Source organism: Blautia sp. An46 (assembly GCF_002161645.1).
GTDB classification, from domain to species: domain Bacteria; phylum Bacillota; class Clostridia; order Lachnospirales; family Lachnospiraceae; genus Blautia; species Blautia ornithocaccae.
Genome location: NZ_NFIF01000016.1, coordinates 1 through 57,671, shown reverse-complemented (window position 1 = coordinate 57,671; position 57,671 = coordinate 1). Strand labels below are relative to the sequence as shown.

Genomic DNA, 57,671 nt, shown 5'->3' with positions numbered 1-57,671 from the left:
TTTCCTGATCACAAATCATCTGGAGCTGTGAGATGGCATATTGGTCAACGGCAGTTTCTTTGTTGCGTGTTGTAAAAATCTGAGCAGAAGTATATGCTCCTTTGATAGTCTCCATAATCATTTCCTTTTCTATTGTTTCTATGCGGGTATAAAAATAGCCTCCCGATTGTCTAAGCAAAAGGTGACGGAAATTCTATGAAGTCTTCATTTGAAATGGACAGAATAAGCCTGTTATTTACAAATAGAAGAAAGGATAACCATACCTCTTGCTATTAAGTTACTTGTGTTTGAATTGCAATTCTGTGTCATGATAATAGCCTCCTTTCTGAGAGAATTGTTTTCTTAGTTACATTAATGTTCAGTATAGCACACCTGTCAATAGATGCATTGAACTGCTGGTTACTTGCTCATGCAGGTATCTGATACACATACTATACCGGCTGAGAATGACAAATAATGACATTCTGAGCAGAAAATTTTTTGTGTTTTTTAATTTTGATAACTAAAAAAGCAACAAGTGGTGTGGCGGATTACGTTATTACTGGCTGCTCCACATCAACTGCCGCTCCTCTTGTCCTGAGTATAAACGTTCTGTTCTGAAAAAATAATAAAATCAAATAAGTTTTTAAGGTTAAACAAGAAAAAACATTGTTTTAAAAGTATTTTTTGGGTATAATAAGAATATTATATATAGAATTGTTTTCGTTATTCCCTTAAGTTGTTTCAATCTTTGGTGGAAGGAGGGACAAATATGATTATTCGACCAGACTATATTCAGGCGATAAAACCTTTTATGGACCAGCCTTTAGTAAAAATTCTTGCTGGCGTCAGAAGATGCGGTAAATCAACAATATTTGAAATGCTTGCGGAAGAACTTCGCAGCCGGGGCATTCCAGATGAACGTATTATACAGAAACGATATACGGAGATGGATATTCCTGAAGACATTTCTGCGAAGGCCGTATATGAAGAATTGATTAGCAGAATTCAGGGGAAGGGCCGCTGCTATCTTCTATTGGATGAGATACAGGAGATCAAAGGCTGGGAGCGGTGTGTGAACAGCCTTATGGAAGGGCAGGATGTAGACATTTATGTGACTGGTTCTAACTCTAAATTAATGTCCAGTGAATTGTCAACTTATCTAACAGGGCGATTTGTGTCCATCCCTGTTTATACCCTGTCTTTTAAAGAATATCTGACGTTTAAGAAGGAGGATTCCCGCTCCTCTAAGGAATTACTGGAAGAGTATATTCGTTTTGGTGGATTTCCGATTATTGCTCTTGGAAGATATGATGAACAGAATGCCTATCAGATTGTAAATGGTATCTACCATACGGTTATTTCCAGAGACATTGTGAAGCGTCATCGGATTAATCGACAGGATCTTTTTGACCGCATTGTAAAGTACCTCATTGAAAATATGGGAAAGACTTTTTCTGCCAATTCTATTGCAAAGTTTCTGAAAAGTGAGCACCGTACTGTGTCGGTGGAATCCATTTATAATTACATCCGATGGCTTGAACAGGCATTTATCATTTATCCCTGCCATCGTTATGACATTCAGGGAAAAAGCATTTTAAAGACCCAAGAGAAATATTATCTTGCTGATGTAACTTTAAAATACTGTCTTTTAGGATATAACCGGAAGATGCTTGACGGTGTCCTGGAAAATATCGTGTTCTTGGAGATGAAACGTCGGGGCTATGATGTTTATATTGGAAAGAACGGAACAAAAGAAATTGATTTTATTGGAGTACGTCGGAATGAAAAAATTTACGTTCAGGTCTGTGTACAGCTTCCTGAAAATTCAGACCGCGAGGTGGGAAATCTGATGGAAATCCAGGACCATTATCCCAAGTATGTGGTAACCACCAATAGCATGGATGTGGGGATAGAAAATGGTATTCGGATTGTTCATCTCCATGATTTTCTCTTGTCAGAGATATGGTAAAATATAGTTTCCAATAGGACTGAAGATGAAGAAAGCAGGAGTTTTAAAAATGTCAAATATCACAAAATACGCCTTAGAATCCTCACTGAAAAAAATGATGCTCACAAAACCCCTGGATAAGATTACGATCCGGGATCTTACAGAGGACTGCGGGATCAGCCGCATGGCATTCTATTACCATTTTAAAGACATTTATGACTTGGTAGAGTGGGCCTGTGTGGAGGATGCTGCTAAAGCATTGGAGGGAAAGAAAACCTATAGGACCTGGCAGCAGGGGCTGCTGCAGATCTTTGAAGCTGTATATGAGAACCGGCCTTTTGTATTGAATGCCTTCCGTGCCCTGGACAGAGAAAAGATCGAGAAATTCCTTTTCGGGCTGACATCAGATCTGATTTTGGGCGTTGTGGAAGAACAGGCGCAGGAAAAGTCTGTGACGGAAGAAGAAAAGCGGTTTATCGCAGATTTTTATAAATATAGTTTTGTGGGGATCATGCTGGACTGGATCCAGAAGGGAATGAAAGAAGATTACAGGGAGACTGTGGATGCGGTCTGTATTATCCTTCATGGAACCATCGCTCATTCCATTGATAATTTTACAAAATACCGGAAATGATAAAAAACTGAACATTTCCTTTATTCTGTAAATGGAAATGTATGGTGGATTGACGTAGGATAAGTCCATAGAAAAACATATGAAAACACAGCAAAATCTGCATCAGCGGATATCTGAATTTAGAAAGGCGGTATAATCTATGGCAAAAAAATCTGCAGCAATCGGGATTGTCTCCGCAGCAGCGGCAGGCGCAGGAGCAGCTTATCTGGTACGAAAGGTAAAAGGATCTGAAGGACCGGAAGCAGGGAAAAAGAAGGAGAGAAAAGAAAAGGACAGAGCCGGCACTGAACCAGGAGCAGGATACAGGAATACAGAACTTGGAAAACATGAGAAAAACCGGAAAGGAATCTATTACAGCAGCGGAAATTATGAAGCTTTTGCCAGGCCGGAGAAGCCGGAAGGCGTGGAGGAAAAGAATGCCTATATTGTAGGCAGCGGACTGGCGGCTCTGGCAGCGGCCTGCTTCCTGGTCCGGGACGGACAGATGCCGGGAGAACAGATCCATATTCTGGAAGCCATGGACATTGCAGGAGGAGCCTGCGATGGGATTTTCGACCCTTCCAGGGGTTATATCATGCGGGGCGGACGAGAAATGGAAGATCATTTTGAATGCCTCTGGGATCTTTTTCGCAGCATTCCTTCCCTGGAAGATCCGGAACTTTCTGTGCTGGATGAATTCTACCGGCTGAATAAACACGATCCCAATTATTCTCTGTGCCGTGCAACTAAAGACCGGGGAAAAGATGCACATACAGATGGAAGATTTAACTTAAGCCAGAAGGGCTGTATGGAGATCATGAAGCTGTTTCTGACAGAAGATGAGGACCTGTATGACAAGACTATTGAGGACGTATTTGACGAGGAAGTATTTGACTCAACTTTCTGGCTGTACTGGAGGACTATGTTTGCCTTTGAGAACTGGCACAGCGCCCTGGAAATGAAGCTGTATTTTCAGAGATTTATCCACCATATTGCAGGGCTGCCGGACTTCAGTGCTCTGAAATTTACACGTTACAACCAGTATGAATCTCTGATTCTGCCTATGCAGAGATACCTGGAGCAGGCTGGTGTGGATTTCCAGTTCCATACAGAAGTGACCAATGTGGTTTTCGAGATCAAAGAGGGGAAGAAAAGGGCCACGGCTATTGAATGCAGGGTCAAAGGAGTGGAAAAGGGAATTCTTCTTACAGAAAAGGATCTTGTTTTTGTAACCAATGGAAGCTGTACGGAAGGTACGATTTATGGGGACCAGGAGCATGCGCCTAACGGCGATGCGCAGGTACGTACCAGCGGCTGCTGGAACCTGTGGAAAAATATTGCCAGACAGGATCCGGCATTTGGACGGCCTGAGAAGTTCTGCTCAGATATTGGGAAGACCAACTGGGAATCTGCGACGATTACCACCCTGGATGACCGGATCCTTCCATATATCACGAATATCTGCAAGAGAGATCCCCAGACAGGAAAAGTGGTGACCGGAGGAATTGTAAGCTGTGTGGATTCCAACTGGCTGCTGAGCTGGACGATTAACCGGCAGGGGCAGTTTAAAGATCAGGATCCGGGGAAAGTCTGCGTCTGGGTCTATGGACTTTTTACCGATGTTCCGGGGAACTATGTGAAAAAACCGATGAAAGCCTGCACAGGAAAAGAAATCACCCAGGAATGGCTTTATCACTTAGGAGTTCCTGCCGACCAGATCCCGGATCTGGCAGAAAACAGTGCGGTATGTGTTCCTACGATGATGCCCTATATCACAGCCTTTTTTATGCCAAGGACTAAGGGAGACCGGCCAGAGGTGATTCCGGAAGGCTGTACAAACTTTGCTTTTCTCGGACAGTTTGCAGATACGCCGAGAGATACAGTATTTACCACAGAATATTCTGTCCGCACAGCTATGGAGGCTGTCTACGGGCTTCTGGGTATTGACAGAGGCGTACCGGAGGTTTGGGGAAGTGTCTATGATATACGGGAACTTCTGAAAAGCAGCATATGCCTGATGGACGGAAAATCCCCTCTGGAGATCCGGCTTCCCGGACCTCTTAACGGATTGAAGAAGCCGGTGCTGCATTTTATTAAAGGGACAGTAATCGAAAAGGTCCTGCGGGATTATGATGTTCTGAGGGACGGTATGATTTAAAAAGGGGGATGCAAACGGACGCTGCCGGATTGTTTCATGATAGATTTTATGGTACACTGAACGAAATATGGATATTTCATTGTAAAAGGAGTACACTATGCCAGTTTTTGATTTTAATAACTCACCGGAGGACCAAAAGGTTCCTGAATGTACCTATAAAGTCTTTTATACCAACTGCCCGGAAAGTTCTCCGGGGCATCCTATCCTGGTCCTGGACAACAAGTCGGGGAAGCTTGTCCATCATTCCAACGGTATCTTTACTAATCCCATCCGGCGGACAGCCTTTGAGTTTAAAGGAGAGGAGGGGACTGTCAGCGAGGATATCCTGGAAATAGATGCCCGTTTTGTCAGTCTTCTGAAATGGCTGGGAGAAAACCACATTAATGTGCGGCTTTCCGGAGCTGTAAAAGGGGATAAGTATGCAGTATACAAGATTCGAGAGATTGCCTTTGGCGGAGGGGTGAAGCTTTCAGCAGAGGATGGATTTCTGCAGTTTATGATTGAACGGCTGCTGGCCAGTGACGCTCCATCTCAGGAAATCCCGGATGAAGACGAAGAAGAAACAGGGGACAGCATGAAACTGACCAGTATTCAGAGTATTACGGATTTTATGAACTGTGCAGGAAGGACTCTGCCGGATAATATCCGTCTTTGGGCCAGAAGAAATCTGGCTGTTGCCAAGTCCAATGAGGTGTCGCCAGAGGAGCGGCGCCACGCCCAGAGAGCCCTTTCCATTATGATGAATATCCAGTGGAAAGGTAATTATTTCGAGGCTATTGACCCGGCGGAGGCCCGGCGGATTCTGGATGAAGAGCTGTACGGCATGGAATTTGTGAAGCAGAGGATTATTGAGACCATTATTCAGATCAACCGCACCCATACTCTGCCTGCCTATGGCCTTCTGCTCATCGGTCCCGCAGGAACGGGAAAATCTCAGATCGCTTATGCAGTGGCCCGTATCCTGAAGCTGCCCTGGACTACCCTGGATATGAGTTCCATCAATGACCCGGAACAGCTTACCGGGAGTTCAAGGATCTACGCCAATGCAAAGCCGGGGATCATCATGGAGGCTTTTTCCATGGCCGGAGAGTCCAATCTGGTCTTTATTATCAATGAGCTTGATAAGGCGGCTTCCGGAAAAGGAAACGGCAATCCGGCGGATGTACTCCTGACCCTTTTGGATAACCTGGGATTTACAGACAACTATATGGAGTGTATGATCCCCACATCAGGAGTTTATCCTATTGCCACAGCTAATGATAAGGATCAGATCAGTGCCCCTCTTATGTCCAGGTTTGCAGTGATTGAGATCCCGGATTATACGGCAGAGGAGAAAAAGGTGATCTTCTCAAAATATGCTCTTCCAAAGGTACTGAAGCGGATCGGCATGGAGGAGAAGGAGTGTACCCTGACCCCGGAGGGACTGGAGGCAGTGATCGAGCTGCATAAGAACACCAGCGGCATCCGTGACCTGGAGCAGGCGGCGGAGCACATTGCGGCCAATGCCCTGTACCAGATAGAAGTAGACCATATGAAGTCAGTGGCTTTTGACGGGGAGATGGTGAGAAAGCTTCTGGGATAAAAGTCCTTCTTCGTAGTTTTTCTGCATTTTATGTAGATTTTACCCAGTATTTATAGGATTTAAATAAAGATATGGTAAAATGTCTTTCAACATTCCGGGGGAATGGAGAAAAGATATTTTTCCATATCTTTTTTTGTAAAAATGAAAAATATCTGTATGGAAAAAATCAAAAGGGAAACTATTCTGAATGAAGATAAGAGGATCCTGGATTGGACCATTGAGGAGTTCGCCCAGGCAGCGGGAGTCAGCCAGCCTACGGTGATCCGGTTTGCGAGGGCCCTGGGACTTAAAGGCTATCGGGAGCTGAAGAATAAGGTCCTGGAGGAATATGCCAGAAAAAAGGAAGAGCCGGATCCGGCGGAAATCCTGAATTATCCGGTGCAGAAGGAAGACCGGATCGTGGATATCCCGGCAAAAGTGATCATGACCAATATCCGCCACCTGGAGGAGGTCTTAAAGGCTTTGTCTTCCTATGAATTTGTCCGGGCGGTAAATGCCCTGGAAAAGGCAGAGAACATTTCCGTGTATGCAGTAGAAAATTCCTCCTGCACAGCTGAGGATTTTGCTACAAAAATGACTTATATCGGAAAGCAGGTATATTTTAACAAAGACGGCTATATGCAGAAGGTCAACGCCAAGAACCTGACAGAGCGGGACGTGGCCATAGGGATTTCCCATACCGGCCAGTCCCGGCATACAGTGGATGCTCTGCGCTGCGCAAAAGAATCGGGGGCCATGACCATAGCTATCACCAATTATCAGCAGGCCCTGATCAACAAGTATGCAGATATTATTTTATGCACAGAAAATACCCAGTATATGTACGGCAATGCCATTTTTTCCAGAAGCGCCCAGATCTCCCTGGTGGATATGCTGTATCTGGGGGTTTTCCTGAAGAATTACGACTATTATGCAGAGAAGCTGAATAACAGCTGGAAAAACATACAGGATCTGGTCTATGAAAGAGACAGCCGGTTTTAAAAGACGGGTAGAAAAACTACAAGGCGAAAATCACAGAGAAGAGGATTCTTTGAGGAATCTTAACTTCCCTGTGATTTTTGTTTTTACAGCAGACACCTATAATCCAAGGTGCAAGGAACAAGGCGGGAACTTCCGGAGAAAATTCTGGAAAGGAAACTGCCGGATCAGAAATCTGAAGAATGAAACATGAAAAGTAAAAGATGAAAAGGAGAGTGTGTTATGAAGAAAAAAATCTGTATTGCCCTGATCGGAGCTTTGACGGCAGCTGCTTTTGCAGGCTGTTCTGGGGGAGGAAGCAGCCAGAGCGGCGAGACTACAGCAGAGACTGCAGGTTCCCAGGAGGCCGGCACAGAGACCTCTGAAGGCGGAAGTGCCCAGAAGGCGGATTCCGGTGAGATCACAGTGTATACAGCACTGGAAGACGAGCAGGTGTCAGATTATCTGGCAAAGTTTAATGAAACATATCCGGACATTACGGTAAACGTAGTCCGGGAATCTACGGGAATCATTACAGCAAAGCTGATAGCGGAGAAGAAGTTTATGTGTCTCACGGCGCCTTCCGTCCATTTGCTTTTTCAAAGTCCATTACAGAGACTACTACTTATGAATATGACCCGAACTTGAAAAGCCGTGTGGTATTTGAAGACGGAAAATTTATTCAGGTGCCTCCTTTTGCCCGTCCAAGGGAGATCGACCTGCCCCAGCCTTACGGAAAGACCACTCAGTATATCATTCCCCATTCCGAGACCGTTACTCTGGCTCAGGCTTTAAAGGACAAAGGGGTCCGTCTCATCGAGGTGAGAGGTACCTGGCCCAAGCAGAATATGACTCTGGTAAGAGGCCTTTATGACTACGGTATCCTGAAAAATCCGGTGGTAAAAGTAGGAGATACAGAGAAGGGCCTGATGAGTATTATCGGCAATTATCTGGTGGACAGCGAAGAAGGAAAGACCACAGAATTATACGGATATGCCCTTCATGTAGAAGTGGTGGGCTACAAAGACGGGGTGAAAAAACAGGGAATTATTTATCACACCCATCCGGCTTCTGACGGCAGCGTGGAAGGCTGGGAAGGTCTCCGGGCATATACCAGAAATGTGGGGATCCCTCTTGCTATAGCAGCAGAACAGCTTGCAAAAGGCAATGTAAAAGGAACCGGCATCCTGATCCCGGAAGACGCTTTTGAGCCGGAACTGATCTTTAAAGAGCTGGAGAGAAGAGGGATCTATATGCACGAGAGCTGGAAGAATCTGTAAAAACAAAAAGAGAATAACAGCTTCCTGAAAGTACGGTTACGAAAAGGAATTTTTAATAAACTCTGTCATAGCCCGGGCCCCGTCTCCCTGATGACGGAGGCGATGGTAAGTAAGATAGAGATAACGCCCATCTGTAAGCCAGGAAGGACGGAGGATACGGATATTTTCATAGGAAGCCAGGGATTCTGTTTCCGCTACAATAGAGATTCCCAGTTCCTGGGAGACAAGCTGGGCGATAGAGTCTTCGCTGTAGGCAAAATGAGTAATCTGAGGAGTCAGGCCATACTTCTGAAACAGGCCAGAGACCTGGCGGTACATGGGATAATCGGTAAGATAGGAGACAAAGGGAATCTCCTGGATATCCTCTGGGGTGGCAAAGTCCAGACCTGCATAGGGAGCGGAGGACGGAAGGATCAGGACAAAAGGCTGATAGATTATAGGAATCTGGACAATATCCGGATCAGGTTCTATCCGGGAACAGATGCCCAGATCAAAGCGCCCTTCTTTGATACCTTCGGCGATTTTATCACTGGGCATTTCATCAGAGTAGATCAGATATTTGCCCTTTGTGGCAGCCATAAAGTCACGAAAAAGGCGGGGGATACAAAGATATGCGATAGAGGCAGTATAGGCGAAATGGATTTCCATATTCAGCTTGTCTGCCTCTTTTTTCAGATGTTTTTTGGCGGCTTCGGTCTGCTGGAGGATGCTCCGGGCATAGGGAAGCAGCTCTCTCCCGTAGGAGGTAAGGGCGATGCCTCTGCCCTCCGATTGGAACAGAGGAACTTCCAGCTCGGCCTCCAGCTTTTTTATGGAAATGCTCAGGCTGGGCTGAGAGATATTTAACAGTTGCGCCGCCTTTCCTATGTGGAGCGTATTGGCAGCGGTTTCAAAATATTTCAACTGGTCAAGGGTCATGATGTTCTCCTTTCCTGAATGTCCATTCAGGACCTTTGATTTGAAATGATATATAGTTTTAAACTATGAATTAATTAAAATCATATATTTTACTGCTGAAAAAGTCAATGCTATAATCCTTTTAGAATAAGGAAAAGAAGGAAGAAGAGTGTTATGGAAAGCAAAGAAAAGACCATGGATCTGACCACAGGTCATCCATTAAGACAGATTTTAATATTTTCGATACCTCTGGTGTTCGGTACGATTTTTCAGCAGCTTTACAGTTTTGCAGATACTGTAATTGTAGGACGGTGCCTGGGCACAGATGCTTTGGCGGCGGTAGGAGCTACATCCTCTCTCCACTTTCTCATATTAGGCTTTGTTCAGGGGGCATGTGTAGGCTTCGGCATACCTGTGGCTCAGAGCTACGGAGCTAAGGAACGAGATGAAATGTGCCGGTATTTGTGGAATGGGACTTGGATCTGCCTGCTTATCAGCCTGTTTTTGTCTCTTGGTTCTGTTCTGCTGACAGATACTCTTTTGGCGATCATGAACACGCCGGAAGAGATTTTTTTTATGGCCAGGGCCTATATTGTAATTTTGTTTGCAGGAATACCTGCAAGTGTTCTCTATAATTATTCTGCCAGCGTAATGCGGGCAATGGGAGACTCCAGACACCCTTTTTATTTTCTGCTGTTTTCCAGTGTGCTAAATGTAATCCTGGACTATGTTCTCATTGCATTTTTTCATATGGGTGTGTCGGGAGCTGCGGCAGCTACGGTGTTCAGTCAGTTTGTCAGCGGAGTCTTAAATGTGTGGTGGATGTTTCGGCGTATGGATATGATACAGGGGAAAAAGAGCCAGATGAAACCTTCTCTTCCTCATATAAAACGCCTCTGCGTGGTGGGCCTTCCTATGGGTTTTGAGTATTCTGTGTCTGCCATAGGGGCGGTAATCCTGCAGAATTCCATTAACACCCTGGGAAGCGGAGCAGTGGCGGCCCAGACAGCAGGAGAGAAGATCCGTCAGATGTTTACCCTGCCTATGGAGAGTGTGGGAATGGCCATTGCCACCTATGCCGGACAGAATTTTGGAGCCGGAAAGCTGAAAAGGATACGGCAGGGAATCAAACAGGGTATGGTGATACAACTGGTCTACTGTGCCGTAATCTGGGCAGTTTTGCTGGGGATGAATGGGCTGCTGGTACAGATTGTCCTGGGAGAAGCCCAGCCGGAAATCAGTGCAGAGGCCGGGCGGTATTTGTTTATTGTGAGCTGCCTGTTTATATTCCACGGCTCTTTGATGGTTTTCCGAAATACTCTTCAGGGAATGGGCTACAGCTTTCACGCCATTATCTCAGGAGTCTGGGAGCTGGCAGGAAGGAGTCTGGGAGGCTGGCTGGCCGTTCATGGAGCCGGTTTTACAGCGGTCTGCCTGGCAAATCCTCTGGCCTGGATATTTGCTCTGTGCTACTGTATCTACATGGTGAGATATTTCCTGAGGAAAAACGAAAGAAAACAAAACTTGACTTAAAAAGCTTATAAGTGCAATATTAAGGTACAGGCTAGGAGGGAATATGAAAGTTATTTATCAGATTTGTGGAAAGATAAGTCTGCTATGCTACATATTTATTCTGTATCAGATATGGCACTTATGTCAGTTTGGCGGGATCAGAGCTCATTTCATGGTGCTTCTGCCAAGCGGGACTGTGTTTTTGATGAGCTTTGTTTTATGGCTGATTTCCAGGAAATACAGGAAAAAAGAGGACGATAACACGCCCATGAAAAGAAAGATTCTGTGGGCAGAGGGAATTGTTGTATCTATTGCCACGGCCTATCTGATCGGCCAGATCATCTATACGGGAATTCCTTATAATGGAGCGCTGTCCTGGAAGATAGACCAGCGGCTGAACCAGAAAGAAGTGACCCTGGAGCATGACAATTATTTTGAGGACGGTGTGGAAGGGGTTCTTGCGGATCTGGACGAAGCTTTGGATATGCCGGAAGAGCTTTACATTGTGAATCAGTATCAGATGACTTTTGATGAGACTGGAAAAATTAAGACGATTTATACGTTTTTATATGGGCAGGATGAGAATGGAAAGACCAATACATACCTTATTGACTATGACGAGAGCAGCGGTCCTAACATAACAGTCCGTATTAATGGAAATGCCACAACGGATTATGAGGAGGACAAGAGGCTGGAGCCTATGCTGACCATTCTCCAGAAGGCTCCCTGTGAAGAGGCAGTAAAGACCTGGGCCCAGGCAGACATAGGAGAAGAGTATGAAATCCTGTATATGGGAAGACGCTCCTTTAACTCAGCCTCAGGACTGGAATATCTGCCGGGAGATGCAGACGGCGATGGTACAGAAACAGGGACCAGCTCCTTTGGACAGATGTATGAGGGAGGAGAAATCCTGGGATTCGAAGTTTCTCTTCATATACCTGATGTGGAGTATGTAACACCTGTCCGGTATATAATGGAACCGGAATATATCAGTCCGGAAGCACTGAATGAAGAACAGGAACAGCAGCAGACAGAGACTGCCAAAGAGGCGGGGACATGGAGTGTAGATAATACAGACGGCACCATGTATTTCTTTTTAGATGAGAAACTGGGCTGGCGGCTGGTTGTGGCAGATGCGGCGGCTGGCAGCAGATTTTACAAGATGGAAAAGACAGAGGACGGCGGAACTTCCTGGGAAATGTGCAATGAAGATCCCTTTGGAGGAGAAATCGGCGTGACGGAAGGCCTGGTATTCTTTGATGAGAACTTTGGATTTGCAGGCCTTATGGGAGCCTCACAGTCTTATTCCAGGCTATATATGACCAGGGACGGAGGCGCCACCTTTACCCAGGTGCAGCTTCCCATGGATTCAGTTACGGAGCTTCCGGAAAGTGGGAGAGAAGCTGGATTTACAATCAACGATTATGACTATCTGTCCATGCCTGAGGAACAGGACGGGAGTCTAACCATCCTGGCGGTAACAGGGGCCGGAGAACAGGAAGGAATCCTGTTTCAGTCAACAGACCAGGGAGAGACCTGGTCTTATGGAGGAGTCTCTACAGCTGCTTCCTGAATTTTAGAAGAGTAGTTCCAGTTTTTTGACGAAAGGTCTTGATGAAGTAGCTTTGACCCTGGAAGCCGTAGGAGGCGGATATTTCCAGGATGGACAGGTCGGTCTGGATCAGGAGCTGCCGGGCCTTTCGAATCCTCAGGTCAATAATATACTGCATGGGAGAGGTGCCAATGATGTTCTTGAAACATCGCAGGCAGCTTCTGGGACTTAGTGAGGCGCTGGCCGCAATCTGCTCCAGATGGATTTCTTCTGTGTAATGCATCTGAATATAAGAGAGCATATCCAGAACACGGCTGAGCTCCTGTCTGCTGTGGACATGTTCCGGAGGTGTGTCCGGCTTATATTTTTCCCAAAACACACTGTCCTGGGAACCATACAGCAGAGAAGGAGAAAAGAGAATGGATGTATGTGTCCTGGGCAAGGCTGATCAGCCGTTTTGGCACGGGGAAAATAACAGCGGTGAGCACTTCCATGACTGCGGCATCCCTTTTAGGATTTTCCTTTTCCGGAAATATCTTTTTCCTGTGCCTCAGTGCAGTTCCTCTGGGACTGGGAGCAGGAGCCATAGATACGGCATTGAACAATTATGTGGCACTGCATTATAAAGGTACTCACATGAACTTTCTCCACTGCTTTTATGGAGTTGGAATATCATTGAGTCCTTTTCTCATGTCTTTTGCTCTTTCCGCTACGTCCTGGAGAAATGGATACCGAATGGTATTCTGCTTTCAGGCATGTATAGGGCTGCTGACTATTGTGACCCTTCCCCTTTGGAAAAAGGTAAATCACCTGCCGGGAGGCCCCAGGGAAGTACAGAGCCGAAATATTGCTTTTCTAAGTCTGATCAGGTCGGCAAAAGTGAGAAAATCCTGCCAGGTATTCATAGGCTCCTGTGGAATAGAATATACCTGCGGAGTCTGGGGTGCTACATTTCTTGTAAATGCCAGAGATATGTCCGCTTCTGCCGCTGCTCTGGACTGGACAGGGAGTGACCCTGGCAGCTATTGTATTGCTTCTCCTGTCTGGAGTAAGCAGCTATCCGGGAATCGGACTGTTTTGCATCGGCCTGGGAAACGGAGCAGTTTTCCCCAATATGCTTCAGACGACGCCGGAAGATTTTGGCAGGGAAAATTCTCAGGCAGTGATGGGAGTACAGATGGCAGCGTCCTATATAGGAACTATGCTCCTTCCAGCACTGTTCGGAATGATTGCTCAGTATATAAATGCGGCCCTTTTTCCATTCTATCTGTTGATTTTGTATGGGATCATGATAGCGCCGGCGTTTGGTCCCTTGTACGCCGGCGCTAATGGGAAGTCTGGGATTGGAAGTAAGAAAAAGCCCGGAGTGGGCGGCAGAAGGATAGGGGTATTGTAGGAAAAAGGTACGAAGCATCTAGATAAACAGCAGTAAAAATTGGACTTTGAAATCCTCGGAAATTGCATTAATTTACACTGTTTACAATCTTATAAACTTACCAAAGTATCTTATAAAATTACGATGCCGGCGCATTGACACCCATAATCTGCTTTGCTAGACTATAATATAATTAGAGAGCAGGTGGGATTTAAAAATGAGTTTTTAGAAGAACAATTGAATGCAGCCGGTTTTTTTCAGTACGGTGTTGTAGATACTATGGACATTAATTTTTCGCAAGAAGTACGGGCCATGTGTGAGGTAAATACCTGCCGGGAACATGGTAAAACATGGGCATGCCCTCCTGCAGTGGGAACTGTGGATGAATGCAAAAAAAGGATACGGCAATACGAGAAAATGCTGATTTTTTCAGTAAAATATGACTTAGAGGATTCATTTGATTTTGAAGGAATGATGGAGGGCGCTAAACAATTTAAGAAGGCATGCAGAGCCTTTGATAAGGCCATAAAACCTTATCTGGAGCACTATCTGATCTTGTCAAATGAAGGCTGTGATTTATGTAAGGAATGTACATATCCTGATGCCCCTTGCCGCTTTCCTGACCGTGTGCATGGCTCACTAGAAGGAAATGGGATTTTTGTGAACGAAATTGCAAAGCTGGCCCAAGTTAAATATAATAACGGGGTAAATACAGTAACCTATTTTGGCGCTTTAGTATGTAATGAAAAGGATTTGAAAGAGCTTGAGAATTTAGAAGTAAAATAGTAAATAAAAAGATCTCCAATAATACCACCGTTGAGACGGTTGTACTTTTGTCCCACAAATCCCCGGACAGTGCTATTAGCGTAAAGGTAGAATTTGGAGAAGGCAACGATAAGATATCATTGGATGCGATTGCAGAACGGGCGAAGAAATATCAGCCGAAACCGAAAATTACATATAAAATGATACAGGAATATGTGGAGCAGAAGTATGGATTTAAGGTACATACCGCTATATTGCAGAAGTGAAAAGGGCATTGGGATTAACAATGTATGATGCGCCTAATGCGGCAGAGGAATTGAAGCAGCCGAGGAAACATCCGCCGAAAGAAAAGGCAGAAGCGATAATGGAGGCGCTTAAGTATTTTGAGGTAATCTAAATGGATGAAAATATTTACCAGATTGCAGAGCAGATAGTCCAATTACATCAGAAAGCCCATGAGGTTTATTTGCCATTAGTTGAAGATGTGTGCAGCAGAACTGTGTCAGAAGATGAATTGTCACATTTGTTAGATTATTTACTGGACTTTGCGTGTGATGAAAAAATCCTGGGATTGTACAAAAGGGTATGTAGAAAGTATTTGGATGTATATCCCGGTTGTATTAGGGATTATATTGAAGCATATCGGGAAATGTGAGGAGAGGAGGATACTTATGGCGAAAATTGTTAAGGAGACTATCCATGCAAAAGGTATTGACATAGGAATCTATACTACAAATTTTGAAAATGAATTTATTTCATTAACGGATATTGCAAAATATCGAAATGAGACGACCCGCGATTTGTGATTCAAAACTGGATGCGAAATAGAAATACAATTGAGTTTTTAGGCGTTTGGGAAGAACTGCATAATCCAGATTTTAACCGTGTGCAATTCGAGGCGGTTAAAAATGAGGCTGGATTAAATCGTTTTGTTATGACACCGACAAAATGGATTACGCAGATGAATGCTATCGGTATTGTCTCAAAAGCAGGACGTTATGGCGGAACATATGCCCATAGCGATATTGCCATGTCTTTTGCAACATGGATTTCTCCAGAGTTCCAGCTATATATCATGAAAGATTACAGGAGATTAAAGACTGATGAGAATAGTCGGCTATCTCTGAATTGGAATTTGAACAGAGAGATTTCTAAGTTGAATTACAGGATACATACTGACGCAATTAAGGATAATTTGATACCGCCAGAATTAACACCTGCACAGGTAGCGTATACCTATGCAAATGAAGCAGATATGCTGAATGTTGTTTGGTTTGGAAAGACGGCTAAGCAATGGAAAGATGAAAATCCGACTGTTAAAGGGAATATGCGGGACGTAGCAACATTGAATCAGTTACTGGTACTTGCGAATCTGGAAAGTTATAATGCGGTTTTAATAAATCAGGGTAAGAATCAGAAAGAGAGGATGGAATTGCTTCGGCAGTTGGCGGTACGGCAGTTACAGACATTGGAAACGGTAAACTTAAATAACTTGCCAAAATTAGGCATGGAAATCAAAAAGAGATAGGAAAGCATAGAGGAGTAGCATGAAATATATGGGTTTATTGTAACAAATGCTTCTATGAAGAAAAATTTCAAAAACGAATTAAAGCGGCAACGAGATAGCGTAGCTTTAGAAAAAATGTCTACAATGCCATATGAAGTACTGGCTCTAATGGACGAAATGATAGAGTCAGGAAAAATAAAAAATGAAACTCAAAAGAAGATAACAATGGAACAAAATTTTAAACACTTTAAAGAGATTATGAATACGATATATTCTTATGGAACGGAAAAATCCATAAAGATAGTATCCTTAATGCAAAAAGAAAATTATGCTGCAAATGGGAAAACTGCTTCCTTAGATAAGTATAGAATGATGTCATCATATGTTTTATTAGCAACGCAAATTAAGCATGATGTCACGGAAATTTCTGTAAGTCCTGAGTTATGGTTTCAAATGCGTTTAACTGATTATGAAGCAAATAGAGAAGAATTTATGAATGCAAATAATAAGTTGGTAGACGAATTGAAATTAAAAGAGGAATTTAAAATAAAGTAGGATTTGTATATGTTTTTGTGGGAATCTGGTAATACCGTTGAGACGATAAACGTTCCAAAATGAAGTCAGGAAGGTCACCGAATGGTGGAAAGAACTAAAGAAAGAGACAGTCTCACAGAGAATCCAGGTTTTGAAAAAGCCCGAATTTTATGGGATTGTCTCTTTCTTGTATATTAGGGATTAAATCAGTATTAAAAGGATATTCCCTTTATACTTTTAAGAATAATATCTTTATTCCTTTCATGGAGATATGCGAGGTTCAATTTAGCTTTCTGATATTTTAAATAAGAATCTCCGGTTTCAGTAATGAGAAGGTCAGTGAAGTATCTTTCCCAGCTAAAATAGCTTCTGCTGTCTATATATTTTTCTTTTTTGTTGTTTGGACATATAAGCGATTCATTTCTGGACCAATGGCGGCACCATCTGCGATAACGCATACTTCTTCATTGTCTACATTTTTCAACATTGAAAAAATATTAGATTTTCCATTGGAGCTTTCACAAGAAATCTTTTTTTCTAAGCTGACAAACTTGAAGAATTCGTAGCCGGAATTAGAGTCTTCAGTAATAATCTTTTGCGGCTTTATCGGAAAATCTGAGTTATTTGAATAAATCCGATAGATTTCCTGATAGACTTTCTTTGTATTTTGATATTTTCCGGAAGAATGCATGCCATAGATTTCTTCAACGCTATATGGAAGATTGTAGAGATTTTCTCTGGTTATCAATACAAAATAATTATCAGAATTACGTATAGCGGAAGCAAATTCTTCTGTGTTAATAAAAGTGTTTTCTTCATCAGTGAAAAAAATAGTTCCTGAGGAGGCCTTTAAAATCAGTTCCCAGTTTGGCCCTTCCAGCACTCGGCATGGTACGTCACAAACCACATCTATTCCGCTTGAAATTCCCAGATTTTCCGCCTGCCGGAGCATATTGATCAGGGTTGTCTTCCCAGTAGCGCTATCCCCCTGAATAACAGTGATATTTCTTTTAATTTCAAATTCGTAATGTAAGCGATTGTTCTGTACGATTATTTTATGCTTTCCTTTCATACCCTCACCTATACATACTCTCCAGCAATATTGACAAATTCTTCCATATTGTGGACGATTTCTCCTGTGTTAAGGATTCGAGCCTGGAAATTTTCGTCCCCGAAATTCATAATGTGCCGGAGATTAATAGTCAAATCTTTTAAATCCCCGATTTTTAAAATCCATTTTGCACAGTTATCACCACAGGCAGATGCGTTAAAGATTTTACCGGAATCGTCAAAGGCCATTAAAATCAGTGTCTTTACACCCCCTGACAGTTCTCTGGTGGAGATTGGTCCCAGAACAGGGCTGTCAATCAGTCGAGAGCTTATTACCACAGACTTATCTACGTCCTTAATCATTTGAACGGACAGTTCCTCTGTAATCCATTCGTCCTCGTATCGGTTGTCAAAGTATATCGGGGGATAGTAAATCGCTTCCTCCATTTTTCCGAGGTAAATATTCAGCATAAGAAACCTCCCTGTCCATAAAAATCCCATCTAAATAATTTAAGTATACCATGAAGCAGGGAGCCAAGCGAGTATTTATGCTCATTTGGCGACTGCCCACGATACTAGCATCTATGGGGCTAGTATACCATAAAGCAGGGAGCGAAGGAAAAAATTTTTTCACGTAAAACCGACAAAACCCTTCGGTATATACTCAAAAACTTATTGGCTATTCTGTATAGAGGCAAATTATTCTACAATTATTCAAGAAAGGAGAGATTTGTAATGCAGAAGTTTGTATATGAATATGCAACCAAGGTTTATTTTGGAGCAGGTGCAGTGAAGGAACATCTGACCCAGGCAGTTTCCGGATATGGACAGAATGTTATGCTGGCTTATGGCGGCGGTTCTGTTAAGAAAAACGGAATTTATGATCAGGTAAAGAAGATTCTGGAAGACGCAGGTAAAAAAGTTACGGATTTTTCCGGAATTATGTCGAACCCTACTTACGCCAAGGTACAGGAAGGAGCCAGTCTGGCAAAGAAGGAAAATATTGATTTCATCCTGGCAGTAGGAGGCGGATCCGTTATCGACTGCTGCAAGATTGTAGCAGCCCAGGCAAAGACAGAGGAAGACCTGTGGGAGATGGAGATGACAGAGCATAAATTCCCTACAGAGGTACTGCCTATGGGAGCCATTGTCACAGCTTCCGGTACAGGCGCAGAGATGAACGGCGGCGCCGTGATCACCAACGAAGAAAAGGTAATAAAGGCCGGAATGGCAGCCGCAGCCCCCAGATTCGCCATTCTGGACCCGGAATATACTATGTCTGTGCCAAAAATGCAGGTGATTTCAGGAGCTTTTGATACCCTGAGCCATGCTATGGAGACCTATTTCGGAAATTCCGACCAGGACAATGTATCAGACGACGTGGCCCTTTCCATTATGCGAAATACAGTCACCAATATGAGACGGCTTTTAAAGAATATCAATGACGTCCAGGCAAGAGGCAACCTTATGTGGGATTCTGCTATGGCAGAAAATGGAATCCTGAAGGTGGGAAGAGTCACAGACTTCCAGGCTCACCAGATGGAACATCAGTTAGGCGCTTATACAGACTGCAATCATGGTCAGGGATTGGCAGTTATCCACCCTGCTTATTACCGCCATATTGTGAAAGATGCTGAAGAAAAATTCCAGAGATTCGGAAAAGAAGTCTTTGGTGTGGATACCGCCCAGGCCGGTGTGGAAGCTTTGGCTGATTTTATCAAAGAATGTGGACTGCCGACAAAAATGGGAGAATTAAAATCAAAGGTAGAGATTACACCGGAGATTTTGAGAAGTGTGGCAGATACTTGCAACGTGATCAAATGCAATCCAAGAGAACTGAGCAGAGATGAGATTTACGACCTGCTGATGGAGTGTATGTAAATATAGAACAGAAAATGAGCGGCACTGTCTGTAAAGACAGACCCTTTGGGGAATGTGCAGTCTGTCCGGGAGATATTGCCGGGGCAGCTGCACATTTTCTGTATAGGGAAAAAGCTTTGAAAGAATTAAGACAGGAGGGAAAGAAATGAGCATCTGGCTGATCACAGGATGTTCCAGCGGACTGGGAAAGGGAATCGCCCAGGCAGTGCTGAAACGTGGAGAAAAAGCAGCAGAAACCCAGATGGAAAACAGGCTGAAGGAAATCCGGGAATGGATGGAGGTAAGCAGCCAGTCTGATTACCGATAGAAGGGAGAGGAGAACGTGATAAATAAGGATACAAAGGTAGTAGACGTAATAGAGGATCCTCTTTTTAAGGGATATGGCAGACTGATCTTTCCCACAGCTTTCGGGAGACCTTCACCGTCTATGGCTCTTTCCCAGGCAGGCTCTATGTTGATCTACCATAATTATGTAAATACAGACACCACCCTGGATGTAATACGGCATATGCAGAAGGAAGTGAAGGCAGGTCGCCGGATTTTTTACGATATTTATACAGAGGCGGAGAAAAAGCGGGACCCGGATAAACGGGATACCGGACTGTTTTTCTTCCGTGGAAAGCCCAATGCTCCCTTTGCCTTGGTCTGTGCAGGAGGGGGCTTCTACTATGTAGGGGCAATCCATGAAAGCTTTCCCCACGCTTTGGAACTGAGCCGCCGGGGATATAACGGATTCGCCCTGATCTACCGCACAAGGACAGCAGATACTGCCTGTGAGGACCTGGCCAGAGCCATCCGCTTTATCTTTGAGCATAAGGCGGAGCTGGAGGTGGATACAGAGGGATACTCTCTCTGGGGAGGCTCGGCAGGAGCCAGAATGGCCGCCTGGCTGGGGGCCTACGGACCGGGAGCTTTCGGAGAAGGAGAGCTGCCCAGAGCGGCTGCAGTGATCATGCAGTATACAGGACACAGCCAGTACAGCAGGCTGGATCCTCCAACTTATGCCTGTGTAGGAGACAGGGACGGCATTGCGGACTGGCGGGTCATGAAGAACCGTCTGGAATGCCTGGAAACCCTGGGCACAGATACAGAATTTCATCTGTATCCCGGCCTGCGCCATGGCTTTGGTCTGGGCGTTGGAACCAAAGCTGAGGGCTGGCTGGACGATGGGGTGAGATTCTGGGAGAGAAACAGAAAAAGAAAGAAGGCACACAGGAGAAGATGAAAAAAGAAGTCTCGGAAAAAGAACTCTTTGAGACCATGCCGGTCCCTAAAGCAGTAGCCACTCTGGCCATTCCTACGGTGATCAGCCAGGTGGTGACAATGATCTATAATCTGGCCGATACCTTTTTTGTAGGACAGATCGGGAACCCCTATATGGTGGCAGCAGTATCCCTGGTCTCGCCATGGTTTAACCTGCTGACTGCTCTGGGAAACCTTTTCGGATTGGGAAGCGGAAGCCTTATTTCCAGAATGCTGGGGAGAAATAACCACAGGGATATTAAAAATGTATCTGCTTTCAGCATATGGGGAGGAGGGACTGTTACTCTGGCATTTTCCCTTCTGACATTCCTCTTTCGAGAGCCTCTTTTAAATTTTCTGGGTGCAAGTCCGGATACCTATGGATATGCAGAAAGTTATCTGAACTGGGTAGTGGTTCTGGGGGGAGTGCCTACTATGCTGAGTTTGACTCTGGGGCATCTGCTGAGGAGTGAGGGACATGCCAGACCTGCCAGTATCGGTATGATGTTTGGGGGTATCCTGAATGTAGTGCTGGACCCTGTGCTGATCTTTGGCTTTCATCTGGAGGTAACGGGAGCTGCCATAGCAACGGCATTTTCTAATCTTGCCTCAGTGGTATTTTTTGTACTTATGTATATTCGTTTGAGAGAGAAAACAGCAGTGTCTCTTCACCCCAGACACTTTACTTTCCGGTTTGTAGGGCGGATTTTCTCTGTAGGACTGGCTTCGGCCCTGGCTACGGCTCTTGGAAATGCTTCAAATATGGTTATTGTAAAATTGTCCTCCGGATATGGGGATATTCCTGTGGCGGCCTATGGCATTGTAAAGCGGATCGATCAGTTTCCGTTGAATGTCTCTATGGGACTGTGTCAGGGATTTATGCCCCTGGTAGGTTATAACTATGCAGCCAGAAATTACAAGCGGATGCGGTCAGTATCCTTCTTTTCCTGGAAAACAGCGCTGATTCTGTCAGCTTGTTTTGTGGCCTGCTTTGCAGTATTTGCCCCTCAGATTCTCCATCTTTTTATTCCAGAGCCGCAGACCAGCGCATTGGGCGCCAGGTTTCTCAGGATTGCCTGTCTGGCAGTGCCCCTTACAGCAGTGAACTTTCTTATCAGCTATACCCTTCAGGCTATGGGGAAAGGCCCTCAATCGGCTATCCTTACCTTCAGCCGTCAGGGGCTTCTGAATATTCCTCTGTTGATTCTCATGAATATAACTGTTGGACTTTATGGCATGATCTGGACCCAGCTGGTAGTGGAAGTGATCATGCTGCCAGTATCCTTCGGCATGTACATGCACACACTGAAAGGGCTGAAAAATGTGGAAAAGCAGGAATGATTCCAGGGGAAAATGTGGAAAACAGAGAATACAGTAAAAGAGGTGAACAGAGATTTGAAAGAAAAGATAATGGCTTTTTTCATGGCTGGCATTCTGCTTTTTATGGGCGGATGCGGAACTATGGAAAACAGAGATACAGAAAATAATACAGAGACTGGTTCTGAAACAACTTCTGCTCTGGCAGGTGATTCAGAAGAAACTTCCAGAACAGAGGATTCCCAGGAGAGCGCTTCCGGAACAGAGGAAAAGGGCGATTATGTGACAGAAGGCACAGAGGAATACCGGGGATTTACTCTGGATAATGTGCTCCATTCAGAAACCCAGGGAGATATCCATTTTAACCTTTATGTTCCTGACAGCTACGATGGAGAGGAACCCTGCGCAGTGTTTTTCACTCTGCCAGGTTATGAAAGATTGTATTTCCAGGGAGTGGGGGAAAACCTCTACAGCGAGAACTTTGGATTTGAAGCCCAGGCCTATGACCCGGATATGATCATTGTGGCCCCTCAACTTTCAGACTGGGGAGAGACCTCGGCGGATCAGACTATTGCCCTGGTGGAATACTTTCTGGCGAACTATAACATTGACCTGGACAGAGTTTATGGAGAAGGCTATTCAGGAGGAGGAGAAACCATGTCCCAGGTTATGGGAAAGAGGCCGGAGCTTTTTGCAGCTTATCTTCAGTGCAGCTCTCAGTGGGATGGGGATTATGAACCGGTTATAGAAAGTCGGACTCCGGTGTATTTTGTTATCGGAGAAAGTGATGAATACTATGGCTCTCAGCCCACCCAGGAGGCCTATGACAATCTGTATGAGCTTTACCGGCAGGAAGGTCTATCTGATGAGGAAATCAATCAGCTTCTGGTGCTGGACATCAAAGATGCAGATTATTTCGAAAGCCAGGGTGTGACCGTCCAGCATGGGGGCGGCAATCTTTTCGCCCAGGATGAGGAGATCATGGGGTGGCTTTTCAGCAAGCAGAGAGAAAATTGAAAAAGATAAAATTCTACAGATATGGAGGAAGGAAGATTTTTGAACTGAAGCCAGGGGCAGTGGTGGTATCTGCCAGAAGAGCAGGAACTACCGCCACCATAGACCAGATGAATAAATATCTGCTGTATGCCTAGATGCCGGTAGTTTCTTCCCGATACTGGAACATGGTCCATGGGCAGACTCCGGATCAGCACCAATTATATCCGGTAAAGAAAAATAAAGAGTATTGACAGCGAACCTTTGCCGCATTATATTTTTTACAATAGTAAAGTTAAAAAGTATCAGGACGCTGAAAATATTCTATAAATAAAGGAAGGGGAAAGACTTATGTACAACCTGCAGCTTGAGACGTTTATTGTTGTGGCGGACATGGGGAGCTTTAATAAGGCGGCAGAAGCTCTCTATATCACGCCCCCCGCTGTTACCAAACAGATCAATCTTCTGGAAAAAGATCTGGGCCTGAAGCTGTTTAACAGGACCCATCGGGGCCTTGCCCTTACAGAGGCGGGAAAATCTCTTTACAGAGATTCCAAATATATCATCCAGTATTGTAAGGAATCTGTGGAGCGGGCCAGAAAGGCTATGGAGGAGAAGGATAATATTATCCGGATCGGGACCTCTCCCATGACCCCTGCCGGGCCTCTTATGCAGATCTGGGCCAAGGTACAGAAAGATTATCCGGATATCAAGCTGCAGATGATCCCTTATATGAACAGTCTGGAAAATGCCAGGGAGATTCTGAAAAATCTGGGAGAGAATATTGACGTAGTAGGAGGCATCTTTGATGAGACTATGCTGAAGCTTCGCCAGTGTTCCGGACTGGAGCTCTCCAGACAGCGGATCTGCTGTGCGGTTTCTGTGAACCACAGACTGGCCGAAAAGGAGATGCTCACTTTCCAGGACCTGTATGGAGAAAATTTCCTGATGATGCACCGGGGCTGGAGCAACTATGTAGATGAGCTCCGGGATGACATCTGGAAAAACCATCCTCAGATTAATGTAATAGATTTTGACGTATACAGTGTGGATATTTTTAACCAGTGCGAGAACAGTAATGACATCCTTATGGCAGTAGAAAACTGGAAGGAGGTCCACCCATTGCTGAAGGTGATACCGGTAGAGTGGAAATATACGATTCCCTACGGAATCCTCTATTCTCAGGAGCCTTCTGCCCTGGTAAAGAGATTTCTGAAAGGGATACAAAAGACTTTGTAAACACAGATATAGCTAGTATAAAGTGAAAGGTATGTACTGGGAAACTAATGGAGACTTCTGCGGAAGTCTCTTTTTTCTTATAATAAAAGCTGTAAAATAAACAGAAACGGGACAGGCCCAGGAGAAAACTCTCAGGTAAATGCAGGCGCAGATTGATAAAAACTAACAGGAGGGGACACAGGCAATGAATAATTTTATATATGAAAATAAGACTAAGGTCTTTTTTGGACGGGGATGCGTAAAGGAATTTCTGACCTGTCTGGTAAAGGATTATGACACCATAATGATGGGCTACGGACAGGGCTCTGTAAAAAGAAACGGGATATATGATGAGGTTCTGGGAATCCTTATGAGAGAAGGTAAGACCGTGGTGGAATTTCCGGGGATCATGCCGAATCCTACCTATAAAAAAGTAATGGAAGGCGTAAAACTGGCAAGAGCCCATCAAGTGCAGATGATATTGGGAATCGGCGGCGGTTCTGTGATGGACTGCTGTAAGGCAGTGGCTCTGGCAGCCAGATATAAGGGAGACGCCTGGGAAAACTTCTGGGACAGGAAGGGAATCGTTGATTTTGAACCAATACCGGTAGGGGTGATACCCACCACTGCAGGGACAGGAAGTGAGTGCAATGGCGCCGCTGTGATCACCAATGAGGAGGAAAAGGTAAAAATCGGCTATGATTATCCTAAATGCAACCCGGAGTTTGCCCTTATGGACCCTGCATATACATTCAGTGTGCCCAAGGAACAGATGGTATCCGGGGCCTTTGACAGCCTTTCTCACATTATGGAAACTTATTTCAGCGGTCCAGACAGAGACAATGTGTCTGATGATGTTGCAGAGGCGCTGATGCGGAACGTGGTGCGGAATCTGCGGACTGCCGTGAAGGACCAGGAGGATTACACCGCCCGTAGCAATCTTTTCTGGGACTCCACTTTGTCGGAAAACCGGCTGATCAAGCTGGGAAAGAAAGGAGACTTTGGATGTCATCTGATGGAACATCAGCTGGCGGCCTATACAGACTGTAATCACGGGGAGGGAATGGCAGTGCTGCATCCTGTGTACTACCGCCATATTTACAGAGATGGTTTGAAAAAATTCGTAAGGTTCGCCAGAAATGTATGGGAGATTTCCGGAGAGGGAAAAAGTGAGGAAGCCCTGGCAGAAGCAGGAATTGACGCTCTGGCAGATTTTATCCGGGAAATCGGACTTCCCGCCACCCTGCAGGAGCTGGGGATGAAGGACAGGAAACAACTGGGAGAGATTGCGGAATCTTGCCATTTTTCACCGGGAAGCTACCGGAAGATGACTTCCGGGGAGATACTGGAGATTTTCCAGGAGTGCTTTTAATATGCTGAATGGACATCTTCGATGACACAGGGAGAAGCTTTTGAAGGGCTATTTGAAAATATTGTATAGATATCTGCGGATTGATAGAGTATAATAAAACGATACAATTTACATTGATAATATCATTCCGAGAGGACAGGCGTATAAAAGGTTATAGGAGGTAAGGCATGAGTAGAGAAACATTAAAAAATCTTATAGAACTTGTTCCTGAAAATGAAATAGATATCCTATATCATGTAATTGTTAAATTTATCCCGGAAGTGGAGCCTGAACCAGAGGAAATAGAAGCAATACGTGAAGGACGTAAGGACAGAGCTGAGAATGGAACGGTATCTCATGAAGAAATAGACTGGGGATGACCAGAATTGACAATTACCATCAGGTATGCTAGACTACAGGCAGTTACTCGGAGGGGCGGCTGTAAAAAAGGCCGGCTGGATAAGAGGCTGGTTGAGATATCTGTTCCTCGGAGGGCAAGTCGTTCAGCAGAAATGGCAGGCCGGATAAGAGATAAGCTGAGATGCTTATTCCTTATCCGGCTTTTTTCAGCGGTTTTTGAAAGACCTTGTGGCCCTTTGAGGCAGGGAAACAGACTAGCAGGGCCTTTCGGGTTCTTCTGCACTAGAAACGATTGGAGGAAAAGAAAATGGATTTTTTAAACGGCAAGATTAAAACCCTGTATTTTAAGTACTTGTCTGCAGCCTTTGGAAGCGCACTGATCACGTCCATCTATTCCATAGTGGATATGGCTATGGTGGGACAGTACCACGGGCCGGAAGGCTCCGCAGCTTTGGCGGTAGTTGCACCGGTGTGGAATATCATCTACAGCCTGGGACTTCTGATGGGAATCGGGGGCTCTGTTCTTTTCAGCACTATCAGAGGAAAGGCAGACGGCGATATCCGGAAGTCCAATCAGTATTTTACCGCTTCGGTAATCGGCTCTGTTATACTGGCCGCAATCGTCTGGCTGCTGATCATCTTTTTTGATAAACAGCTTCTGGTTTTCTTTGGAGCGCAGGATAATACTCTGACCCTGGCAAGGGAGTACGTGGAGCCTATTAAATTTGCCATTCCCTTTTTCCTGTTTAACCAGATGCTGGCAGCTTATTTGAGAAATGACAAGAATCCGTCCCTGGCCACAGGGGGAGTTCTGGCTGGGGGTATCTTCAATATCTTTGGAGACTATTTCTTTGTATTTGTCTGCGATATGGGGGCGTATGGAGCAGGACTGGCTACTGCTATCGGTTCTGCCATCAGCTTCCTGGCTATGCTGTCTCATTTCTTTATGAAGAAAAATACCCTTCGGCTGGTAAAACCGGAAGGACTTTTTAGAAAACTGAAAGAAATTACGGTCACTGGATTTTCTACCTTTTTCATCGATGTGGCCATGGGCATCCTGACCATTCTGTTCAACAGACAGATTATGATCTATCTGGGAACAAACGCCCTGGCAGTCTACGGAGTGATCGTTAATATCAGCACCTTTGTTCAGTGCTGTGCCTACAGCGTGGGACAGGCTTCTCAGCCGATTATTTCCACCAATTATGGAGCCGGACTGGGAGACCGGATACGCGAGACATTGAAATATGCTCTGGGAACTGTTGCCTTTTTCAGCATCCTGTGGACAGCCCTGAGCATGCTGATCCCTAACGCTTTTATCCGGCTGTTTATGGCGCCTACCGAAGATGTGCTTGCCATTGCGCCCGCCATTATCCGGTGTTACGGGATTTCTTTCCTGCTCCTGCCGTTAAATGTGTTTTCCACCTACTACTTCCAGGCTCTGATGAAGCCGAAGATTGCATTTATCGCTTCTGTAGCCAGAGGACTGGTGATCAGTGGAATCCTGATCTGCCTTCTGCCGGCAGTATTGGGCGGAAACATCATCTGGTTTGCAATGCCGATCACCGAATTAGTTGTGGCTGTTTTTGTTGTCAGTGAAATGATAAAATATACAAAACAACTGAGTGCAGAAAGGAAGGGATGACCATGAATAAAATTATTACCATTGGCCGTGAGTTTGGAAGCGGAGGCCGTGAACTTGGCAGGAGACTGTCAGAAAAGCTGGGATTTGCTTACTATGATCAGGAAATCATCAGTGAGATCGCCAGAAGAACAGAGATGTCGGAGCATTATGTCCAGTCTGTGGTGGAACATCAGCCCCACTTCTCTTTTCCCATTCATATCGGGCGGAGTTTTTACCCTGCAGCCAGTCCTGTTTTCGATCTGACCATGACCATCTACCAGGAGCAGTCCAGGATCATCCAGGAAATGGCCATGAAATCAGACTGTGTCATCGTAGGACGCTGCGGAGATTATATCCTGCGGGATCAGAAGCCTTTCCGGATCTTTGTCTACGCAGATATGGAAAGCAAGATGACAAGGTGCCGGGAAAAAGCCTCCCAGGAGGAGAAAATGACCGATAAGGAATTAAAGCAGCATATTCTTGGCATCGATAAAAAACGGGCGAAATACTACGAATTCTATACCGGCCATAAGTGGGGCGATAACCTGAATTTTGATATGTGCATCAATACTTCCCATATGGTCATCAAAGAGATGGTGCCTGCACTTGCAAAACTTTTTGAAAACTAAAACAGCTATATGGATTTTGCATTAGGATAGATTTTTTCCATCCGTTCATCGTCAAAGTGCTGGTCTATGACCTTTTCCCATCCGCTTTCGGCAGCAGGTCCCCCGTCCCTCTGGTCATAACGGATCAGAGCGACGACGGAGACCAGCATATTGACTGCTATGAATGCAGCCAGGACCCATGTAAGGATATATCCCCATAACTTGGGGATTTTTTCTATGCAGGCAGACAGCGGCGGATACAGCCATTTGATCCAGATAACTGCGGCAATGCCCCAGAAAAAGCAATACAGAAGGTTGACCCTTCCGTCCAGGTTAAAGGGGATATCGCTGTAGTCCCAGAATACCTTTCCGAAGACAATCTCGGAGAGTACGCTGCACACATATTCATAGGCTCCTCCAAGAAAGGTGCCTACGAAAAAGAGATACCGGTCCGGCTTCTCTTTGTCTTTATACAGGAGTACGGTGGCAAATACAATGGCAAATCCCCATACAATGCTGAAAGGTCCCCAGACCAGACTGCTCCTGCTCATCCAGACCCCGGCAGTGATCCGGCAGAAAATGGTTTCTACAAAATCTCCCAGGATACAGGCAATGAAAAACAGCCAGAAGAGTTTGTAGAAACCACACCCTTCGGCGAATTTCCCTTCCCTGCGGATTTCCTCGGCTCTTTCCATGATTACGGGATAAGCCTTTGCCATACGGCGTTCTACGTGGCCCACAATAGAAGCTCCGAACCTGTTTGTAAAAACAGAAATCTTGTGCCTTACACGGGCTGCTCCTGGAATCTCGTTTTTAATATGAAAGACTGCGGCCAGAGAGAGGAGAATGTCCAGAAAGGCAGCGATCCCACATATCCAAACCAGCAGCTGGGCGAAAAAATCCGGGATCAGCCGATATGCCAAAAGGAGAAACCGGTTTCCATACCGCATGCTGAGAAGCCCCAGTACCGCCCACAGAATACTGTACTGCAGGCAGATATAACCGTCATAATTCCATTTCTTACCTGAATAATCCCACCACTTATGACTGTTCAGCCGTTCCAGCAGTTTTCCGGTGAGCCATTCCACCATGGTAGCCAGAATACCGCAGCCTATAAGAAGAAAGAATGTATTATCCAACAGATCTCCGGTAGTCAGGGTCATAAGAACCGCGGCGATTCCATAGACAAGACAGAAAGGACCCGTTGAGAATCCTCTGTTTATAAATCTTCGGTTTTTTATAGTACCTACTACTGTCTCAATGATCCATCCCAGAAAAGAATAGATCAGAAGCAGCCATAAAAGCTCTGTGATCGTATAATCCATAATATTCCATACCCTTGTATATGCAGGGCATCCCCTTTCTATAGTTTTTCCGGAATTCAATCCGGACTTCATTTTCCCGGAATAAAAGGCGAGAAAACGGAGAATTTCTGGATATAGTATAGCAGATATAAAGAAGAGAAGATACTTACTATTTTCTAAAGATAGGAGGAACTTGTACCAGGGGGCTATGTATTTTAAGGCATAGCCTTCTGCCTGTGACATATAATTACGAACAAAATATAGCAGTATGTACCTAAAGGTTCCTACTGGTAAACTAAACGAGTCTTCTGAGGAAGGCTCGTTTTTCTTATAATAAAAATGTAAAAACAGTCTGCTGGATTTCGTGGACAGCAGCCCCCACATCAGCGGACCTGAAAGTTTCGTAAGAAAGGATAGTGAGATATGAAAAAAAGAATCGCAGCATTGATGATAACAACGATTTTTGCTCTGACAGGGGCAGGGTGCAGCCAGAATGATTCTTCCGGGCAGGCAGCAGACAGCAGCAATGCCCAGGAGGAGGAGGCGGCAGAAGACGGCAATGCCCAGGAGACTCCAGCAGAAGATACCGGAGATACAGCTTCTTCCGATACGGAAACGGCTCAGGAAGGCCAGTCTGAAAGCTCCAATATCCTCATCGCCTATTTTTCTGTGCCTGAGGATGTGGATACAAAAGGAATCGACGCCAATGCAGGAGCCAGCGTTGTGGTAAGAGAGGGCCAGGTCATGGGAAATCTGGAGTATATGGCAGATGTAATCCAGCAGACCATTGGCGGAGATCTGTTCCGGATCGAGACTGTGGAAGAATATCCTCTGGACCATGAACCACTGGTAGATCAGGCAGCCGAAGAACAGGATGAAGAAGCCAGACCGGAACTGTCCACACAGATAGAGAATCTGGATCAGTATGACACTATCCTTCTGGGGTATCCTAACTGGTGGGGGGACATGCCTATGGCGCTGTACACTTTCCTGGAGGAATATGACTTTTCCGGAAAGACCATTATTCCTTTTACTGCCCATGGAGGCAGCGGTTTTTCTGACACAGTGGATACCATTGCAGAGCTTCAGCCAGATGCAGAAGTCAGCGATGAGGGACTGAGTATTTCCAGAAATGATGTAGCAGAAGCTCAGGAAGAGATCAGCTCCTGGGCCCAAGGATTAGAGAGGTGAAGATAAAATGAAAAAGCGTATTTTAGGTAAAGATTTAGAGGTTTCTGCAGTAGGATTAGGCTGTATGGGCATGAGCCATGCCTACGGCCCTGCAGCGGATAAAAAAGAGATGACAGAACTGCTGGCCCAGGCGGTAGAGATGGGCTATACCTTTTTTGACACAGCGGAGGTCTATGGAACCCCTGAGAATCCCCACGATAATGAGGAACTTCTGGGAACGGCGCTGAGGCCTTACAGAGACCAGATTGTCCTGGCTTCTAAATGCGGAATCCGGTTTGACGAGACTTCTTCTGCAGTGAATAAGCCTCTGATACCCGATGGAAGGCCGGAGACCATTAAGAAATCTGCAGAGGGCTCTCTGAAACGACTGAATACAGACCATTTGGATCTTTACTATATCCACAGGATTGACAAAAATGTGCCTATTGAGGAAACGGCAGGAGCTATGAAGGAACTGATAGAAGCCGGAAAGATTACCCATTGGGGTATTTCCGAAGCAGATGAGGACACTTTGCGGAGGGCCTGCAAAGTCTGCCCGGTAACTGCAGTACAGAACCGCTACTCTATGATGTATCGGGATTATGAGGCGCTGTTCCCTGTACTGGAGGAGCTTCAGATTGGATTTGTGGCCTTTTCTCCTCTGGCAAACGGATTTCTTTCTGCAAAGTACAATAAGGATTCCAAGTTTGCAGAAGGAACCGACTACCGTAGCGTAATGCCCCAGTTTTCACCAGAGGCCATAGATAAGAACCAGGAGATGCTCCGGTACCTGGAAGAGATAGCAGATAAGAAAGACGCTACCCCGGCTCAGATCTCTCTGGCCTGGATGCTGGCAAAGAAGCCCTGGATCGTACCGATCCCCGGAACCAGAAAATACGGAAGACTGCTGGAAAATGCCCAGGCTTCAGAGGTTGAACTCACAGACCAGGAAGTCAGAGAACTGGATAAAATGCTGGATACAGTTCCAATGTCAGAAGTATTCGGCGGTTCCAGAGTGGAAGAGAAAAAATAGAAAGGAAGATGCATTATGGAATATGTAACTTTAAATAATGGAGTAAAAATGCCTCAGCTTGGATTTGGGGTTTATCAGATCAAGGACCCGGCCCAGTGTGAACAGGCCGTCCTGTATGCTATTTCCGTAGGCTATCGTCTGATCGATACAGCGGCTTCCTATGGGAATGAAGAGGCTGTAGGCCAGGCCATCAAGAAATGCGGAGTCCCCAGAGAAGAGCTGTTTATTACTACAAAGCTGTGGATTTCTGACACCAGCTATGAAGGAGCCAAAGCTGCCTTCCGGAAATCCCTGGACAGACTGGGACTGGATTATCTGGATCTGTATCTGATCCATCAGCCTCTGAATGACTATTACGGCGCCTGGAGAGCCATGGAAGAACTGTATAAAGAGGGAAAAGTACGGGCTATCGGCGTGTGCAGCTTCTATCCTGACCGTCTGGCTGACCTTATCGCTTTTAATGAAGTGGCTCCTGCAGTAAACCAGGTGGAAGCAAACGTTTTCTTCCAGCAGAAAGAGTCTCAGGAATACATGGAGTCCAAAGGTGTGGTCATGGAAGGCTGGGCGCCTTTTGCAGAGGGAAAAAACAATCTGTTTCAGAATGAGACCCTTCAGAAGATCGGAGATAAATACGGAAAGAGTATTGCCCAGATAGTTCTCCGCTGGCTGCTTCAGAGAGGGATTGTATGTATTCCCAAAAGTGGAAATAAAGAACGTATGGAGCAGAATTTCAATGTATTTGATTTCCAGCTGGCTCAGGAAGACATGGACAAGATTGCTGAATTAGACACAGGGGCAAGCTGCTTCTTCAGCCACCGGGACCCGGCAGTAGTAGAGAACCTGGCAGGTCTTGTAAGAAACGTATAAATAGTAGGAAAGGAGCCTGAATGAAAAAGAAAGTTGCAGCGGCAGTGGTGCTGGTAATTGTGATCCTGGCCTGCATTGTAGGCTACTATTTATACCGGATGTGGCCCATGCTGAGCACCACTATGGGAGAGGTGGAAAATACAGAGGAACATCAATCTCATATGGCAGGGGACCAGCCTTCCGACGAGGAAAATGTATCCACTGTTTACATGACTACAGAGATTAGCCCAGAGGGTCTGATGAATGCCTATGAAGCTCTGGGAGTGGAGCTGACAGGAGAAAATACGGCAGTGAAGCTGTCTACAGGCGAACCGGGAAGCAACTATCTGGATCCGGATCTGATCAAAGATTTGGTCCAGTATGTGAATGGCACAATTGTGGAGTGTAATACGGCCTATGAAGGATCCCGGACAGAGACTCAGATGCACTATCAGGTAGCAGAAGACCATGGATTTACGGATATTGCAGATTTCGTGATCATGGATGAAGACGGCTCTGTGAGTATTCCGGTGGAGGGCGGTAACCGGATGACCGAAAATCTGGTAGGGGCCCATTTCCCGGAGTATGACGGATTCCTTGTGCTGTCCCATTTTAAGGGCCATGCCATTGCCGGATTCGGCGGCGCTATTAAAAATATTTCCATTGGAATGGCTTCTCAGGAAGGAAAGTGCCTGATCCACACGGACGGCGTCAGCCATACCAGCCCCTGGGGCGGAGCCCAGGATCCCTTCCTGGAGTGCATGGCGGAGGCTGGAAAGTCTGTGCAGGACAGCCTGAACGGAAATATTCTGTATATCAATGTGCTGAACCGCTTGTCCGTAGACTGTGACTGCGACTCAAGTCCTGCAGAGCCGGACATGCACGATATCGGTATCTTGGCTTCCACGGATCCGGTAGCCATTGATCAGGCCAGCGTGGATCTGATCTATGAAGCAGAAGACGGAGCTTCTCTGGTAGAGAGGATGGAATCCCGGAATGCGGAGCATGTGCTTCAGCATGGAGAAGAAATCGGCCTGGGAAACCGGAGCTATGATCTGGTATCTATTGATTAGGCTTTTCAAGGTGACTGCTGAAAACCGGATAAGGAAACTGGCCGGAATCTTTAGACAAGAATGAAACAGAACAGGAGAGAAAGGGCATGTTGGAAGTTATAGAAAGAGAATTTATCTATATCAGCTATTATTTTATGGTGCAGCTGCGGCAGATTTTTGTCTACTGGGTGGCAGGCATGGTCATTGGCTCTCTTGTCTCTGTATTTGCAAAAAACGCCATTCATAGTCTTTTTGGAGGACTGAAAGATAAAAAAATGGGAATCTGGGGAGTGATCCCCGCAAGTCTTCTGGGAACTTTATACCCTTTGTGTATGTATGGAACAATTCCCATTGCAGCCTCCTTTTCCCGGCAGGGAATGCGGGATGACTGGCTGGCAGCCTTTATGATGAGCAGCATTTTGCTGAATCCTCAGTTAATGCTTTACAGTATAGCCCTGGGAGGCCAGGCTCTGACCGTCCGGCTGGTTACCTGCATTTTTTGCGGGATTCTGGCAGGGCTGCTGGTACACTTTCTTTGGGGAAAGAAAGCATTTTTCCGCTTCGACGGGTTTGCGCCAGGCCCAGGCCGTGACACGGACCCCGATCTTTTCCTCCGTTTTTTAAAAAATCTGGGGAGAAATGTGAGAGCTACGGGCCCCTATTTCCTCATAGGCGTTCTTCTTTCTGCATTGTTTCAGAGATATGTACCGGCAGATGCTTTTGCCAGTCTTTTCGGAGAGAACGAAGGCTTCGGCCTTCTTTTAGCCGCCACCATCGGTGTGCCCCTTTATGCCTGCGGGGGAGGGACTATACCCCTTCTGCAGCAGTGGCTGGCTTCGGGCATGAGCATGGGCGCGGCAGCCTCCTTTATGATCACCGGCCCTGCCACCAAGATTACCAATCTGGGTGCTTTAAAAATCGTGCTGGGCTTCCGGCATTTTTTTCTATATCTGATTTATGTGATGCTTTTTTCTATGGTAAGCGGATTTATTGTAAACCTCGTGCTATAGGACAAGAGACAGGAAAGAGATGGGTCTGGGGCGGGAGTCCACACAGAAACCATAAGGTTAATACTGGAAAACTAATGGAGTATTCTTTTAAGAAGAATACTCTTTTATAATAAAGCTGCAAAGTGAAATACAGAAAAAACACTTTATGAAAGAGAGGATATGATATGGCATATAAGAAGAAATACGCAGCATTTCTGCTTACTGCAGTGCTGGGAGCATCTCTGGCAGGCTGCGGCGCTTCCGGAGGAAATACCCGGGAAGAAACTGCAGCTCAGACAGAAGCAGCACAGGAGGATGCAGCCCAGGAAGGCACCACCCAAGAAGATACTGCACAGGCAGATACTGTGCAGGGAGAGGAGAGTACAGAGAGCAGCTCTCAGGAGACAGACGAGGCAGGCAGTTCGGAAGAGAATGCAGGAGGAAGCAACATTTTAATCGCTTATTTTACCGCAGCGGAAAACAGCGGTGTAGATGCAGAAGCTTCTGCCAGTTATTCAGAAGTAGATGGAGAGGCCAAGGGAAGAATGGAGGCCCTGGCAGAGATGATCCAGGCGGAAACAGGAGGAGACCTGTTCTCCATCCAGACAGAGGAAGTTTATCCTGCCGATGGAGGAGACTTGATCGACTATGCTGCCGAAGAGCAGGATGAAGATGCCCGCCCGGAACTTAGCACACACATTGAAAATCTGGATAATTACGACACGATCTTTATCGGCTATCCGAACTGGTGGGCGGATCTTCCTATGCCTCTTTATACCTTTTTCGAGGAATATGACTTTTCCGGGAAAACCATTATTCCTTTTAATTCCCATAATGGAAGTCGTTTTTCCAACACAATCAGTACAATTCAGGAGCTGGAGCCAGAGGCAACGGTGATTGAAGATGGATTTACCATTAATGAACGCCAGGTTCCCGATGCAGCAGGTGAGATCGCAGACTGGCTGGATGAGATCGGATATTGACCGGAGGCTAAAAAGACAGGGATATAAATGCTGAAAAGATATATTTATAAAATTCTTCTTATAGCATGCTGCCTCTGCCTGGGTTCCTGCAGTTCAGAGCCTGGAACCGGAAGGCAGAGGGATACAGAGAGGTCTCAGGCCAAGGAGCGGGAATTCTTTGCAATGGACACCTATATGACTTTTACCGCATACGGCCAGGAAGCAGACACAGCTCTCCAGGCAGCGGAAGAGGAGATCCATAAACTGGAAGGGGAATGGTCGGTGACCGATGAAAACAGCCAGATTTACAAAATAAATCACAGCCAGGGAGCACCGGTAACACTCAGCGAGGATACCGCCAAAATCCTGGACTTTGCCCTGGAAATGGCCCGGCAGACAGATGGGGCCCTGGACCCCACTATTTATCCCATTATGACTGCCTGGGGATTTACCACAGACCAAAACAGGATTCCCTCCTCAGAAGAGATAGAGTCTCTTCTGGAAAATGTAGGATATGAGCAGGCAGCTCTGAATGGAAATCAGATCCAGCTTCCGGCAGGAATGGAACTGGACCTGGGGGCTGTGGGAAAAGGCTATGCCGGTGACCTGGCAGCAGAAATTCTGAAAGACCGGGGAATCACGTCAGCCCTTCTGGACATAGGCGGCAACATACAGGCCATAGGCTCCCGACCAGATGGCAGTAACTGGCGGCTGGGAATCCGGAATCCTTTCGGAGAAGGCCAGGTAGGAGTTCTTTCCGTATCTGACCGGGCAGTGGTCACTTCGGGAAATTACGAAAGATATTTTGCAGGCGATGATGGTCAGACATACGGACATATCATAGATCCTTCCACCGGATATCCGGCAGATACAGGACTGGCCTCTGTAACTATAATCGCAGATACAGGAAAAGTGGGAGATGCTCTTTCCACGGCCATGTTTGTGAAAGGCCCTCAGGAAGCAGAGGAATACTGGAGGGCCCATCAGGATTTTGACATGCTGATGATAACTGAAGACGGAGATATACGGCTGACGGAAGGCATTCAAGACAGTTTTACATTAAGCGGCAGTTTTGCAAATATGGAAGTCCAGGTAATAAGGTCTCAGTGATAAGAAAAGGAAAAGGAGCTTTATTTATGAACAGGAAACAACAGGCGAAGATCGCCGTGGATATATTCATGACTCTGTGCCTTCTCTTCCTTATGCCCTATGAGCTGATAGGAGAGGCAATCCATGAATGGATCGGAGCAGGAATGTTCCTGCTGTTTATCCTTCATCATATCCTGAACAGAAAATGGACCGGAAATCTCACCAAGGGCAGATATAAACCGCTGCGGATCATACAGACAATCCTGGTGATGCTGATACTGATCTGTATTTTAGGCTCTATGGCCAGCGGAATCATACTTTCCAGACATGTGTTTGCCTTTTTGAAAATACGGGACCTGAGCGCTCCCGCCAGGGTAATCCACATGACCTGCGCCTACTGGGGATTTGTGTTGATGTCTCTGCACCTGGGTATCCACTGGGGAATGATGATGGGAATGGCAGGGAAAATCTTCCCAAAACCTTCCAAGGCAAGGAACTGGATTTTAAGGCTGGCAGGAATCGGAATCGCAGGATATGGAATTTATGCCTTTATAAAAAGAGATATTCTCAGTTATCTGCTGATGCAGGTACAATATGTATTTTTCAACTTTGAAGAGCCGGTAATCTTTTTCATTCTGGATTATATGGCAGCTATGGGACTATTTGTCTTTATCGGCTATTACCTTCGGAAAAGGCTTGCCAGGAAAAGGCAGGGATAATGAAACAGATAAACAACAGTATTAAAAAAGGAGCAATGATGATCATGAAAGCAAAGAAATTATTATCCATAATCTTAGTGGGAGTATCAGCAGTCAGCCTTCTGGCAGGCTGCAGTTCAGGAATCAGCAGCCAGGACAGTTCTGCAGAAGAAACTGCCGGCAGCACTCAGGAAGAGTCGTCAGAAGAAACAGAAGAAGCTCAGACCGACACTCAGGGAGATACAGAAGAATCCGACCAGGAGACAGGGGCTTCTGATACTTCCGGGGCAGGAAATGTACTGGTAGTTTATTATTCTGCTACGGGAAATACAGAAAACGTGGCAAATATCATTGCAGAGACAACTGGCGGAGACCTTTTTGAATTAGAGCCGGTAGAGCCTTATACAGACGAAGACCTGAACTATAGTGATGAAAACAGCCGTGTATCCAGAGAGCATGAGGACGAAAGTCTGAGAGATGTGGAGTTGGCCTCTACAACAGTAGACAACTGGGACTCCTATGATACTGTATTTATCGGATATCCGATCTGGTGGGGCATCGCCGCCTGGCCGGTAGACTCCTTTGTAGAGAACAATGATTTTACAGGAAAGACTGTGATTCCATTTGCAACCTCCGCATCATCAGGACTTGGCGAAAGCGGACAGCTTCTGGCGGACATGGCAGGAACTGGAGACTGGCAGGAAGGTATGAGATTCGGCTCCAGACCAGACGAAGCAGATGTGCAGGAATGGGTGAATGGACTGGGGTTGTAAACATTGAGAACAGAATAGGTAGAAATAGGGGCAGGGTATTGGGTATCCTGCCTTTTTTAGTGCCATTTAAGGGGCCAAAAGAGATTTTTAAATGGCATTTTGAATTTCTTAAAAATAGGAAAAAAGATAATTTACTTATTGGGAGGAACAACAGCTACGCTGATATTCTGATAGATATCGCTGTGATTCTATGATATACTATGTAGCAAAAGAATCACAGGGCAAAGGGTGTTTTTTTGGGGCATGATAATACTAGGAAAGCAGAAACCGTTCATTTGATTATATATGGGAGGCAGATACCATGCCATTATTTGACAATGAAAATAGAATCTTACAGATCGAAACAGAAAAAGAGGAAATTTTTAAGTTTATGGAAAATCCGCTGATCAGTCAGCCGTTTACCGAAGATTTTGCCAAGAGGTTTTCATGGAGTACAAATGCAATCGAGGGAAATACACTGTCACTGGAAGAAACAATCGCAGTGATCGATTACGATGAAGTAAGATCGAACCATACCTATTCAGAATATACAGATGCAAAAAATGCGTACTATGCAATTCGGAAAATGCTACTTCCCTTTGCGAAGACAGTTATTGATGAAGAGTGGATCCAGAAGGCAAATGGATATATCAGACATATGCAGGGAGAGTATAGAGATACCACGGTTTATATTGGAAATCTGGCGGAAGCTGTATACTATCCGCCGGATCCGCAGGATATTCCGGAGCTTATGAAAAGTTGGATCAGGGAAACAAATATAGAAGCAGTGACAGTGAAAGAGGTTTTTGAAAAAATTGCAGCCAATCATGTCCGGTTTGAACGGATCCATCCTTTTGCAGATGGAAACGGAAGAACCGGGAGGATGATCATTAATCAGCAACTGATCAATAACGGGTTGCTGCCTGTCTCAATCCAGTCGACTGGAAAGTACAGAGAAGCATTCAGAAGATATGATAAAAGAGAAGATCTTTCAGAAATGGTCTATGTTTTGCTGAGAAGCGAACTGGAATCTTTTGACAGAGTCCGCAGCCTGGCTTTGAAACTTTCCAAAGATCGGGAGAAACAGAAAAAGGAAATGAAACATATTCAAAACAGATAGAATCGATAGGATCTGTAACAGAAGGCCATCCGGACAAAATGTAACCCAATCGTGGACATTATACTGGATGTGTGTCTGAAAGAAGATGCCACACTTTTGTATCCTGTTAAGCCCAGTAAAAACAAGGGCTAGGAGAAACGACCTCCGGTTTAGTATCCGGTCAGGAGCGGATGAAGCAGATGTTCAGGAATGGGGGAATGGACTGGGTCTGTAATTGTTAGAAATAGAATATGCAGAAATGTGGGCAGGGTGTATGGCATCCTGCCTTTTTTGCATGGGAAAAAGAAACAGTCACATGGCCATTTTCAAAAAATAAAATATATTGTTTTTTTGAAAGCGATATCTTGCATATACTCTATGCAGACGATATAATAAGCACAACAGGATGGTTTCGAAAAAATAAAAAAATATAATTTTTGAAAGTGGTGAAAATATGAAAATAATTACGAGAAGAAAATACCTTGATAGAATTATTGAACTGAATGGAACGCCTGATATTAAAATTATTACTGGTATTCGACGCTCGGGCAAGTCGAAGCTGATGCAGGCGTATATTGAATATTTGAAAAGTCAATTTGAAAATATTAACATTATTTTCATTGATTTTATGGACCTGGCATATGAAGAAATTAAGGAATACCATGCATTGCATTCCTATGTGGAAGAAAATTATCAGGCAGGAAAAATAAATTATCTTTTTGTTGACGAAGTCCAGATGTGTCCTAAATTTGAACTTGCGATCAATAGTCTGTATTCTAAGGGAAAATACGATATTTACGTAACTGGCTCAAATGCTTTTTTGCTGAGTGCTGATCTGGCAACTCTTTTTACAGGACGTTTTATTGAAATTCATGTGTTCCCTTTCAGTTTTCAGGAATATTGCCAGTATTATGATGAAATCAGCGATAAAGACAAGCTTTTTGATAGCTATTCAATGCAGGGCGGTCTTGCAGGTTCCTATCTGTATAGAACAGAGAAAGACAGAACGAACTATATCAAAGAGGTTTACGAAACGATTGTTACAAGAGATCTGGTGCAGAAATATGCCTTGCCTGATACGTTTGTTCTGCAGCGGTTGAGTGAGTTCCTTATGGATAATATCAGTAACCTGACATCTCCGAATAAGATCAGCAAACTGCTGACAGCTAATACGATTACGACGAATCATGTGACGGTTGGAAAATATATTAAATATTTGTGTAATGCCTTTGTTTTTTATGACATTAAGCGTTATGATATTCGGGGGAAAAAATATCTGGAAAGTTCAGAAAAATTCTATTTATGTGATACTGGTATCAGGTACGCAGTTCTCGGAAGCAGAAACATGGATTATGGTAGAATATATGAGAATATAGTCTGTATCGAACTTCTTCGCCGTGGATATGATGTTTATGTCGGAAAACTGTATCAGAAAGAAATCGACTTTGTGGCACAGAGAGGAAGCGAAAAAATATATATTCAGGTAAGTGATGATATTTCCGGACAGGAAACATTTGAGAGGGAGTGTTCACCGCTGCTTCAAATACGAGATGCTTATCCTAAGATGATTATCGCCCGGACCAGACATCCGAAATACAGCTATGAAGGAGTTAACATTCACGATATAGCTGACTGGCTGCTGCAGGAATAGTTTGATGGAGTGGGGAATGGGAGAATGGACTGGGTCTGTAACTGCTGAGAACAGAATATTTTGGAAATATGGGCAGGGTATTGGGTATCCTGCCTTTTTCCTGCTTAAATCTATATTTTATAGGACAATTATAGGACATTAATAGGACAATATGTCCTGTTAAACAGTGATGTAGATGGAAACAATATGAATAAATCAGATGTGATTGACAAAGAAAATTATATTCCAGGAGAACCTATTTTTACCGGGGATATTGATATCCCAGGGATGACAGAAGAAACTCTTAGATATCATTTAAAAAAGCTTACTGACAGCGGAAGCATATCTCTTACTGGTGTGTATCTGGTTACCTTTTCAATTGTGGGACCGATTCTGGGACCATTGTTTGATAAGTATAATCTTCACAGGAAGAACTTGTCCCGCATGCTGGAAGATACGGGAACCGTCTTTTCGCCTATTATTCCATGGAGCAATATCTCTATCTTTATCCTGGGAACTCTGGGAGTCAGTTCCTTTGAATATGCCACAATCCTTGAAGACACTTGGATTGTGGCATTTCCTGCGTTATGAAAAAGAAAGGATGGGCCTGCTTCTTGCCATCCCCCCCTCTAGATGTTAAAATCTTTAACAGAGAAATAAATTAGAGAAACCTACTGAAGGAGCCATAAAATCGTGAAAAATAATGAAAAATTCCAGACGGATGTGGAAATGGTTCCCAAGGCTCTCCGGGACCAGGCCCAGACCAGGGAGCCGGAAGAGGAAGCAATTGGACTTTATAGGAAATTTACTACTACAAAACAAGAGCCTGTGCGGCTGGCAGCGGCCCTTCGTGGATTTTTTCTGCCTGAGGCAGAAGACCAGGAGAAAGAGGCCTATGGCATATATCTGAAAAGCAGGATCCGCCCGGCAGTAGAAGCCCTGATTGACGGCGATGATGTAGAAAAGCTGGAAGAACTGGAGTCTCTGGGCTGGCTGGATGGAAAGAATCTGGACAGTTTTATCCGGATTGCCAGACAGAAGCAGAAAAACGCTGCACTGGTATGGTTCTTACATTTGAAAAAAGAAAAGAACGGCTTTAAAGACAGGGATTTTTCCCTTTAGCAGTATGAAGGCAGGTGAGAGGAATGGACGGGATATTTGAGGAAAGACAGCAGGAGGAGGCTCGGAAGCGCCGGGAGGACCTGGGAATCCGGATACTGCAGAACTGCCGGAATGAGCTGTATTCTTATTTTCCCTATCTGGACGGGGCATTTGCCGGTCTGCCATACCGGCCACGGGAAAAGGACAGGACTATAGGTACAGATGGTGAGTATCTTTATTTTTCGCCGTCCTTTCTGATCCGGAAATACAGGGAGAATCCCCGGAGCATCCGGCGAGGATATCTGCATATTCTTCTCCACTGTCTGTATCTCCATCCTTTTTACAGAGAAACCTTTCCCCCAAGGGGAGGGAAGGACAGAGACCGATGGAACCTGGCCTGGGATATGTGGGTGGAAGAGATCATAGAGAGAGAACAGATACTTGACCTTTCGCCAGGGAGAGATCCCATACGGGAACAATGTTTTGGGATTATGAGAGGACAGTCTCTGTCAGCAGAGAAAATATATCATATGCTGGAAACAGGAAGATTTCCTTATACTGCTAAGGAACTTCACCGGGCTTTTTCTTTTGATGATCATCGATGCTGGGAGAAGAAAAAGCAGGAGAAAAAAGGAGCAGGGACCAGAAAAAAATGGGAGGAGATCCGTTCTCTTACCGGACAGAAAAAGCAGCAGAAGAAGAAAAGAGCAGGTACCCACAAGGGATCTGACGAGGAGGAAATGGAAGTACGGTATCGGGGAAAATATGACTACCGAAAGTTCCTGAAACGATTTGCAGTGCCAAGGGAAGAGGTAGAGCTGGATACAGAGAGTTTTGATTATATTTTTTATAATCTGGGTATGGAGCGGTATGGGAATACTCCTTTAATCGAGCCCTTAGAATATAAAGAGGTGAACCGGCTGGAAGAATTAGTTATTGCCATTGACACGTCCAGTTCCTGTTCAGCGGAAAGGGTCCAGGGATTTCTGGGGGAGACCTATGGGATACTGGAGGAAAAGGAGAACTTTTTTCGGAAGATGAAGGTCTATCTAATCCAATGCGACAGCTATATTCAGGATGTGAAGGTCATCCATTCTGAGGAAGAGTGGAAGGCCTACAGCAGAAATATCAAGATCCGGGGCAGAGGCGGTACAGATTTTCGTCCGGTGTTCCAATATGTCCGTGAGCAGCAGGAAAAGAAGGAAATCCGGAATCTGAAGGCCCTTATCTATTTTACAGATGGAGACGGGATTTATCCTCAGAGTAAGCCGGATTATGAAACTGCATTTGTATTTCTGGAGAAGACGGCCAAAATGGATATGGTGCCGGACTGGGCTTATAAACTGGTCGTTCCGGCAAAGACAGGGAAACAAGAGGGAGCACTATGAACATAAAAGAGGCAAAAACAGAGATTATCAATACTATTCGAGCATATAACAAGAAAGACGACCTGGGATGCTACACCTTTCCTTTGGTAAGGCAGAGGCCTATTCTCCTTATGGGACCTCCCGGAATCGGAAAGACCGCCATTATGGAGCAGGCTGCCCGGGAATGCAGAGTAGGACTGGTAGCTTACACCATTACTCACCATACCCGGCAGAGTGCTATTGGACTTCCACACATTGAGACGAAAATGTATCAGGGAAAAGAAGTTAGTGTTACAGAATATACCCTCAGCGAAATTATTGCTTCCGTGTATCGGTGCATGGAGGACACAGGAAACAAAGAAGGGATTCTCTTTATCGACGAGATTAACTGTGTATCAGAAACTCTGGCGCCGACCATGCTCCAGTTTCTTCAGAATAAGACTTTCGGAAGTCATAAGGTGCCCAGAGGGTGGATCATTGTTGCAGCAGGAAACCCTCCGCAGTATAACAAATCCGTCCGGGAATTTGACATTGTTACTTTGGACAGAGTGCGTAAGATTGACGTAGAAGCAGACTGTGACGTATGGATGGAGTATGCCTGCCGCCAGGAAGTCCATCAGGCAATCCTATCCTATCTGAGGATTAAGAAAGAAAATTTCTATTCTGTGGAAAACACCGTAGACGGAAAGTTTTTCGTCACAGCCAGAGGCTGGGAAGATTTGTCAGAAATCCTGAAAAGCTATGAAGCGTTCCAGATTCCTATAACGGAGGCTTTAGTCAGTCAGTATCTTCAGAAGGAAGAGACGGCCAGGGATTTTACAGCCTATTATCAGCTGTACCGAAAATATGGAACAGATTATGGGATTACGGATATACTGGAAGGCAGCCTTTCAGACAGAGACTACGAGGAAAAGGCGGCTATGGCTGGGAAAGGCGGTTTTGAAGAGAGGTTTACGGTAGTGAACCTTCTGATGGGAGCTCTTCATACCTCCTTTGCCGGCTTTGCAGGAAGAGAAGGAAAGCTTATCAGCCTTCACGAAGCCCTGGGCTATCTGAAAAACTATGTCCGGGAACACGGAGAAATCCAGGAGATAGAGGCCTTTATCCAGAACCGAAGGAACAGTATGGAAGTGAAGATAGAAGCAGGATTGATGACGGAGAAAGAAATCGGAAAAGAAAACTGGGTGATTGGAAAGCTGGAAGAATATTGCCTGAACCTGAAAAAAGAACATATCCGGAAATCTTCAGAAGGATTTGAAAGGATTAAAGAGTATTTCAGCAGAGAGACTCATGAGAGAAGCAAGGAGATAGAGAAAATCCTGGAACAGACAGAAAGAGCCTTTAGATTTGCAGAGAAGTCCTTTGGAGACGGACAGGAGATGGTACTTTTTGTATCCGGCTTGACCCAGGACACTCTGGCTATGGATTTCCTCAGCCTTCATGAAAGTCCGCTGTATATGAAATGGAGCGAAAAGCTTCTTTACAGGAAGGAAGAGGAAAAGCTTCTGGAAGAATGCAGGAAGGAAGAAAGCATGCTGGAATAGCAGACGCTTTTCTTATAAATGATGACATGGCCGGTTTTTGGCTGAAAAGCCGCCGGTATTAGAAAGACAGGAAGGGGGGATTTTATGTCATATCTTTTAGGCATTGACCTGGGAACTACCAATTCCCTGGGCTGCGTATATAAAGATGGAAGGATTCAGCTGATTCCCAATCGCTACGGTTCCTATCTTACGCCCAGCGTAGTCAGTGTAGATGAAAACCAGGAAATTATTGTAGGTGAAATTGCAAAGGAACGGCTTATTACCGCTCCTGAAAGAACGGCCAGTTCTTTCAAGCGGTTTATGGGAGAAGAGAAGACCTTTCATCTGGGAGGCCTTAACTTTACCCCGGAGGAACTGTCCAGTTTTGTGGTCCGCTCTATTGTGGAGGATGCCCAGGCTTATCTGGGAGAGGAAATTGAAGAGGTGATTATTTCGGTTCCTGCTTATTTTCACGATAAACAGCGGTACGCTACGAAAAAGGCCGGACTTCTGGCAGGAGTCCAGGTCCACAGACTGATCAACGAGCCCAGTGCGGCGGCTCTGGCTTCCTATATGGATAACGGAGAAGAGCAGCTGTTTCTGGTCTTTGATTTCGGAGGAGGAACTCTGGACGTATCCATTGTGGACTGCTTTGAAAATGTGGTGGAAATTGAGGCTGTGGCAGGAAATAACCATCTGGGAGGGGATGATTTCCATCAGATTATGGTGGAAGCCTTTCTGAAAGAGCATGGCATTCCAAAGGGTGATGTGTCCAAAAAGGATTTGGCGGTACTGGAAAGACAGGCGGAAAAATGCAAGCGGGAACTGAGCGACGCCCAGGAAAGCAGGATGACTGCCTGGATAAAGGGGCAGGAGTATACCAGTGTATATACCAACCGCCGGCTGGTGGAGGAAAGCGCCGGAATCTTCTATAAGATTAAGGAAGTGCTGAACCATGCGGTGAAAAGCGCCCAGATACGCCCGGAGGATTTGTCTGATATTGTTATGGCAGGAGGTTCCAGCAAGATGCCTGTTGTCACATCCTATGTATCTCATTTGTTCCACCGGGAGCCTCAGATTAATCTGAACAGTGATGAAATGATCGTCCGGGGATTGGGGTATCTCTGCGGCGTTAAGGCAAGGGAACAGTCGATCAAAGACTATGTACTGACGGATATCTGCCCATTTTCTCTGGGAACAGCCACCAAAAATGCCAGCGATGCCAGCAACCCTTATTTTACCCCCATCATTCCCAGAAATACCGTGCTCCCCTGTTCCAGAGTCCATAGATTTTACACGGCGGAAGACCATCAGAGACAGGTGACCTTCCCGGTGCTTCAGGGGGAACATGTCTATGCCAGAGACAACCGGAAACTGGCGGAGTATACCTTGACGGTTCCTGACGGTCCTGCGGGACAGGAGGCTTTGGATGTACGGTTTACCTATGATATTGACGGAATCCTTCTGGCGGATATACAGGTGGTCTCTACAGGCCATACTATCAGCAGCGTGGTGTCTCAGACCGTGGATGACGAGAGGCTCCAGGCCAGGATGAAGGAACTGGAGAAGCTGAAGGTACATCCCCGGGAGGTTACAGAGAACAAGCTTCTCCTTAGCCGGCTGATGACTCTCTGTGAGGAATGCCCTCCCAGCCAGAGGGAATATTTTGCAGGCCTTATCGCTCTTTTTGAGAAGGTTCTGGAAGAACAGAATCCCAGAAAGATTAAAAAATACAGGGAACAGATTCAGGACACCATTGATAACTTTTCCCTGGGGGAGGCTTTTGACGATTTTGATTTCTGGGGAGATTTTTATCAGGAAGAGGGAGAAGAAGAGAAGGAACAGGAGGAGAAGGCAGAAGAAGATCTGGATTTTATGGAGTTTAGCAAAAAATGGACAAATTAACAGCCCAAAAGGTTCTGGGCGTCAGCCCCGGAGTTTCGAAAAAGGAGATTAAGAAAGCTTATGCGGCAATGCTCCGTATGTATCACCCTGAGGATTATCCTCAGGAATTCCAGCGGATACAGGAAGCTTATGAGGTTTTGATAAAAGGAAACGGAGACGGCGGAGGTTTCTGGGAAGAAAAGGAAGCGGATATGGAAACCGGGGTTCCCCAAGAGAGACAGGAAGAAAGCCAGAATCAGGAAAGTGGATCCGGTACGGAGAGATCAAGCCAGCAGGAGAATGAAGAGGAGCCTGATCCAGAGGAGCCGGGACAGCAGGAACCGGAGCCTCTGAACTGGGAAGAATTGGAGCAGGAGGAATCTTTCCGCCAGGCAGGAGACAACTGGGAAACCTGGAAACGACAGCGGGAAGAGGAGCTTCGCAGGGAAGAAGAGGAAAGAAGGAAGTTTCAGGAAGAGGAAGCCCGCAGAGCCCGGCAGCAGGAAGAGCGTTACCGCAGGGCCAGACAGGAAGAAGAACTGAGAAAAGCCCGGGAGAAAATAGACTTTGAAAAGATTGAATGGAAGGCCCGGGAGGAAAAGAAGCTGAAAGACCAGGCTAATATAGCCCTGGCCCTCAAGGATCTGGAAATCATCCTTACCACAAATTCGAAAAAACACCGGCTGAAATGCTATGAGGATTTCTTTGCCAAAGAAGAATATAAAGACCTGCTTTTTGATACAGAGTGTGTGGAAGGAGTCTGCAGACTCCTGGAAAATACTCACCTGAAACGGGAAGTCTATGAGATTTTCGCCAGAGAATATCACATGCGAGAATATCAGCCTGAACAGTTAAAGCCCGGCGCCAGAAAGCTGTATCATATCCTGGATTCTCACTGTAAGTTTAAGAAAAAAAGACGTAAATATTATATTGGCGGATGGATTTTTGTAGCGGTATTGGCACTGCTGAGAAGTATGATGAGAGCTACAGACGACAACGACTGGTTCTACTTTCTGCTTGCTCTGGTGATAGCGGGCTTGTACTGGGGATACAGCCGCCTGCTGAAGTATTATTCCAGATGGCGAATACATGTGGTTTACAGTCTGCTGATCACAGTCAGTCAGTTTATCATGCTTATGGCAGAAGCCTATACGCCTCTTCTGGGAAATCAGGAGGCGGGAGATACCTTCGGGGCTTTGGTCTTTACCGGAGGGTGCCTGTATTTTCTGATAACAGTGGCTGCTTATATAATCACCAGAATCCTACATAGATTTAAGAGACATGGATAAGATCAGGAGAGGTAGGTCGACTTGTGAAAAAACAAGTAGAATAACAAGCATACAAGCACTATAATGTAAATTAGAATGTTAATAAAGTGTAAAGCTGTCCGCCGGGATGGGGACAGAATAAACCAGAAAAACAGGAGGGTATTTACATGAGCGCAGAAAAGAACAGAAAAACAATTCAGGAAGGTAGGGCGGTACTTGGTATCGAGCTTGGTTCCACCAGGATCAAAGCAGTGCTGGTCAACGAGGAGAACCAGCCTATTGCTTCCGGAAGCCATGAATGGGAAAACCAGTATGTAAACAATATCTGGACCTACAGCGAGGAAGCGATCTGGACAGGTATCCAGGACAGCTATCAGGACATGGCCAGAGATGTGAAAGAAAAGTACGGAGTGGAGATCACAAAGCTGGGAGCCATCGGCTTCAGCGCCATGATGCACGGCTATATGCCTTTTGACAAAGAGGGAAATCTTCTGGTGCCTTTCCGTACATGGAGAAACACCATGACAGAGAAAGCCAGCGAAGAACTGACAGAACTGTTTGCTTATCATATTCCTCAGAGATGGAGTATTGCTCACCTGTATCAGGCTATGCTGAACAAAGAAGAGCATGTAAAGGATATTACCTTTATGACCACTCTGGAAGGGTATGTGCACTGGAAACTTACTGGAGAGAAGGTTCTGGGAGTAGGAGAAGCTTCTGGTATGTTCCCGGTAGATATGAATATTAAGAATTATGATCAGAAGAGAATGGAGCAGTTTGAGAATCTGGCCGCTCCTTACGGATATCCATGGAAGCTCCATGAAATCCTGCCGAAAGTCCTTCTGGCAGGAGAAGAGGCAGGCCGCCTTACAGAAGAAGGGGCAAAACTTCTGGATACCACCGGAAAACTGGAAGCAGGGGTTCCTTTCTGTCCTCCGGAAGGAGATGCAGGAACAGGAATGGTGGCTACCAACAGTGTAGCCCAGAGAACAGGAAACGTATCTGCAGGAACCTCTGTATTCTCCATGGTAGTTCTGGAAAAAGAGCTGTCTAAGGTTTATCCGGAAATTGACCTGGTGACCACACCTACAGGAAATCTGGTAGCTATGGTACACTGCAATAACTGTACTTCAGACTTAAATGCCTGGGTGGGAATCTTCAGAGAATTTTCAGAAGCCATGGGCATTCAGGTGGACATGAACCAGCTTTTCGGTACCCTTTACAGAAAGGCTATGGAAGGGGATGCAGACTGCGGCGGACTGCTGGCTTACAACTACTTCTCCGGAGAGCATATCACCGGATTTGAAGAGGGACGTCCTCTCTTTGTCCGCACACCGGAGAGCAGATTCAATCTGGCAAACTTTATGAGAGTAAATCTGTTCACTTCTCTGGGCGCTTTAAAGACTGGTATGGATATCCTTCTGAGGGAAGAAGGCGTGAAACTGGACAAGATCCTGGGACATGGAGGTCTGTTCAAGACCAAAGGCGTAGGACAGAATATCCTGGCTGCAGCTATTGATACTCCTGTAACTGTTATGGAGACAGCAGGAGAAGGCGGCGCCTGGGGTATTGCGGTACTGGCTTCCTATCTGATCAATAAAGAAGAAGGAGAGACTCTGGAAGAGTATCTGGATAATAAAGTCTTTGCTGGACAGGAAGGCGTTGAAGTACAGCCGGATGAGAATGATGTCAAAGGCTTTGATGAATTTATGGTAAGATACAAAGAAGGTCTGGCCATTGAGCGGGCAGCAGTAGACCATCTGAAATAAAAGATAAACTGCAGGACCAGGGGGCTGCTGCATTAAGCGTATATCAGGAATATTTATACATTTTATGCGAATTTGTCGAGTATGGCTTTGAGACCATAGGCTCAAAGCAACGCAGACTGAGCAATAAAATGTATAAATATTCTCGATTTTATCTTAATGCAGCGGTCCCCTGGACTGATATGGGAGGAAGACTATGAATATAGAGAAGATCGTACTTAATGAGGAAAGAAATGTGACCCTTACTGCCTATATCCAAGAGACAGAGGGAAGGTTTGACTATATTGAGAAGCGTCCGGGAATGCTGATCATTCCGGGAGGGGGCTATCAGTACTGCTCTGAACGGGAAGCGGACCCGCCTGCCATGGCTTTTCTGAAAGCCGGGTTTCAGGTATTTATTCTCCAATACTCCATAGGCAAAGACGCCGCATGGCCAAATCCTCTGAATAACTATGAGGCAGCTATGGAGCTGATACAGTCAAAAGAGGGAGAGTGGAAGGTATACAAAGATAAGATTGCTGTTTTAGGCTTTTCTGCAGGAGGACATCTGGCGGCCTGTGGGGCCACGATGGCAGAACACAGGCCTGCAGCGGCTGTGCTGGGATATGCGGTAACCCTGGGAGACATGGTGAAAAACTGCGAAGAGACAGCTCCCGATGTGGTATCGGCGGTAGACAGACATACCTGTCCCTGCTTTGTTTTTGCCACCAGGGATGACAGCGTAGTCCCCATAGAAAACTCTCTGGAATTTGTAACCGCTCTGGCCAAAAACGGGGTTTCCTTTGAAACTCATATATACGCCTACGGACCTCACGGATTTTCCACAGGGGATACTTCCGTTCAATATAAAGATTCCCATCTGTGCAGCCGGGCGCCCCGGTGGACGGAAGACAGTATTGCATGGCTGAGGGATGTGCTGGGAGACTTTGGAGAGAAGACCATGACAGCCCCTGTCTGCCCAAAACATGTGACAGGAGACTATGACGACTACCTTTCTCTGGAATGTACCCTGGGCTATCTGCGGCATTGTGAAAAAGCCGCCCCTGTGATGGAGCCTTTCCTGAAATGGCTGGAAGAAAACCGGCAGCAGGTGGCAGACCACATAGGACCTGCCGCAGGAGAGATCACCAGAAGAGAAGGCATAGAGGGATTCTGGCTGATGACAGATAAACGCACCCTCCGGGAAATCCTGGGAAATACAGACCTGTCTTTGGAAGAGCAGGAAAGTTTGAGAAAAGGGCTGGAAAAAATTGAAAATTGCCCCTAAGGAAATATTGAGATTGTCCCGGCGCATCTGGGAAGGCGAGTTTTTTGGTAGTAAGCTATAAGGTACGGTGGCAGATTCAGAAAGCGGATTTATAACCGTAGGGCCTCGGCTGAAAGTACGGTTGCAGATTTGAAAAGTCGTTTTATAACCGTAAGAAACCGGCTAAAGATACGGTTGTAGACCCAGAAAATCGATTTATAACCGTAGGATCTTGGCTGAAAGTACGGTTGTAGATCCAAAAAGTCCCTTTATAACCGTAAGGAGCTACTTAAACTGCACGGATTAAAAATTATCAGGTTTATTATGGACTGTAAATTATAGACTGCCCTCAACTCTGAGACTTCCGGTACCTGCCGGGAGTCTTTCCTGTATATTCCCGGAATACCTTAATGAAATGGCTTTCGCTGGAAAAGCACAGGGCAGCACTGATTTCAGACAGAGGATAATCTGTGTACAGAAGCATGGACTTGGCAGTTTCCAGCCGCTCTTTCTGCACATAAGAAAGTGGACTCATTCCCGTCTCTTCCTTGAAGAGATGAGAAAGCCTTCCGCTGCTCAACCCGGAGGCGTCCGCTAACTGCTCCAGGGAAATCTTTTCCTGGATATGGCTGTGGATATAGTGGATGGCGCTGCGGATGGCTTTGGAATAGGGCGGTGATTCCTGCTTATGTTTTACGGCACTGACAAAATCTTTTAGAGCCCGGTTTCGAAGGCCTTCTATCTGAGAGACTGAGGTGCATTCTTCAGAGGTTTGAATATAGCTGTCGCTCATAGCGTAGGCCAGATCTTCAGGGACTCCTCCGTCCATAGCAGCTCTGGTGATCTGGGTGATAAAAGAGATAAAAATAATCTGCTCCTGGCGCAGAGGATTGGTACTAAGCTTTCCGGCCTGGCCGGTTTTATCTAAATTTTCCACACATTTTCTGGCCAGGACAAGATTTCCCATACGCACTGCTTCCAGCATGTCTTTTTCGTAACGGTAGGGAGTATGGGGAACAAAAGATTCCCTGGAGGCCAGGAGGATCTGCCGTGTTTTTTTGTCCAAAAAATCAAAATTATCTTTCTCAAAAATACTCATAATTTTTCTCCCAGAATGATTTTTCATAGAACTTTTATCAGATAGATACCCGATTCCGGTGATTCCCAACTTTGAACTGCTGTAGCAGGAAGCCCCCCTGCTTTATCTCCAGGGGCTTTCGGGTTTTGCATATTTAGGTAATCGTATCATTTATAGGATACCAGAAAAAATGCAGCATTTAAATAATAAAAACAGCAAAAACATGATATTTTTTTGCGGGGATTTGTGATAGCTTTAAGCCATAAAGACATTGCAAAGGAGCGATAGAAATGAAACGTGATGTAAAAGGGATTATCAGGGAAATGACCCTGGAAGAAAAGGCCGGTATGTGCTCGGGAAAGGACTTCTGGCATTTAAAAGGAGTAGAGAGATTGGGAATTCCGGAAGTGATGGTCAGCGACGGACCTCACGGATTGAGAAAACAGGCGGCAGAGGCTGATCACCTGGGACTGAATGAAAGTATCAAGGCCGTGTGCTTCCCTACTGCCTGTGCTACAGCATGCTCATTTGACAGAGATCTGCTGGAGGAAATGGGAGAGAGAATCGGTGATGAATGCCAGGCTGAGGACCTGTCTGTAATTCTGGGACCTGCAGTGAATATTAAACGTTCACCTCTCTGCGGAAGAAACTTTGAGTATTTTTCAGAAGACCCATACCTGGCTTCTCAGATGGCTGCAGCTCACATTAAGGGCGTACAGTCTAAAAATGTGGGAACTTCTATTAAGCATTTTGCAGCAAATAATCAGGAACACAGGAGAATGTCCTGTTCTTCAGAAGTAGATGAAAGAACTTTAAGAGAAATCTATCTGGCTGCTTTTGAAACTGCCATCAAAGAAGGAAAGCCGGATACGGTTATGTGTTCTTATAACCGGATCAATGGAGAGTTTGCTTCAGAAAACCACTGGCTTCTTACAGAAGTTCTGAGAGATGAATGGGGCTTTGATGGTTATGTAATGTCCGACTGGGGGGCAGTGAATGACCGTGTAAAAGGCTTAAAAGCAGGACTTGAACTGGAAATGCCTGCAAGCGGCGGCACTACAGATAAAGAAATCGTAGAAGCTGTAAAGAATGGAGAGCTGGATGAAGCTGTTTTGGACAGAGCTGTAGAAAGAATCCTGAACATTGTCTTCAAGTTTGCAGATAACCGTCAGGAAGGTAAATTTGACAAAGAGGAAGACCACAAGCTGGCTGCGAAGATAGAGGCAGAGTCTATGGTACTTCTGAAAAATGAGGGGGTACTTCCTCTTCCAACCCAGGGAAAGAAGATCGCTTTTATCGGAAAATTCGCAGAGGCTCCCAGATTCCAGGGCGGAGGAAGCTCTCACATCAATTCCTTCAAGATCACCGGCGCTCTGGAAGCTGCAAAAGAGGTGGCCCAGGTTACTTATGCTCAGGGCTATGACATTAAAGAAGACGTTATTGACCAGGATATGCTGAATCAGGCGGTAGAGACTGCAAAAGAAGCAGATGTGGCAGTTATCTTTGCGGGACTTCCCGATGCCTTTGAGTCGGAAGGATATGACAGAAGCCACATGAGAATGCCGGAATGCCAGAATACCCTGATTTCTGAAATCGCAAAGGTACAGGAAAATGTAGTAGTTGTTCTTCACAATGGTTCTCCAGTGGAAATGCCCTGGGCAGATGAGGTAAAGGGAATCCTGGAAGCTTATCTGGGAGGACAGGCTGTAGGCCAGGCAGAAGTAGATGTACTTTTCGGAAAGGCAAATCCATGTGGAAAACTGGCAGAGACAATTCCTTACAAACTTGCCGATAATCCATCTTATCTGAACTTCCCGGGAGATGGTCAGACAGTAGCGTATAATGAAGGGGTATTTGTAGGATACCGCTATTATGATACAAAAGAAATGCCGGTACGCTATCCCTTTGGATATGGCCTCAGCTATACCACTTTTGAATACAGCGACCTTCAGCTTTCAGCAGACAGGATTAAAGATACAGATACCTTAAAGGTTACCCTGAAAGTAAAGAATACAGGAGACAGAGCCGGAAAAGAAATCGTACAGCTTTATGTGGCAGACAAGACCGGAGCTGCCTGCCGTCCGGTGAAAGAACTGAAAAACTTTGTAAAGGTAGAGCTTCAGCCTCAGGAAGAGAAGACTGTGGAAATGGAGCTGGATAAGAGAAGCTTTGCATGGTACAATACCCAGATCCATGACTGGTATGCAGCTTCCGGAGAATATGAAATCCTGGCAGCAGCTTCCTCCAGAGACATCCGCTTAAAGAAAACTGTATATGTAGAAAGCACTACAGAACTGCCTATCCATGTACACATGAATACAACTATCGGAGAACTTCTGGAAAATCCAAGGACAAAAGCTGTAATTGAGGGAATGACAGACAGTCTTATCCAGCATATGGGCGGCTCTTCAGGCGATGAAGAGGAAGAAAGCGCAGCTTCTGAAGCAATCAGCAAGGAGATGTCCCTGAAGATGATGGAGAATTCTCCTCTCAGAACTCTGAGAAGCTTTATGGGAATGAGTACCGGAGAAATTCAGGAACTGATCGTGAAGCTGCAGGCAGCGGCAGATAACAAATAACATTTTATATGGCAGAGGAATATATGCCCCGAGCCTGTCAAGCAAATGCTATTTTGGCTCCTGAAGAATAAAAAGAAAGAATCCCCCCAGGATCTCTGCTTATTTATACCAGCAAGAGGCCTCTGAGGGGATTTTCTTTTTTATACGATCTTAGAACTTTGGCTTTTCCAATTTTTCTGTTCAGCAGAAACTCAGAAAGAATGCGCACTCTTCGTCATTGCATTTCTTTGCATCTTCTGATTTCATATTGCAGTGAAATACATGAGGAAGGAGATTGTCTTTATCTCCATAAAAGTGATACTGGAAGGGCACGCTGCACCGGGTCAGGGCAGAGGCCATCAGGAGGGTGGGCTCCTTTAAGAAATCTCCTGTGGCCGTCATAAGAAAGACTGGAGGGAAGTCCTCTGTCACATGGGAAACCACGTTTAGAAGTTCCAGCTCTTCTTTGGTGCCCTTCCGAGGAAGGTAGTCAGCCATCAGCGCCAGGGTCTGTTCATTTGGAGAGAGCTGCTCTGAGTCTACCACATAGGCGCCGCAGTTGAGGGCTACAGCCTGAGGAGCGAAGCCCTGGGGAGTCTGGAAACTGTATTTCCGGGCATATTCTTTATTGGTACATATTGCACAGTAGAGGCCAAGGATATTTCCTCCTGCAGAATCCCCTACTCCAAAAATATGGCGGGTATCAAAATCATATTCTTCCTGATGAGCAAATACCCAGGAGAAGACCAGGTTTGTGTCTTCTAAAGGCGCCGGATATTTAAACTCCGGTGCGAGGCGGTAGGTGAAGTTTACAACTGCAAATCCTCTTTGGGCCAGGCTCATGCAGTAATACTGATATCGCTCCTTATCTCCATATACCCAGCCGCCGCCGTGGACGCTGACGATGACAGGGAGTTTTTCCCCTGCTCTGTCCTTTGGCCGGTAAACGTCCAGTACCTGCCATTTGGGGTCAGAACCATAGAGAATATCGTCATACCGAATCACATCTTCAGGGGTTGTCAATCCGGCGTCCCGGATATCATCTCCTTCTTTAAAACTTTTCCGAATAAAATCACTTACTGCTGACATTTCTCCATCCCTTCCTCTCTGAAAATCTTAATGTTCCGAGAAGCCTATGGACCTCTCGGAACATCGCTTTTATACTCTTAACGTCCGATATCGTATACGCTGCGGACTCGGAGGCCTACAGGCTCTCCTCTTAAAATTTTTACTCTTCGTTCTCCGCCGTTCATATCAAAATAGTTGTCTTCCAGAACAAGATCCTCCTTTTCATTGAGAATCTCCACGCTTTTTGCATAGGAAGAAGCTTTTACTACCAGTTCATCTCCATCTACCTGAACCTGAAGCTGAGGGTCTACATAGTGGAAATATTTAGGGTAGGAGAAGATGACGGTCCCGGAAGAAAGAATATTTCCATTTTCTTCTACATGATAGCTTACATATTCCTCAAACAAATCGGCTTCTGGAAGGAGCACTTTATCCAGCCAACAGGCAGAGAGGGGAGCTACGGTGATTTCCTGGGATTCTTCCCGTATCACAGATGCGTCGGCTTTTCTCAGAGCCCATTTTACTGTGAGATGTTTTTCCTCTTTTGTCTCATTTGCCACATTTAAGCGGATAGACTTTTCAAAGGCAAAATGCTGGTGGTTCATATCTGCAGAAGCAGTCATCCAGTTCTGCTCTTCACAGGAGATCATTACCGGAGCAAAGAACCGCTTTGCATAGTAGTGAAGAGCCTTCCACCGTCCGTAGTAGTCGATAGAAGACCAGGAAGTTACGGGCCAGCAGTCATTTAACTGCCAGTAAACTGCACCCATACACTGTCCCCGGTTTCTCCGGAAGTGCTCTACTCCATAGCGGATGCCGTCTGCCTGAAGAAGCTGAGAGGCATATACCAGGGAGGAAAAATCGTAAGGGTACTTGTAGGTCTGCTGGAGGTAATACAGGATTTTTCCGTTGGCAGCGTCATTTCTCTGATGCTTTTCCATTACATAGGAGAAGATGTTCCAGTCCTGAGGATCATCGCTGATTCCCTCCTCCACTGTTTTGACCGAAGGGAAGGCCTGGAATCCGAACTCAGAAAGATAGCGGAAACCGTACTTTCTATATTCGGAGAACGGTTTGTTTCCGTGCCATACCTGCCAGAAATGCACGTCTCCCCGGTTGGGGTCCTGGGGATCGTCGAAGGAGCCCCCTGAAGAAGGGCTGGAGGGCCAGTAAAAGGTTTCCGGGTCGTATTTCTGGAGAACTTTGGGGATGATGCGCTCAAACATGAAAAGATAATCCCGGACCTCAGATGGTTTAGAAACCCACAGTCCGTCTTTGACAAAGGACTCCATTTCATTATTGCCGCACCACAGGCCCAGACTGGCATGATGGCGGAGGCGTTTGATATTGTCTATAAATTCCCGAGTGATATTTTCTTCAAATTTGGCTGTAAGCTCATAAACGGAGCAGGCAAACATAAAGTCTTCCCAGACTACCAGGCCCAGCTCATCGCAAAGGTCAAAGAATTCGTCGTCGGGATAGTAGCCGCCGCCCCATACACGGATACTGTTGAAGTTGGCCAGTCTGGCATCCTCCAGGAGCCGGCGGCGCTTCTGGGAGCTGAGCCTTCCAAGAAGGTGTTCTTCAGGAATGTAATCTCCGCCCATGGCAAAGTATTTTACGCCATTTACCATGTGGGCAAAAGATTCGCCCCACTGGTCTTTTTCTACACACATGGTCATAGTCCGAAGGCCGATCCTCCGGCTCCAGGTATCCAGTACTTCTCCTTTATACAGCAGGTCAAGGGTTACCTGGTACAGGGGCACGACGTACGCATGAATCTTTTTCCTCCCTCATTTAAAAAAATTGACTTTTTAAAAATTCAAAACCTGCTCCAAAAACTCTTCCGGATTCATGCTGATCACAAATCGTTTCTTTTTCA

52 protein-coding genes and 5 pseudogenes (1 of these 57 running past the window's edge) are annotated in these 57,671 nt (G+C 45.5%); 48 read left to right on the top strand and 9 right to left on the bottom strand.

The window, feature by feature from the left end:
* Window positions 1-115: the 5' end (the start) of an RtcB family protein gene (locus tag B5G00_RS13145; protein ID WP_087273473.1), read on the bottom strand. The gene continues 1,034 nt to the left of window position 1, outside the view; 115 of the gene's 1,149 nt are visible here — the first part of the coding sequence; its start codon is at window positions 113-115; the stop codon falls past the left edge of the window.
* Between the two features lie 636 nt (window positions 116-751).
* On the opposite strand from B5G00_RS13145, the gene B5G00_RS13140 reads away from it, so the two are divergent.
* The 7 genes from B5G00_RS13140 (at window position 752) to B5G00_RS13110 (ending at window position 8,520) form a co-directional block, all read left to right on the top strand.
* Complete coding sequence (locus tag B5G00_RS13140) at window positions 752-1,951, top strand: ATP-binding protein (protein WP_087273471.1); 1,200 nt, start codon at window positions 752-754, stop codon at window positions 1,949-1,951.
* A gap of 49 nt (window positions 1,952-2,000) precedes the next feature.
* Window positions 2,001-2,564 carry a TetR/AcrR family transcriptional regulator gene (locus B5G00_RS13135; protein ID WP_087273469.1) on the top strand — a complete coding sequence of 188 codons (564 nt, stop codon included), beginning with the start codon at window positions 2,001-2,003 and terminating at the stop codon, window positions 2,562-2,564.
* A gap of 139 nt (window positions 2,565-2,703) precedes the next feature.
* The gene (locus tag B5G00_RS13130; RefSeq protein WP_087273467.1) at window positions 2,704-4,701 is read left to right on the top strand and encodes an oleate hydratase; all 1,998 of its coding nucleotides are present in this window, start codon (window positions 2,704-2,706) and stop codon (window positions 4,699-4,701) included.
* Between the two features lie 97 nt (window positions 4,702-4,798).
* On the top strand, window positions 4,799-6,283 hold the full coding sequence (locus tag B5G00_RS13125; RefSeq protein ID WP_087273465.1) for an AAA family ATPase: 1,485 nt from the start codon (window positions 4,799-4,801) through the stop codon (window positions 6,281-6,283).
* A 156-nt stretch (window positions 6,284-6,439) separates the two neighbouring features.
* The gene (locus B5G00_RS13120; RefSeq protein WP_162613506.1) at window positions 6,440-7,264 is read left to right on the top strand and encodes a MurR/RpiR family transcriptional regulator; all 825 of its coding nucleotides are present in this window, start codon (window positions 6,440-6,442) and stop codon (window positions 7,262-7,264) included.
* 219 nt (window positions 7,265-7,483) lie between these two features.
* Window positions 7,484-7,888 (top strand): hypothetical protein, encoded by a 405-nt coding sequence (locus B5G00_RS19130; RefSeq protein ID WP_204247317.1) that lies wholly within the window; start codon window positions 7,484-7,486, stop codon window positions 7,886-7,888.
* Window positions 7,807-8,520, top strand: a complete 714-nt coding sequence (locus B5G00_RS13110) for a saccharopine dehydrogenase C-terminal domain-containing protein (protein WP_206423793.1) — start codon at window positions 7,807-7,809, stop codon at window positions 8,518-8,520. Before B5G00_RS19130 ends, B5G00_RS13110 begins: the two co-directional genes overlap by 82 nt.
* Before the next feature lie 36 nt (window positions 8,521-8,556).
* On the opposite strand, the gene B5G00_RS13105 is transcribed toward B5G00_RS13110, so the two are convergent.
* The gene (locus B5G00_RS13105; protein ID WP_087273457.1) at window positions 8,557-9,438 is read right to left on the bottom strand and encodes a LysR family transcriptional regulator; all 882 of its coding nucleotides are present in this window, start codon (window positions 9,436-9,438) and stop codon (window positions 8,557-8,559) included.
* 153 nt (window positions 9,439-9,591) lie between these two features.
* Here B5G00_RS13105 and B5G00_RS13100 point away from each other — a divergent pair, with 153 nt between their 5' ends.
* Window positions 9,592-10,950 (top strand): MATE family efflux transporter, encoded by a 1,359-nt coding sequence (locus B5G00_RS13100; protein ID WP_087273455.1) that lies wholly within the window; start codon window positions 9,592-9,594, stop codon window positions 10,948-10,950.
* Between the two features lie 43 nt (window positions 10,951-10,993).
* Window positions 10,994-12,502, top strand: a complete 1,509-nt coding sequence (locus B5G00_RS13095) for a WD40/YVTN/BNR-like repeat-containing protein (RefSeq protein ID WP_087273453.1) — start codon at window positions 10,994-10,996, stop codon at window positions 12,500-12,502.
* Here B5G00_RS13095 and B5G00_RS13090 read toward each other — a convergent pair.
* Entirely contained in the window at window positions 12,486-12,923 is a 438-nt protein-coding gene (locus B5G00_RS13090) for a helix-turn-helix transcriptional regulator (protein ID WP_140403163.1), read from the bottom strand. The genes B5G00_RS13095 and B5G00_RS13090 overlap by 17 nt on opposite strands.
* On the opposite strand from B5G00_RS13090, the pseudogene B5G00_RS19975 reads away from it, so the two are divergent.
* The 7 genes and pseudogenes from B5G00_RS19975 to B5G00_RS13060 all read left to right on the top strand — a co-directional run.
* Window positions 12,905-13,411, top strand: a pseudogene (locus B5G00_RS19975) (MFS transporter); the annotation flags it as partial. The gene B5G00_RS13090 and the pseudogene B5G00_RS19975 sit on opposite strands and share 19 nt — an antisense overlap.
* A gap of 31 nt (window positions 13,412-13,442) precedes the next feature.
* Window positions 13,443-13,877 carry a hypothetical protein gene (locus tag B5G00_RS19370; RefSeq protein ID WP_242971362.1) on the top strand — a complete coding sequence of 145 codons (435 nt, stop codon included), beginning with the start codon at window positions 13,443-13,445 and terminating at the stop codon, window positions 13,875-13,877.
* A gap of 183 nt (window positions 13,878-14,060) precedes the next feature.
* Window positions 14,061-14,642 (top strand): DUF2284 domain-containing protein, encoded by a 582-nt coding sequence (locus B5G00_RS13080; protein ID WP_242971361.1) that lies wholly within the window; start codon window positions 14,061-14,063, stop codon window positions 14,640-14,642.
* A 29-nt stretch (window positions 14,643-14,671) separates the two neighbouring features.
* Window positions 14,672-15,018 (top strand): annotated as a pseudogene (locus B5G00_RS19970) (23S rRNA (uracil-5-)-methyltransferase RumA); the annotation flags it as partial.
* Entirely contained in the window at window positions 15,019-15,276 is a 258-nt protein-coding gene (locus B5G00_RS13070; protein ID WP_087273447.1) for a hypothetical protein, read from the top strand. It abuts the pseudogene before it with no gap.
* 16 nt (window positions 15,277-15,292) lie between these two features.
* A pseudogene (locus tag B5G00_RS13065) lies at window positions 15,293-16,149 on the top strand (KilA-N domain-containing protein).
* A 54-nt stretch (window positions 16,150-16,203) separates the two neighbouring features.
* Window positions 16,204-16,683: a hypothetical protein gene (locus B5G00_RS13060; protein WP_242971360.1), complete on the top strand. Its 480-nt coding sequence runs from the start codon at window positions 16,204-16,206 to the stop codon at window positions 16,681-16,683.
* A 355-nt stretch (window positions 16,684-17,038) separates the two neighbouring features.
* Here B5G00_RS13060 and B5G00_RS13055 read toward each other — a convergent pair whose 3' ends face one another.
* Both B5G00_RS13055 and B5G00_RS13050 read right to left on the bottom strand, forming a co-directional pair.
* Entirely contained in the window at window positions 17,039-17,734 is a 696-nt protein-coding gene (locus B5G00_RS13055) for a hypothetical protein (RefSeq protein ID WP_330396367.1), read from the bottom strand.
* 8 nt (window positions 17,735-17,742) lie between these two features.
* Window positions 17,743-18,183: a DUF4869 domain-containing protein gene (locus B5G00_RS13050; protein ID WP_087273444.1), complete on the bottom strand. Its 441-nt coding sequence runs from the start codon at window positions 18,181-18,183 to the stop codon at window positions 17,743-17,745.
* A gap of 264 nt (window positions 18,184-18,447) precedes the next feature.
* Here B5G00_RS13050 and B5G00_RS13045 point away from each other — a divergent pair, with 264 nt between their 5' ends.
* From B5G00_RS13045 to B5G00_RS13005, 11 genes and pseudogenes are all read left to right on the top strand, one after another.
* Window positions 18,448-19,593: an iron-containing alcohol dehydrogenase gene (locus B5G00_RS13045; protein ID WP_087273442.1), complete on the top strand. Its 1,146-nt coding sequence runs from the start codon at window positions 18,448-18,450 to the stop codon at window positions 19,591-19,593.
* Between the two features lie 145 nt (window positions 19,594-19,738).
* On the top strand, window positions 19,739-19,900 hold the full coding sequence (locus B5G00_RS19125; RefSeq protein WP_206423796.1) for a hypothetical protein: 162 nt from the start codon (window positions 19,739-19,741) through the stop codon (window positions 19,898-19,900).
* Between the two features lie 15 nt (window positions 19,901-19,915).
* A complete protein-coding gene (locus B5G00_RS13040; RefSeq protein ID WP_242971359.1) occupies window positions 19,916-20,818 on the top strand; it encodes an alpha/beta hydrolase in 903 nt (300 codons plus the stop codon).
* Window positions 20,815-22,176 (top strand): MATE family efflux transporter, encoded by a 1,362-nt coding sequence (locus tag B5G00_RS13035; RefSeq protein ID WP_087273440.1) that lies wholly within the window; start codon window positions 20,815-20,817, stop codon window positions 22,174-22,176. The genes B5G00_RS13040 and B5G00_RS13035 overlap by 4 nt, the downstream gene beginning before the upstream one ends.
* A gap of 54 nt (window positions 22,177-22,230) precedes the next feature.
* Window positions 22,231-23,169 (top strand): prolyl oligopeptidase family serine peptidase, encoded by a 939-nt coding sequence (locus tag B5G00_RS13030; RefSeq protein ID WP_242971358.1) that lies wholly within the window; start codon window positions 22,231-22,233, stop codon window positions 23,167-23,169.
* A 20-nt stretch (window positions 23,170-23,189) separates the two neighbouring features.
* Window positions 23,190-23,393, top strand: a pseudogene (locus tag B5G00_RS19835) (flavodoxin family protein); the annotation flags it as partial.
* Between the two features lie 103 nt (window positions 23,394-23,496).
* Entirely contained in the window at window positions 23,497-24,384 is an 888-nt protein-coding gene (locus B5G00_RS13025; protein ID WP_087273438.1) for a LysR family transcriptional regulator, read from the top strand.
* A gap of 184 nt (window positions 24,385-24,568) precedes the next feature.
* Window positions 24,569-25,735 (top strand): iron-containing alcohol dehydrogenase, encoded by a 1,167-nt coding sequence (locus B5G00_RS13020; protein WP_087273437.1) that lies wholly within the window; start codon window positions 24,569-24,571, stop codon window positions 25,733-25,735.
* A 167-nt stretch (window positions 25,736-25,902) separates the two neighbouring features.
* Window positions 25,903-26,094 carry a hypothetical protein gene (locus B5G00_RS13015; protein WP_087273431.1) on the top strand — a complete coding sequence of 64 codons (192 nt, stop codon included), beginning with the start codon at window positions 25,903-25,905 and terminating at the stop codon, window positions 26,092-26,094.
* A gap of 287 nt (window positions 26,095-26,381) precedes the next feature.
* Window positions 26,382-27,719, top strand: a complete 1,338-nt coding sequence (locus B5G00_RS13010; protein WP_087273429.1) for an MATE family efflux transporter — start codon at window positions 26,382-26,384, stop codon at window positions 27,717-27,719.
* A gap of 2 nt (window positions 27,720-27,721) precedes the next feature.
* Window positions 27,722-28,327 carry a cytidylate kinase-like family protein gene (locus tag B5G00_RS13005; RefSeq protein WP_087273427.1) on the top strand — a complete coding sequence of 202 codons (606 nt, stop codon included), beginning with the start codon at window positions 27,722-27,724 and terminating at the stop codon, window positions 28,325-28,327.
* A 5-nt stretch (window positions 28,328-28,332) separates the two neighbouring features.
* Here the strand turns inward: B5G00_RS13005 and B5G00_RS13000 are convergent, their stop codons facing one another.
* Entirely contained in the window at window positions 28,333-29,631 is a 1,299-nt protein-coding gene (locus B5G00_RS13000) for a putative ABC transporter permease (RefSeq protein ID WP_087273543.1), read from the bottom strand.
* Between the two features lie 402 nt (window positions 29,632-30,033).
* Between B5G00_RS13000 and B5G00_RS12995 the strand changes: the two genes are divergently transcribed.
* The 20 genes from B5G00_RS12995 to B5G00_RS12900 all read left to right on the top strand — a co-directional run bounded on the left by B5G00_RS12995 (window position 30,034) and on the right by B5G00_RS12900 (window position 51,106).
* Window positions 30,034-30,801 (top strand): flavodoxin, encoded by a 768-nt coding sequence (locus tag B5G00_RS12995; protein ID WP_242971357.1) that lies wholly within the window; start codon window positions 30,034-30,036, stop codon window positions 30,799-30,801.
* Between the two features lie 7 nt (window positions 30,802-30,808).
* Window positions 30,809-31,813: an aldo/keto reductase gene (locus tag B5G00_RS12990; protein WP_087273424.1), complete on the top strand. Its 1,005-nt coding sequence runs from the start codon at window positions 30,809-30,811 to the stop codon at window positions 31,811-31,813.
* A gap of 15 nt (window positions 31,814-31,828) precedes the next feature.
* Window positions 31,829-32,680, top strand: coding sequence for an aldo/keto reductase (locus B5G00_RS12985; RefSeq protein ID WP_087273421.1), 852 nt, complete (start codon window positions 31,829-31,831; stop codon window positions 32,678-32,680).
* 161 nt (window positions 32,681-32,841) lie between these two features.
* Window positions 32,842-33,732, top strand: a complete 891-nt coding sequence (locus B5G00_RS12980) for a DUF362 domain-containing protein (protein ID WP_242971366.1) — start codon at window positions 32,842-32,844, stop codon at window positions 33,730-33,732.
* A gap of 86 nt (window positions 33,733-33,818) precedes the next feature.
* Entirely contained in the window at window positions 33,819-34,721 is a 903-nt protein-coding gene (locus B5G00_RS12975; protein WP_087273418.1) for a permease, read from the top strand.
* 164 nt (window positions 34,722-34,885) lie between these two features.
* Complete coding sequence (locus B5G00_RS12970; protein WP_087273415.1) at window positions 34,886-35,683, top strand: flavodoxin; 798 nt, start codon at window positions 34,886-34,888, stop codon at window positions 35,681-35,683.
* A 27-nt stretch (window positions 35,684-35,710) separates the two neighbouring features.
* Entirely contained in the window at window positions 35,711-36,772 is a 1,062-nt protein-coding gene (locus tag B5G00_RS12965) for an FAD:protein FMN transferase (RefSeq protein WP_087273413.1), read from the top strand.
* Window positions 36,773-36,798: 26 nt separating this feature from the next.
* Entirely contained in the window at window positions 36,799-37,470 is a 672-nt protein-coding gene (locus B5G00_RS12960) for a DUF4405 domain-containing protein (protein ID WP_087273410.1), read from the top strand.
* Window positions 37,470-38,222, top strand: coding sequence for a flavodoxin (locus tag B5G00_RS12955; RefSeq protein WP_242971356.1), 753 nt, complete (start codon window positions 37,470-37,472; stop codon window positions 38,220-38,222). Before B5G00_RS12960 ends, B5G00_RS12955 begins: the two co-directional genes overlap by 1 nt.
* Window positions 38,198-38,416, top strand: coding sequence for a hypothetical protein (locus B5G00_RS12950; protein ID WP_087273408.1), 219 nt, complete (start codon window positions 38,198-38,200; stop codon window positions 38,414-38,416). Before B5G00_RS12955 ends, B5G00_RS12950 begins: the two co-directional genes overlap by 25 nt.
* Window positions 38,417-38,523: 107 nt before the next feature.
* Window positions 38,524-39,321, top strand: coding sequence for a Fic family protein (locus tag B5G00_RS12945; protein ID WP_087273406.1), 798 nt, complete (start codon window positions 38,524-38,526; stop codon window positions 39,319-39,321).
* 433 nt (window positions 39,322-39,754) lie between these two features.
* Window positions 39,755-40,951, top strand: coding sequence for an ATP-binding protein (locus tag B5G00_RS12940; protein ID WP_087273404.1), 1,197 nt, complete (start codon window positions 39,755-39,757; stop codon window positions 40,949-40,951).
* Window positions 40,952-41,137: 186 nt separating this feature from the next.
* A complete protein-coding gene (locus tag B5G00_RS19365; protein ID WP_242971355.1) occupies window positions 41,138-41,521 on the top strand; it encodes a Na+/H+ antiporter NhaC family protein in 384 nt (127 codons plus the stop codon).
* A gap of 102 nt (window positions 41,522-41,623) precedes the next feature.
* Window positions 41,624-42,052 carry a hypothetical protein gene (locus tag B5G00_RS12930; RefSeq protein ID WP_087273402.1) on the top strand — a complete coding sequence of 143 codons (429 nt, stop codon included), beginning with the start codon at window positions 41,624-41,626 and terminating at the stop codon, window positions 42,050-42,052.
* A gap of 23 nt (window positions 42,053-42,075) precedes the next feature.
* Window positions 42,076-43,419 carry a vWA domain-containing protein gene (locus B5G00_RS12925; RefSeq protein ID WP_087273400.1) on the top strand — a complete coding sequence of 448 codons (1,344 nt, stop codon included), beginning with the start codon at window positions 42,076-42,078 and terminating at the stop codon, window positions 43,417-43,419.
* The gene (locus B5G00_RS12920) at window positions 43,416-44,942 is read left to right on the top strand and encodes an ATP-binding protein (RefSeq protein ID WP_087273398.1); all 1,527 of its coding nucleotides are present in this window, start codon (window positions 43,416-43,418) and stop codon (window positions 44,940-44,942) included. Before B5G00_RS12925 ends, B5G00_RS12920 begins: the two co-directional genes overlap by 4 nt.
* An 84-nt stretch (window positions 44,943-45,026) precedes the next feature.
* On the top strand, window positions 45,027-46,826 hold the full coding sequence (locus B5G00_RS12915; protein ID WP_087273396.1) for an Hsp70 family protein: 1,800 nt from the start codon (window positions 45,027-45,029) through the stop codon (window positions 46,824-46,826).
* The gene (locus tag B5G00_RS12910) at window positions 46,814-48,094 is read left to right on the top strand and encodes a J domain-containing protein (protein ID WP_087273394.1); all 1,281 of its coding nucleotides are present in this window, start codon (window positions 46,814-46,816) and stop codon (window positions 48,092-48,094) included. The genes B5G00_RS12915 and B5G00_RS12910 overlap by 13 nt, the downstream gene beginning before the upstream one ends.
* A gap of 146 nt (window positions 48,095-48,240) precedes the next feature.
* Window positions 48,241-49,842 carry a xylulokinase gene (locus tag B5G00_RS12905; protein WP_087273392.1) on the top strand — a complete coding sequence of 534 codons (1,602 nt, stop codon included), beginning with the start codon at window positions 48,241-48,243 and terminating at the stop codon, window positions 49,840-49,842.
* Window positions 49,843-50,035: 193 nt separating this feature from the next.
* The gene (locus B5G00_RS12900) at window positions 50,036-51,106 is read left to right on the top strand and encodes an alpha/beta hydrolase (RefSeq protein ID WP_087273390.1); all 1,071 of its coding nucleotides are present in this window, start codon (window positions 50,036-50,038) and stop codon (window positions 51,104-51,106) included.
* Window positions 51,107-51,434: 328 nt separating this feature from the next.
* On the opposite strand, the gene B5G00_RS12895 is transcribed toward B5G00_RS12900, so the two are convergent.
* Window positions 51,435-52,184, bottom strand: a complete 750-nt coding sequence (locus tag B5G00_RS12895) for a helix-turn-helix domain-containing protein (RefSeq protein WP_162613505.1) — start codon at window positions 52,182-52,184, stop codon at window positions 51,435-51,437.
* Between the two features lie 269 nt (window positions 52,185-52,453).
* Here B5G00_RS12895 and B5G00_RS12890 point away from each other — a divergent pair, with 269 nt between their 5' ends.
* Window positions 52,454-54,742 (top strand): glycoside hydrolase family 3 C-terminal domain-containing protein, encoded by a 2,289-nt coding sequence (locus B5G00_RS12890; protein WP_087273386.1) that lies wholly within the window; start codon window positions 52,454-52,456, stop codon window positions 54,740-54,742.
* Between the two features lie 180 nt (window positions 54,743-54,922).
* Here B5G00_RS12890 and B5G00_RS12885 read toward each other — a convergent pair whose 3' ends face one another.
* Window positions 54,923-55,810 carry an alpha/beta hydrolase gene (locus B5G00_RS12885; RefSeq protein ID WP_087273384.1) on the bottom strand — a complete coding sequence of 296 codons (888 nt, stop codon included), beginning with the start codon at window positions 55,808-55,810 and terminating at the stop codon, window positions 54,923-54,925.
* A 77-nt stretch (window positions 55,811-55,887) separates the two neighbouring features.
* Window positions 55,888-57,552, bottom strand: a pseudogene (locus tag B5G00_RS12880) (glycoside hydrolase family 2 protein); the annotation flags it as partial.
* Between the last annotated feature and the right edge of the window lie 119 nt (window positions 57,553-57,671).

What these genes read in the sequence shown, in the direction of transcription:
- B5G00_RS13130 (WP_087273467.1), top strand. Translation starts at nt 2,704, where the DNA reads ATGGCAAAAAAATCTGCAGCAATCGGGATTGTCTCCGCAGCAGCGGCA.
- B5G00_RS13045 (WP_087273442.1), top strand. Translation starts at nt 18,448, where the DNA reads ATGCAGAAGTTTGTATATGAATATGCAACCAAGGTTTATTTTGGAGCA.
- B5G00_RS12995 (WP_242971357.1), top strand. Translation starts at nt 30,034, where the DNA reads ATGAAAAAAAGAATCGCAGCATTGATGATAACAACGATTTTTGCTCTG.
- B5G00_RS13140 (WP_087273471.1), top strand. Translation starts at nt 752, where the DNA reads ATGATTATTCGACCAGACTATATTCAGGCGATAAAACCTTTTATGGAC.
- B5G00_RS12925 (WP_087273400.1), top strand. Translation starts at nt 42,076, where the DNA reads ATGGACGGGATATTTGAGGAAAGACAGCAGGAGGAGGCTCGGAAGCGC.
- B5G00_RS13035 (WP_087273440.1), top strand. Translation starts at nt 20,815, where the DNA reads ATGAAAAAAGAAGTCTCGGAAAAAGAACTCTTTGAGACCATGCCGGTC.
- B5G00_RS12950 (WP_087273408.1), top strand. Translation starts at nt 38,198, where the DNA reads ATGGGTGAATGGACTGGGGTTGTAAACATTGAGAACAGAATAGGTAGA.
- B5G00_RS12980 (WP_242971366.1), top strand. Translation starts at nt 32,842, where the DNA reads ATGGCAGGGGACCAGCCTTCCGACGAGGAAAATGTATCCACTGTTTAC.
- B5G00_RS13095 (WP_087273453.1), top strand. Translation starts at nt 10,994, where the DNA reads ATGAAAGTTATTTATCAGATTTGTGGAAAGATAAGTCTGCTATGCTAC.
- B5G00_RS19370 (WP_242971362.1), top strand. Translation starts at nt 13,443, where the DNA reads ATGCCAGAGATATGTCCGCTTCTGCCGCTGCTCTGGACTGGACAGGGA.
- B5G00_RS12990 (WP_087273424.1), top strand. Translation starts at nt 30,809, where the DNA reads ATGAAAAAGCGTATTTTAGGTAAAGATTTAGAGGTTTCTGCAGTAGGA.
- B5G00_RS12965 (WP_087273413.1), top strand. Translation starts at nt 35,711, where the DNA reads ATGCTGAAAAGATATATTTATAAAATTCTTCTTATAGCATGCTGCCTC.
- B5G00_RS13055 (WP_330396367.1), bottom strand. Translation starts at nt 17,734, where the DNA reads ATGAAAGGAAAGCATAAAATAATCGTACAGAACAATCGCTTACATTAC.
- B5G00_RS13010 (WP_087273429.1), top strand. Translation starts at nt 26,382, where the DNA reads ATGGATTTTTTAAACGGCAAGATTAAAACCCTGTATTTTAAGTACTTG.
- B5G00_RS12910 (WP_087273394.1), top strand. Translation starts at nt 46,814, where the DNA reads ATGGACAAATTAACAGCCCAAAAGGTTCTGGGCGTCAGCCCCGGAGTT.
- B5G00_RS12920 (WP_087273398.1), top strand. Translation starts at nt 43,416, where the DNA reads ATGAACATAAAAGAGGCAAAAACAGAGATTATCAATACTATTCGAGCA.
- B5G00_RS12895 (WP_162613505.1), bottom strand. Translation starts at nt 52,184, where the DNA reads ATGAGTATTTTTGAGAAAGATAATTTTGATTTTTTGGACAAAAAAACA.
- B5G00_RS13050 (WP_087273444.1), bottom strand. Translation starts at nt 18,183, where the DNA reads ATGCTGAATATTTACCTCGGAAAAATGGAGGAAGCGATTTACTATCCC.
- B5G00_RS12900 (WP_087273390.1), top strand. Translation starts at nt 50,036, where the DNA reads ATGAATATAGAGAAGATCGTACTTAATGAGGAAAGAAATGTGACCCTT.
- B5G00_RS12885 (WP_087273384.1), bottom strand. Translation starts at nt 55,810, where the DNA reads ATGTCAGCAGTAAGTGATTTTATTCGGAAAAGTTTTAAAGAAGGAGAT.
- B5G00_RS12960 (WP_087273410.1), top strand. Translation starts at nt 36,799, where the DNA reads ATGAACAGGAAACAACAGGCGAAGATCGCCGTGGATATATTCATGACT.
- B5G00_RS13005 (WP_087273427.1), top strand. Translation starts at nt 27,722, where the DNA reads ATGAATAAAATTATTACCATTGGCCGTGAGTTTGGAAGCGGAGGCCGT.
- B5G00_RS12890 (WP_087273386.1), top strand. Translation starts at nt 52,454, where the DNA reads ATGAAACGTGATGTAAAAGGGATTATCAGGGAAATGACCCTGGAAGAA.
- B5G00_RS13025 (WP_087273438.1), top strand. Translation starts at nt 23,497, where the DNA reads ATGTACAACCTGCAGCTTGAGACGTTTATTGTTGTGGCGGACATGGGG.
- B5G00_RS12945 (WP_087273406.1), top strand. Translation starts at nt 38,524, where the DNA reads ATGCCATTATTTGACAATGAAAATAGAATCTTACAGATCGAAACAGAA.
- B5G00_RS13070 (WP_087273447.1), top strand. Translation starts at nt 15,019, where the DNA reads ATGGATGAAAATATTTACCAGATTGCAGAGCAGATAGTCCAATTACAT.
- B5G00_RS12975 (WP_087273418.1), top strand. Translation starts at nt 33,819, where the DNA reads ATGTTGGAAGTTATAGAAAGAGAATTTATCTATATCAGCTATTATTTT.
- B5G00_RS12970 (WP_087273415.1), top strand. Translation starts at nt 34,886, where the DNA reads ATGGCATATAAGAAGAAATACGCAGCATTTCTGCTTACTGCAGTGCTG.
- B5G00_RS19125 (WP_206423796.1), top strand. Translation starts at nt 19,739, where the DNA reads ATGAGCATCTGGCTGATCACAGGATGTTCCAGCGGACTGGGAAAGGGA.
- B5G00_RS13020 (WP_087273437.1), top strand. Translation starts at nt 24,569, where the DNA reads ATGAATAATTTTATATATGAAAATAAGACTAAGGTCTTTTTTGGACGG.
- B5G00_RS12940 (WP_087273404.1), top strand. Translation starts at nt 39,755, where the DNA reads ATGAAAATAATTACGAGAAGAAAATACCTTGATAGAATTATTGAACTG.
- B5G00_RS13015 (WP_087273431.1), top strand. Translation starts at nt 25,903, where the DNA reads ATGAGTAGAGAAACATTAAAAAATCTTATAGAACTTGTTCCTGAAAAT.
- B5G00_RS19365 (WP_242971355.1), top strand. Translation starts at nt 41,138, where the DNA reads ATGAATAAATCAGATGTGATTGACAAAGAAAATTATATTCCAGGAGAA.
- B5G00_RS12905 (WP_087273392.1), top strand. Translation starts at nt 48,241, where the DNA reads ATGAGCGCAGAAAAGAACAGAAAAACAATTCAGGAAGGTAGGGCGGTA.
- B5G00_RS13100 (WP_087273455.1), top strand. Translation starts at nt 9,592, where the DNA reads ATGGAAAGCAAAGAAAAGACCATGGATCTGACCACAGGTCATCCATTA.
- B5G00_RS13120 (WP_162613506.1), top strand. Translation starts at nt 6,440, where the DNA reads ATGGAAAAAATCAAAAGGGAAACTATTCTGAATGAAGATAAGAGGATC.
- B5G00_RS13105 (WP_087273457.1), bottom strand. Translation starts at nt 9,438, where the DNA reads ATGACCCTTGACCAGTTGAAATATTTTGAAACCGCTGCCAATACGCTC.
- B5G00_RS19130 (WP_204247317.1), top strand. Translation starts at nt 7,484, where the DNA reads ATGAAGAAAAAAATCTGTATTGCCCTGATCGGAGCTTTGACGGCAGCT.
- B5G00_RS12915 (WP_087273396.1), top strand. Translation starts at nt 45,027, where the DNA reads ATGTCATATCTTTTAGGCATTGACCTGGGAACTACCAATTCCCTGGGC.
- B5G00_RS12985 (WP_087273421.1), top strand. Translation starts at nt 31,829, where the DNA reads ATGGAATATGTAACTTTAAATAATGGAGTAAAAATGCCTCAGCTTGGA.
- B5G00_RS13125 (WP_087273465.1), top strand. Translation starts at nt 4,799, where the DNA reads ATGCCAGTTTTTGATTTTAATAACTCACCGGAGGACCAAAAGGTTCCT.
- B5G00_RS12955 (WP_242971356.1), top strand. Translation starts at nt 37,470, where the DNA reads ATGAAACAGATAAACAACAGTATTAAAAAAGGAGCAATGATGATCATG.
- B5G00_RS13060 (WP_242971360.1), top strand. Translation starts at nt 16,204, where the DNA reads ATGAAGAAAAATTTCAAAAACGAATTAAAGCGGCAACGAGATAGCGTA.
- B5G00_RS13135 (WP_087273469.1), top strand. Translation starts at nt 2,001, where the DNA reads ATGTCAAATATCACAAAATACGCCTTAGAATCCTCACTGAAAAAAATG.
- B5G00_RS13000 (WP_087273543.1), bottom strand. Translation starts at nt 29,631, where the DNA reads ATGGATTATACGATCACAGAGCTTTTATGGCTGCTTCTGATCTATTCT.